The following is a 57671-nucleotide window of genomic DNA, read 5'->3' as shown; positions in this document are numbered from 1 at the left end:
GACGGCACCCCGCGCAAGCTGATGGATGTGTCGCGGCTCAAACGGCTGGGCTGGCAGGCCGGGATCGGGCTGGAGACCGGGGTGCGCGGCACTTATGAGTGGTTCCTGGCGCAGGGGCTGGATAATCTGCGGGCCAAATAGGATCCGGTGCAGGTCATAAAACGGAAAGGCGCGGTCCCGCAGGACCAGCGCCTTTTCTTTTTCCTGAAAAGAGCCTGTTCAGGCAGCAGCCTGCCCGGCAAGATCCGGCAGCACCTCCCGGAAAAAATCTGCATAACGGCGCAGAGATGCCTCGCCAGTTGCACAGAAATACTGCTGTGCCAGCCCTTCGGGCTGCGGCAATGCCAAGCGGGCCTCCAACTGCTCCAGCGTACGGAACGTGCAGCTGTCCGGTAACGGAATACCCGGCACCTCGCTGTCGTAGCGCAGCACCCGGCAGCCCAGCGACAAGGCTTCATAAATCAGCGACGAGGTGTGGCCAATAACGAAATCCGCATCCTGGAAATGCAATTGTTCGCGGATATCCGGAAATCTCTGCAGGAACTCCTCCTTGCGGATCGACGGATGAAAGCGCACCTTGACCGTGCGCCCCGTGCGGCGGGCACAGGCCGAGGCGATCTGCAGCATTTCTTCATTCTGCTGGTTAAAGATCCTCTGATCCAGGAACACCGCGATATAGGGCTGGGGTTTCTCCGAAACCTCGTCGCCAGACGCATTGAAAATCAGCGGCTTGCCGCAATTCACCGTGGTGTTTCCCGGATGGTGGTGTTTGATCAGCTGCGAACTCTCAGGCCCCCAGGACAGAAAGTATTCCGACGGCTGGTGCTGGTAGTTGATCACATTCACCGTATCCATATCGCCGTAATCCACATACAGCCCGTGCTGCAGGGTGAGGGTGGTAACCCCTTGGGCGCGGAAATAACGTGCAAGAAGATGCTCTACCGGCTGCATATCCGCAAAACAGATCAGCGCCTTGAACGTCATCTTCCGGAAATGCTCCAGAATAAAACCGTACTTGCAGGCGCGGATGAAACAGCAGGCCCGGTCCAGCGGATCCGCAATATCCAGCGCATCAAAGACAGCCGCATTTTCCATCATGTAGCGGCTGGCAGCAGCGTTCAGCCGGGGGGTCCGGTGCTGATACTCCTCCACCACCACCCGGTCGCGGATCCCCGAGGCGCCGATCACCGCATGGAACAGCCCCTTGTAATCATCGCGCACCAGACTGCGGAAGAACACCGCACCGGTCTCGCGCTGCTGCGGCAGGCGGTAGTCCGAATAGAGGAAATCGCGCAACCAGACATCGCGTGTAGCCTGCTTTTCAGCCGAAGTCTTCCCCTTCAGGCTGTAAGCATCCGCAAATAGGATATCACGCCACAGCCCGGCGTCTGTGAAAAACTCAGAATTCTCAGTCACTGGTCAAATCACACGCAACAGCGCATCCCTCTTTTTCGCCCTTCTGCATCAGCCTAGCCCCCGGCACGGGTAAACGAAAACGTCTTCAAAGTCTTCTTCTCGCGGGAGAGCTTGTGCAGCCGTATATCGAGAGAATGCGCATCCTCCAACTGCTGCAGCTGGCTTTCCGTGAAATCGGCCCTGCTCAGCATCGGCTGCCCCTCTTTCACAAAGTTTCTCGACGTAATATTTTTTCTTTCAGCCAATCCAATTTCTTTCTTGAGATTGGACGTGAAATACTCGTGCATTCTCTGCACAGAGGTTTCGAGATCAATCAAATTTATATGGTTAGAAACTTCAGAGATGTTTGCGAAACACGCGTTTATCCCCAGGTATCTTGCCTGAGAATTTCGCGTGCAATCCAGTACAAAGCGCACACCATTCAGGTGGCGCACTTGGTCATGTTCAGGATGAACCTTGTTGTATTTAATAAAGTTATACAGGCTGATCAGCCGGTCGACCGGATTCCGTATGACACTATGTATCACGAAAGGATCAGGATAGGATGCGGCCTCATTGTTTTCAATGAATTGATCGAACCGTAAGTGCCCGACGATTGCACCATAACTAAAAACCCCTTGAAAGCGGGGAAAATCGGCAGCCGCGACGTCCCCTCGGGGCCCGCTTTGAATCCTGAGTACCGGAGCGAATGCAGAAGCATAGTACTGGCGAATAGTCGATCCGCCGCATTTTGGAATGTGCAGGAAGAAATGCACGTCTTTACCCTCTCTCATTCTGATAGTTTTTCAAGAGATTGGGGGCATTGGCAACAAAACCCTGCATGTACTCACTCTCTTTCATGTGGTCCCCGTCCCCAAAATTATCGAACTGGATTTTCAACACTTCCAGATACGGCCTAATTCCGGATTCTGACGCGCCGCCCGGCTCAAAATTACACAACGCCTTGTCGATCTGTTTGAACGAGCACCCTGCCACAAACATTTCCACCACTTGATTGTAATCGGCGGCGTATTTGTAGGCCAGGTTGAACGGATGCTGTTGCAGGACCTCCCGGCGGTAATACGCAGACTGATGGCAATAGGGCATCCGCTGGCGCACATAATCCGCTGGATGGGAAGCCTGCAAAACAGGACCGGACTTCCGCATATAGTACCTATGCCCATACACGACATCTTCCCCGGTCAGCTCAGCAGCCACTTCCTCCAGCGTATTGTCATGAGCAAAAGTATCGGCGGCATTCATGAATATGATATAATCCCCGGAGGCCGCCGCGATGCCTTTGTTCATGGCGTCGTAAATCCCTTTGTCCGGTTCCGAAATCAAAACATCGATTGACCCGGCCTGTGCGTCCAGAATCTCCCGGGTGCGATCCGGAGATGCTCCATCGACCACCACGTACTCGATATTTGGATAACTCTGCCGCCGCACGCTCCCGAGTGTGTTTTCCAACCCGTCTGCGTCACAGTACACAACAGTCACCACCGAAACTTTCGGTCCGGCGGAACCAGCCGGAGCATTTATTTCCGGGGCTTCCAGCACATTTTCCTCCCCTGCGCCGCCGGGCTGCGCCTCTTCCGGGCCGGGCTGCTTATGCACGGTGTGCAGCTGACCGTTTACTGCAAGTTTGACCCACCGCAGAGGCGCAGTCATCCGCCAGGACGTCGAGTTCCAAACAGCCTGCAGCTGGGCATCCTTGTCCGTCAGCCAGCCATCGCGTTCACTCTGCGCCGCTTCCAGAGCCGCCACCTGCTCACTCAATTCGCCCACGATCCTGCCGCGCCGCTTCCTGACCTCACTCTCTTTTTTCAGCGCCGCCCGGGTCTCCTCCAAGGCCCCTTGAACCTTGACAAGATTCGCCGCATTGCGCCGTTTCTCTTCCAATACGCCCTGAAAATCGCGCCGTTCCGCTTCCAATGCGTCCTGAAGACTGCGCAGCTGCACCTGCAGCAGCTCCGCCTGGCTTTGCTTCAGCGCGGCCAGATGGGTCTGAGCGTCCAATGCGGTTTTCTGGGCCGGCCGTTCCCGGCCCAGGGTTTGTATCTCTTTCTGCGCCGCATCGAAGGCTGTTTTCAAAACCTCCTGCTCTGCCAGCCCGTTCAGCTGCCGCCGGTAATCCTGCGCGGCCCGCTCCGCAATCTCCAAAGCTTCCGGCTGCGCGGCATCTGCTGGAATGGCTCTCGCCTCAAGCTCAGCATTCAGCGCCGCGGCCGCGGCAGAGCGCGCCACAGCCAGAGCCGCGATACCCTCCCAGACCGGCCCCGCCGGTTCTGCGGGCCGTTCCAGGTCCGGCTCCGGCAGCGAAGCAATGCCAAGATGCCCGCAAGCCCGCTCCAGCATCGTCTCCGGGGCGTTGATCAGATTCTCCGCCTCCAGCAGTGCAACCTGACGGCGGTTCCGGCGGCAGAACGCCAGCAGTTCCTGCGCTTGATCTTCCCAGTTTTTCAAAGCCTGCGCGGGGCTTAATCCGCGGGCGAGACCGGTGCTGACGGCGGTTTCCGCCCGTTCATACAGCACCAGAACCGGGCGGTCTGCGGCACAATCCCAAGCCTCCGGGCTGCCGTGCAACCGCGTGAAACAGCCGTCAGTGCCGGCGTTCCGCACAAGCGACGCACAATCCGCAAGGTAAACGTCCTCAGCAGGCGCGCATTCCTCAAAGTCCGTCAATACGGTGAGCTTATTCTGTGTGTTCACCTGCTGCTCCCTTTCCCGCGAAGAATATGCCAACGGCGCCATGGCCTGTCACAGATCCTGGAGTTCTCCAACATTTGCCAGCTTCTTCAGGCCATGCGTGCGCACGTACCCCTGCCAGTCCGCCACCTCGCTCCAGCCGCTGATGAACACGAAGTCCAGGCCAGCTGCAGCGGCAGCGCGGTGGTCGTAGGTGCTGTCCCCCAGGAACAGCGCCTGCGGCCGGATATTGCCGCTGTCCAGTTCCCGCGCCAGGATCGCATCCTTGGTGTCGGGACTGCCGAAGATGCCGCCATCAAACAACCCGTCCAGCCCGCGCGCGGCAAAGATGTCATGCAGCTCGGCCTGATCCCCGCCCGAGACAATCAGCCAGCGCTGATCCGGGAAGGCGGCGCGCAGCTCCTGCAGCCCCGGCGCGGCTGCGCAGGTCATCAGCCCGGCCCGCACAGCACCGGCATAAGACGCCAGCAGCTCTTCCAGCCCGGGGCCGTTCCGGCCAGGCACAATCCCGTCCAGAAAATGCTGGAACTTCAGGTAGCGGGAGATGCCGCCATTGGCCACGTGATGCGCCACCAGCGCCTCTGCCGCCTCTGCGCCGTAGGGCAGCGCCGCCTGGCGGAAGGCTTCGGTCTTCACCCGGTTGGAATCCAGGATCACCCCGTCGCAGTCGAAGACCAATGTCCGGTAGCCCGCCGGCATCACAGGTTCCACAGCCTGCGCAGGGCCGCTTCGACCGGTGCCACATCCTCAGGCACATCCACTGCCATGGTGCCGGGCGAAGTTTCATACATTACAATCTTGCGCCCCAGTTCCTGGAACCGCAGGATTTCAATGTCCTCGCTTCTTTCCAGCGCGCCCTTACGGCCGAACCCTTGGAACGCCTGCAGCTCCTCGCGGGTAAAGCCGTAGATGCAGACCTGCTTCTTGTAGCGTTCCGGTGCACATCCCGGATCCTTGAAGCCCGGCAGCGCCAGCCGCGACATATACACCATGACATCGTCCTCGGTGGTAATGACCTTGGGGATGTTAACGCTGTGCGGATCCTCTTCATCGCTGACCCAGGCAAAGCCGTTGACGATCAGGCTGGGATCTGCGGCCTTCAGGTCGACGCAGCGCTTGATATCCGCAGGATTTACCAGCGGTTCGTCGCCCTGCACATTAACATAGATGTCATAGTCGATCATCTGCGCGGCCTCGGCCAGCCGGTCGGTGCCCGTCAGCGCGTCTTTGCCCGTCATCAGCGCCTTAAAGCCTGCGGCCTCCACCACCTCGCTTATGCGGTCATCTTCGGTGGCCACATAAACATGTTCCCGGCCTACCGCACGGGCGCTGAGCTCAGCCACCCAGAGAACCATCGGCTTACCAAGAAGCGGCACCAGCGGCTTGCCGGGATAGCGGGTCGAAGCATAGCGGGCGGGGATAATCACACAGGCCGTCATGGGATCACATTCCATAAACTGATATTTGCTTGAGATGCTTGTAGCGGCTCGGCGTGATCGAAACCACCTGCGGGCTGCCCGCGGTGTTCTCCAGAAGCCGCAAAACCTCCTCAACCTCGCGGTTGCGCGCGTCGCCCGGCGCATACCCGTCAAAGCCGGCCAGCAGCACCCGGCTGGCGTTTCCGGCGGCGGCAACTGCCAGCGCATAGGCCAGCACCAGCAGGCTTGGGGATGCGCAGTGGCTGTCGCCGAACTCAAACCGGCCCTCGGCGAGGCTGACGCCAAAGTCCAGAAGCTCCTTGCCGCTGAGCGGGCCGCTCAGATCCGCAGGCAGCATTGAGGCCGGGGTGATCAGCGGCTGGCGCAGCGCCAGATGCGCCTCGCTATCGGCCATCAGCCGCACCGGATGGCAGGCCGCGCGCAGATCGATCAGGTCTTCGGAGATACCGCTTTGGGTATTCAGCGCGATCACCACCGGCTGCGCCCGGCGCACATAGGCCTCAAGCGCCGTGCGGTGCTGCTCTGCGCCGGACCCCGCGCCAAGGATCAGCACCTCGCGGCCCTCCAGCATCGAGCGCGGCTGCCAGGTCCCTTGCGGCGCGCCTTGGTAAAAATTGCGGGCGCCATCAAGGGTGCCGGCACTGAAGCTCTTGCCGCCTTCCTGGCGCAAGTGTTCAATGACGGCCAGGACATCTTCTTCGCTGTAGCGGGAGTCGAGCAGCATATTCTGAATATAGGTCGGATGGATTCCGTATTTCCCGGACAGATAGTAATACGGGTTGGTCCCCCAGCCATACTGTTCTTTCATCGGCTGGAAATGCCGCTGCAGCAGGCTCATCAGCGGAACCAAGTTGGCCGGACGGCCGCGCCGTTCCGCCGCCTCGATCACCAGCTCTTCGGTACGGGCGTTGCCGGGGCCACGGCCCATGCCGGTCACAGTGGCATCCAGCCAAGTGGCGCCTTCGGCTTGCGCCCGCAGCGTATTCTGCAATGCCAGCCCCATGTTGTCATGGGTGTGTATGCCGATAGGACCGTCCCATTCCTCGCGCAGCCAGCCGATAATACGGGCCGTATCCGCAGGCGTCATGCTGCCCATGCTATCGGCAAAATAGAGCACTTCCACCGGCCAGGCGCGCGCCTCACGGGCCAGTTCCACCACCTCTTCACGGCTCCGGTCGGCAATCTGCATCAGGTTGAACCCGACCCGGTACCCCCGCTCGACCAGCCAGGTCACTGCCGGCAGCACCTGCTTGACCTCGCGGAAGTGGCAAGCGATGCGCACCAGGTCAACCGGCGTGGCGGCGGCCGGCTCCGGGAACAACCGTTCCAGGGAAGCCTCAAGCCCAAGGTCCGTCAGCAGGTCGGCCCCATTCACCATGACCGCAACTTGCAACTCTTCCGGAATGTTCAAACTGCGCAGGAAATCATCGCTGGTATAGGCGCAAGATCCTTTGAAACCGTTGTTTTTCAAGAACCTGAAGCCGATCTCGACAATATCGACCCGGGCGGCTCTCATGGCCTCCAAATACGTTTCGATCAGTTCTTGCGGAAAATCCCAGGCATTGTAATATCCGCCATCCCGCAACGTGCAATCCAGCAATAGTGTCTCTGACATATCAACCCAATCCCATTATTCTGCCTGGCGATAAAACTCCCCCGAACGGAAGGAGAAAATATGCAATACTCGCAAGAAATGATCGCATCCTGCAGTTGCGGGCATACAGAGCTTCGCTTAGGCCCGCAAGCGTGAACCGCCCGTTCGGTGGCTGGCCGCCGATCCTGTAACAAGCCTGGAAATGCCCCGTGGGCCGGAACGCCGGAATAAAGGATTGCCCGCTTGACACTGAATCCTCCCTTGGGTCCCTGCGCCCCTTTCAACCAAGCTTTGGCCGGGCTGCAGGACAGTACCGCCAGCGGCCGTATCAGCGCCGGAACACTCCTGAGCGACGGGTTCACGCTGCGCGCAGATCCGGCCCTGCAGGCCGGCGGGCACTGGCGGTCACCGGCGGGGCGGCTGCTGGAGCTTGATCTCCAAATCGCGGGCCAGGGAGAATGGATCGGCTTGCATCTGACGCTGGGACAGTTGGGCCTGCTGCCCTTCCGCTATGCCGGAGTGGCCTGCCGGAGCGCGGCCGGCAGTGCCGAGGTGCTGCGCCCCTGCCTGCGCGCCGGCCTGCCCGGCGGCGGGTTTTCCGACTGTTTCTTCCCGCGCCACCTGCTGGCCCGGGAAGAGCCGTCCGACCATATGGACACGCTGCACCTGCCCAGCTGCCCGCATCTGCCGTTAGACGCCGAATGGTTTGAACTGGTGCTGTTCCTGCCCACCCGCAGCTGCCGCCTGGAGCTGCAGGATCTGCGGCTGTTCTTCCTGTGAACCTGACCGTGGCCATCCCCGCGCATAATGATTGCGCCAGCCTGCTGCGCATGCTGCGCATGCTGCGGGCGCTCGGCTGCGCCGATCAGATTGTGGTGGTGGATGACGGGTCGCAGGTGCCGCTTCAGGAAACCGTTCTGCTGGATGCAGCCGGCCTGGAAACCGGGCAGCTGCGGCTGCTGCGCCACGAAACGGCAAAAGGCGCCGGCGCCGCCCGCAATCTGGCGCTTGCACATGTCCGGACCTCCCACGTCCTGTTCCTGGATGCCGACGACCGCCCTGCCCGTGCCCTGCCCTGGCTGCTGCAGGACCTCGCGGGGCAGGAGTTCGATTTCTGCCTCTTCCAGCATCACGACACCCGCAGAGACGCGCAGGGCGCGTTCGGCCAGATGCCTTACGATCAGGCGCTCTGGGACTTCGCCGGTCTCAGCCTGGGAGCCTGCACCAAAGTATCGCCATTTGCCGCCGCCAGCCTGGTGCAAACTTCGAACTACCCTTGGAACAAAATCTACCGGACCGGTTTTCTGCACGAACACAGCATTGGCTGTTCCGAGATTCCGGTCCACAACGACATTGAGCTGCACTGGCGCAGCTTCCTGAATGGCAGCCGGATCCTGGCCAGCACCCATGTTGCCGTGGTGCATAACGTCGCCCCGGACGGCCAGCGGCTGACCAACCGGACCGGGTCTGAAAGGCTGGACGTGTTCATCCCTCTCACCCGGATTGCCGCTGAAATTCAGGCAAAAGGCCTGGATCTCTATCTGCAGCCTTTCTGGTCGTTCTTTACCGGGCTGATGCACTGGGTGAAGAGTAATCTGGACCCCCTACTGCACCCGCAGCTGGCCCAGCGGATCAGCGCCTTCCTCGCCGCCCACGCACCGGCTGAGCTGCCAGGCCTGCCGGATGCGCGCGCCGCACAGCGCGGCCAGGCCTGAGCCCGCCATGGTTCTGCGCCCGCCGCTCCCCTCCCCCGGCAGCAGCAGCCCGCGCCAGATCTGGCTGCACATCGGCCTGCCGAAATGCGGCTCGACCACAATCCAGCACCATATGGCCGAAACCTATGAGCAGCATCTGCGGCTTGGCCTGTGCTATCCGCAACGCCACCGCTCCCCCGCTGGTTACCGCAACCACATCCCGCTGGCCCGGATGGCCGCAGAGGTCTTGCCCGCCGCCCTGACAGAGATCGAGGCCGAAGCGGAGCGCCACAGCTGCCGCCGCATCCTGCTGTCCTGCGAGCATTGGACCAATGCTTTTCGCACCAGCAACCTGGCCGCGCTGGTTCAGGCGCTGCAACAGCGGATGCCGGGCTGGCAGATCCGCCTGGTTGCCTATTTCCGCAACCCCTATGGCTTTGCGGAATCAAGCTATGCGCAGTTTCTGCGCGCCGGGCTGTTCGGGATCGCTAAACCGGCCTTCTTTGCCGCAGGCCCTCCCGGCATTGACCGCTACCTCCGTTGTTTCGAAGAAAGCTACGGCTTTCCCCTGCCCTCTCTTCTCAGCTTTACGCAGATGCTGCTGGCGCAATTTCCCCGCGACAGTCTGGTCCTGCGCTCGAACGCGCCTGCGGATCTGGATGCGCCAGACATGCTGAGCGATTTCTGCAACCTGCTCGGCCTGCCGCCCCCCGAAACGGCAGCGCGGCGCAACAGCCGCATTCAGCCGCGCAAACTGGCCGAAATCGAATATGTGCAGACCCAGGTCAGCCAGCCGGTCTATATGCAGCTGCGCCCGAAACTGCTGAAGCGGGATTTCACCCGCGGCGCCCCGCCAGGCCCCGCCCGCGGCAGCAGCCTGCATCTGAGCGCGGCCATGGCAGAAGACATCACCCGGCGGCTGGAGGCCGAACGCAGCGAATTGGCAGCATTGTTTGCCACCCGCACCGATACGCTCTGCGCGGCGCGCAGCCAGGACTGGGGCCGGGCGGAGCTGCTGGACGAGGCCGCCCGGGTCCGGCTGCGCAAATTCATCCGCCGCCAGACCGCCTGAGCCGCCGCTTACAACGGCGCGGTAAAGAACGCCGGCGCGGCCTCGCCCTTGTCCAGGCAGGCGGCAAAGCCGCGGGCGGCGTCCAGCGCCTCGCGGATGGTCACATCCATGTCCAGGTAGCGGTAGGTGGCCAGACGGCCCACAAAAGTAACACCCGCCGTCGCTTCCGCCAGCTTCACATAGGCGGCCAGCAGTTCCTTCTCCTTCACCTGGCGCACCGGGTAATAGGGAATGTCGCCGGGCTCCGCCAGCCGCGAGAATTCGCGGTAGAGAACCGATCCTTCGTGGTCTTCCCAGGGGGCGAAATGCTTGTGCTCGGTGATGCGGGTATAGGGCACATCCTCCTCGCCGTAGTTCATCACCGCGCAGCCCTGGTAGTCGCCCTGATGGGTGAAGCGTTCGAAATCCAAGGTGCGGTAGCCCAGACGGCCCAGCTCATAGCCGAAATAGCCATCGAGCGGCCCGGAATAGAACACGTGGTCATGGGCGGCGCCCATCTGCGGGGTGAATTCGGTCTCCAGCTGAACGGTGATGTTGTCATGATCGAGGATCTTCTCAATCATCGGCGTATAGCCGTTCTCCGGCATCCCCTGGAACCGGTGGAAGAAGTAGTTGTCATCATAGTTGAAGCGCACCGGCAGCCGCTTCAGGATCGAGGCGGGCAGCTCGGAAGGGTGCATGCCCCATTGCTTGATGGTGTAGCCCTTGAAAAACGCCTCATAGAGATCCTTGCCGACAAAGCGCATCGCCTGCTCTTCGAAGGTCTGCGGATCCGCGATCGAGGTATCGGCCTGTTCCTGCGTGATGAAATCATGCGCTTCTTCGGGCCGCATGGTCTTGCGGAAGAACTGGTTGATGGTGTGCAGGTTGACCGGCAGCGAGAACACTTCCTGTTCGCCCGTGAGCCCGCGGGTGGTGGATTTCACCCGGTTTTTATAGGGCTTGAAACGCTCGAAACTGTTCACATAGTCCCAGACCTCGGCGTCATCGGTGTGAAAGATATGCGGCCCGTAGACATGCACCATGACACCGGTATCCGCATCGCGCTCGGTGTGGCAGTTGCCGCCGGCATGGGGGCGGCTGTCGATCACGGTGATGCTATGGCCTGCCTCGGCCAGATGGCGGCCGATCACCGCCCCCGACAGCCCCGCGCCCACCATCAGAAATTTACCTGCCGCCATTAATCCTGTCCTCTCATATTCCCGGGATGCCTCAAGCCGGCAGCCCTGTCATTTCACGTTCCGCCGCATCCGGCCGGCTGCGTCCGCGCAGCTTCGGGTGCAGCCCCAGCGCCTCGCGCGCGACGATATCGGTCGGCCGCAGATCGGCCCCGCTGATCAGCTTGCTGATCCCGCGCGGGCAATGCGGATACAGCTGGCTGCGCCACTCGGCCCGGCGCGGCGGTATCCCCGGAATGTCCCGGATGCGCGCCCAGACCGGCTCCTGAATGCGGGTGTAATCCGCGTGGTGATCCGGGAACGGGCGGCGGAACGGCTCTTTCAGAAGGCCGTGTTCATCGGCCAGCACATCGCTCATATCCACCAGTGCAACCCGGCCTGCCAGCAAGCGGTTGATCTCACGGAACATCTGCGCCTGAAACCGGGCCGGGACCGCGGGCAGGCCGAAGCCTTTGCGGTAATAGCGGACCGGCAGCGGCACCGGCGGACCGGCATAGATGCAATAGACCCTGCTGAACCCCGCCGTCCGCAGATCCGCTGCCATCTTCAGCAGCCCCTCCGCTGCCTCGGCGCAAAACCCGGCCGGATCCAGAAAATCGCCCAGCCGCATCCGGTGCGCCGCATTGAACTGCACATCCACATTGCCGTATTGCAAAAAGATGATGTCATCGCTGCTGGCGCCTTTCAGGCAGGCCAGCACGTAATTGCGGTTCTCCGCCTTCAGGAAACCGCGGGCCGACCAGCCGCTGGCCCAATGGGAGCGGTATTGGCTGCTGGTTCCGAAGATGTAATCAAACAATTCGCAGGACGAGGATCCAAATGCATAAAGCCGGGCCTCAGCCGCGCCCTGCGGCCGGCAGGCCCGCACCCTGCCCGCACGGAACGACAGCAAGGCCGGGCTCAAACGGGCGCGGAGATATTTTCTGAACCGGGCTGCAATCATACCAATCATCGTTGTGTCCAAGGCTGCCGGGCCATGGCCCCATCTCTGCACTTTGCGCCCACTGCTAACGGACTGCCCGCCCCTGTGGCAACCCGGCTGCCTGCCGGTCCGCCCGGCAGACCGGCAGTTTTCCGCAGGCCCGCCTTATGCCTCCACTGCCGGGGCTTTCTCCCGCGGCAAGGCCGCTGCGGGCTCGAACCGCTTCAGATTGGCCGCCCGGTAGTTTTCCGCTCTGATTTTCTTGCCGACCCCGCCGCGCACACCGCTTTTATAAAGCACCGTGCGCCAATCCGCGCGGCGCGGCGGCAGACCGGGAATATCCCGGATCCCCTCCCAGACCAGTTCCTGGATCCTGACGTAATCGGCATGGTGATTCGGCTTGGCCCGGTGGTATTCCCGCTTCAGCACCCCGTGCTCATCCCCCAGAACCGGTGTCAGATCACGCCGGTCGCAGAAACCGCTGATCAACTGGTTGATCCGGTTCAAAAGCTGCGCCTGATAGCGCGGCGGCAGCCCGTGCAGCTTGAACCGTTTACGGAAATACCGCTCCGGCACCCGGCAGGGAGCGCCGACGGCCACTGTATAGATATTGCTGAAGCCCGCCGCGCGCAGATCCTGCACCAGCATCCCGACCCCTTCGGCTGCCTCCCGGCAAAAGCTTTCGGGATCAAGGAAATCCCCGCGGTCCATGCGGTAGCCCGAACTGAAAGCTGCATCCACCACACCGTAGTGCAGGAAAATGATGTCCTGCGGCCGGGCCCGCTGCAGGCATTGCAGCACATAGCCCCGGTTCGCGTCCTTCCGCAGCCCCCGGGCTGACCAGCCGCCGGCCCAATAGCTGCGGTAGCGCCGGCTGGCGCCGAAGATGTAATCAAAAACCTCTGACGAGGAGGACCCGAAGACATAAAGCCGCGGTGCCGGCCCGTCAGCCGCAGGCCCAGTGTTTTCAGGCCCGGTGTTTTCAGCCCTGGTATCCTTCGGCCCGGTTTGCCGCCGCCATCTCTGTGCCAGGGCGCGCAGGCCGGCCCTTAAAAATTGCAATGCCATGGTCAAATCACCTGAGATGCCGCTGTCAAATTACCGGGGCCGCCAAACCGTCTGATGCAACCTGCGGCTTCTCTGCACAGTTTTCCCGCTTAGCGCAACCCGCTGCGCAGCCTGTCCGGGACGGCGATTGTCTCCGGCGCGAAAATCCCCTACACCACAGCCTTGAAACCCGCACCAAACACAGGATCCGGCACTCATATGCCTGCCCCAGAACGTCCCCGCCGCAAGACTCTGATTTTCCACATCGGCGATCACAAAACCGGCTCCACCTCGGTTCAGCTGGCCTTTGCCAAGGGCCAGGTGGCGCTGGACGGGCACAGTGTCTTTTATCCGGCCCGGCTGGCCAGCAACACCCTCGGCGCGCAGTGCCGGGCCTACGGCAATGCGGAGACCCCGGAGGCCCGGCAGAAAGCCGGCAGGCCCCTCCAGAAGCTGGCCGCGCAGATCCAGGCGTCAAAAGCCGATTTCGCCCTTGTCTCGGCCGAAGCGCTGGAAACCGTCCCGGCGGCACTGTTTCACGAGATTGCCGGCACCTTCTTTGCCGGCGCTGCCGATGAGATCCGTATCATCGGCTATGTGCGCCCCCATGCCGCCCGCATCCTGTCCAGCTTTGCCGAACGCATCAAGGTCGGCACCCCGCGCGCCCTGCGCTCGGATCTGGACAGCTTTGCCGCCCGGCGCAAGGAGGTCGGGGAATTCATCTACCTGCCGCGGTTTGCCGCCTGGCGGGAGCATTTCGCTGACCGCTTCACCCTGCGCCCGATGATCCGCAGCCAGCTCTATCAGGGCGATGTGGTCAGCGATTTCATTCATCACGCCTTTGGCGGCCTTGGCTTTACCATCAGCGGCGAAAGCCAGGCCAATGAATCGCTGTGCCTGGAGGACCTGATGCGTCTGAAAGTGCTGCAGAAGGCACTGCTGCACCAGTCCAAGGACCTCAGGCTTAAGGTCGGCTGGGAGTTTTCCCGCTTGGCAGGGCATCTGCCGCCGGCGCCGGCGCGCACCAGGCTGCAGCTGCACCGGGCCTTGGCGAAGACTCTCCGCGACAGCTACCTGGAGGATGCCCGCAATATGGACCGCATGTTTTTCAGCGGCGAACCGCTGATGGAAAACGAGCTGCACACGGCGGTGAAGAAAGCCATCGCCAAACCGCAGTCCACTGCCCCGGCCGATCACCTGTCTCCGTCCGAATTGCACGGGCTGACCCTCATGGCCGGGATGACCAGCGGGCTGCTGGACGCCGGAGAGGTCAATTGGCCCGCCTTCCTGCACGGCAAGCGGGTCCGCGATGCCGAAGCGGCCCTGCAGCCTGCCTCCGCTGCCGAATAGGCGAACCAGAGCACCTCAGTTATCGGGTCCGGTATGAAAGTCATTATCTATTTCGGCCACCACAAGGTCGGCTCCACTGCGCTGCAGGCCTATCTGGCCCGCAACACCCTGGAGCTGCTGCGGCATGGCATCCTCTATCCGGCGGTGGAAAGCGAGGGCATGTCGCATCTTCTGGCCCAGGCGCTTGGCCGCCAGGACACGCCGGACCTTGGCTGCATGAACCTGCGCGAGCCGCATAATGCGCTTGGCTTCCGGATGCTGGCCAGCAAGCAGGGCGGCGGCACTCCGGCCTGGCACGGCGCCCTGCCCGGCCTGCCCGCGATGCTCAGCACAATCCGCAACCAGGTCAGCGTGCTGCAGCCGCACACCGTCATCCTGTGCTCCGAGGTTTTTTCCAACTTCGGCGCCGGGCATGAGGATCTGATCGCCAAATTGCGCGATCTGTTTCCCGATGCCGAGCAAGAGCTTTACTGCGCGCTGCGCCAGCCCGATGAATACATGGCCTCCTGGTTCGGCCAGCGGCTGCGGTTCGGCCACCAGCTGAAACCCCTGGACGGCGGCGCCGCACTGGCAAGCACCAAAACCATCCATTTCAACTACCGCAAGATGGTGGAGCCCTGGACCCGCATCTTCAGCAATGCCCGGCTGCATATCCGCAATTACGACGACATCCTGACGGCCGGCGGCTCGGTGCAGGATTTCACCGCTCAAGCAGGCTGTGCCTTCCCGGAGGATCTGCCGCACAAGGGCCCGGCCAACCACGGTTTGCCGCGCGCCGCCTATGAGATCATCCGCCGGGGCAATCACCGCCTGCCGCCAGAGGAGGCAAAAGCGCTGCGGGAGGTCTTCCTGAAGCTGCCCGCCGGCGAGCTGCCGGTGCGCAACCGCGAGGTGGAACTGTTCGGCAGCAGCCTGCGCAGCCAGCTTGCCGAGGCCTTTGCCCCGGTGCACAGCTATCTCAGCAGCCTCACCGGCCAGGCGGCCTTTTTCCCGGCCATCGAAGAGATGCTCGAAACCCGCCCGGTGCCCGGACCCCAGGCGACCCTCCGCCTGCTGGAAAGCCTGGACCCCGCCCAGCTGCCCTCGCCGGCGCTGCAAAGCTTTGTCACAGATCTGCAGCAAGACTTGTGCCAGTAACCGTTTATACGCCCGCACCCCGGTTTCCGGGCCTCAAGGAATGACCCGCATGATCACCCTGCAGAATTTCATCACCCCCGAACCAGAAATCTGCACCGAACAGGCGCTTTACTGCCATGTGCAGGGGCCGGCCGGTTTTTCCCAAAGCACCGGGCATTACACCCTGTCCCGCGGCGCCTGTGTCAGGTTTGATACCTATTTCAACCTGTTCAGCCTGGGCAAATGGAACCGCGGCTGCGCGTTCGACACGCTGTTTGCCGAGCTGACCGGCAGCGGCAAAGCCGAAATCAAGATCACCCTGGCCCAGCCCAACCGGTCCTGGGAAGTGGTTTATTGCGACATCGCCGAGCTGGCGGAAGGCGCCCCCTATCAGATTGACCTGTCGGAATATGCAGGCCCCGGCATTGAAGGCGTGCTTTACGCCGAGGTGCTGGCGCTGGGGGACGAGGTCACCCTGACCGGCGGCCGCTTTGCCACCGCCGCCGTGCCGGACAGCCTGCCGCAGCTTGCGGTCTCCATCACCACCTTCCAGCGCGAGCAGGAGGTGCAGACAACCGTGGCCCGGCTTGAACATTTCCTGGAAGAATTCGAGCACAGCGCCAATATCCACGTGCAGGTGGTCGACAACGGCCAGAGCGCCGGCATCGCTGCCAGCGACAAAGTCACCCCCTACCCGAACCGCAACCTCGGCGGTGCAGGCGGCTTTGCCCGCGGGCTTCTGGAGGCCGGTAAACGCGGCTGCAGCCATTGCCTGTTCATGGATGACGATGCCTCCTTCCACATGGAGAACATCGCCCGCGCCTATATGTTCCTGGCGCTGGCGCGGGACCCCAAGGCCGCGCTGGCAGGCGCGATGATCAACAACACCCACAAATGGTGCATGTGGGAAAACGGCGCCTGGTTCGACGGCTCCTGCCGCCCGCTCTACAACGGGCTCGACCTGCGCAGCCCGGGCCAGGTCATCGATATGGAATTCAGCTCTGCCCGCTCTGCCCCCGAAACCCTTTACGGCGGCTGGTGGTTCTTCGCCTTCCCCATCGCCCAGGCCGCCCGCCACCCGTTCCCGTTCTTTGTGCGCGGCGATGACATCAGTTTTTCGCTGGCCAATGATTTCAACATCTTCACCCTGAACGGGGTGGTCTCCTTCCAGGATGATTTCACCGAAAAGGAAAGCGCCCAGACGCTGTATCTGGATCTGCGCAACCACCTGATCCACCACCTGGTGTTCGAACAGCTGGAGCGCAGCCCGCTTGGCACCGCCAAAATCGCCCTCCGCTTCATGCTGCGCTCGCTGCTGCGCTGCAAATACGACAGCGCCGAGGCACAGCTGCTGGCCTGGCAGGATGTGATGCAGGGGCCGCAGTTCTTTGACGAGAACATCGACATGAGTGCGCGCCGCGCCGACATCAAGGCGCTGATCAAAGACGAAGCCTGGCAGCCGGCAGAGACCCTCAGCACCGATGAGCGGCGCCGCTTCAGCCGCCTGCCGCGCCGCCTGCGGCATTATCTTGGCCTGTTCACCCTGAATGGCCATCTGGTGCCGTTCTGGAAGACGATCGGCGACCGGATGGTGCTGAACATCGGCGAGCGCGGCCTGGTGTTCCCGGCCTTCGGCGGCGCCCGGCTCACCTATCTCAACACCGATGGCAGCAAGGGCTATACCGTCACCCACTCAAAGCGGCGCTTCTTCAGCCTGGCCTGGCGCATGGCCAAGACCCTGGCCGCCTTCCGCCGCGACCACAGCCGCCTGAAAGCGGTCTACCGCAGCGGCTATGCCGAGATGGCCAGCAAACCCTATTGGGAGAAAACCCTGGCCCCGGCAGCAGATCCGGTCCCGGCAGAGGCCTGAACGCTGACGCCTGAGCGCATGAAGCGGTGCTGGATCAGTCCAGCATCGCCTCATGCGCGGCAATCGCCGCGTCCAGATCGTCGTAATAGCGGATCCGCCCGGCCTCCAGCACCAGCCCGGCATTGCAGAACTGGCGGATCTGCGCCATCGAATGATTGACCATGATGGCGCTGGAATGCTTCATCCGGTCGGCAAAGACCGCCCGGCTCTTGCGTTTGAACGACCGGTCGCCCACGGCCGTTACCTCGTCGACCAGATAGGTGTCGAAGCGGATCCCCATCGAGGCGCCGAAGGTCAGCCGCGAGCGCATGCCCGAGGAATAGCTGCGCATCGGCATGTGGTAGAATTTGCCCAGCTCGGCGAACTCGCCGACAAAATTGACCAGATCGCGGGTGTCCACCCCGTAGATGCGGGCGATGAAGCGGACATTCTCGGCGCCGGTCAGATCACGGTGGAACGAGCCGCCCAGCCCCACCGGCCAGGAGATGCTGCCATCGGACACCACCCGGCCGTGATCGGGCCGCATGGTGCCGGCAATGATCTGCAACAGCGTCGACTTGCCCGCCCCGTTGCGGCCCAGCAGCGCCAGGGATTTCCCCGGCGGCAGCGTCAGGTTCAGATTGTCGATCACCACCTTGCGCTCGCCCTTGAGCCGGAAGCTCTTGGTCAGGTTTTCGAAGCGGATCATAGGCGGCCTCTCAGCTGCGGTCGCGGATCGAATAATAGATCAGCACCCCGATCGACCAGCCCAGCAGCAAAAACAGCCCGGCAAGCGCCGACAGCACATAGCGGCGCGGGTATTCCGGCTCCTCGGCCAGGGTCGGGGTGATATAGGTCGCAAGGTAACGGCTCTGACGGGCGGCATCGTCGCGCGCCACCTCCAGCGCGGTCAGCGCCGCGCGGTAGGTCTCCTCGGCAAACTCCCGGTCCACCGTGAGGCGCTCGAATTCCGAGATCAGCGAGGGATAATCCTCGCCCACCGCCCCGGTGTCTGTATTGCTGGAGGCAAAGGCCTGGCGTTCGATATTGATCCGTTCGCGGATCACCTCAATCTGCTGCTGCCCCTGTTTAAGGCGCACATCGCCCGGGCTGACGGTGCCGGCCAGCAGATCGTACTGGATCAGCGCCTCCGCCAGCTGCTGCTGCAGGTTGTTCATCACCCCCATGCGGCCCTGGATATCGGCCGCGGGGTCGACGATACGGGTGCGGGTGCGGAACCGGGTCAGCTCTTCGCGCGCCAGCTTCAGCCGCTCAACCGCCTCCATCAGATCGGCCTCGGCATAGCGCATCGCATCGGCGCGCGCCTGTTCGTTCAGCGCATTGATGCGGATCTGGCTTTCGTCGACGATGGCGCGGCTGACCGCCCGGGCCATGTCCCGGTCAAAGGCGGTGACCCGCACTTCAGTCAGCCCCGAGCCGCTGTCATAGGAAATGCGCACCACCCGGTGCCAGAACCAGACCAGCTCCTCCAGCGTTGCATCGGGCCAGATTGAAAAGGCCCAGTCGGTTGGCCAGTACTGGCTGTAATGGGCGCGCAGGTCCACCCGGGCATTGACCGCTTCGGCCATTTCCTGGCTCTGGATGAATTCATACAGGATATCGCTGTCCGAGGCCGTGGTATTGCCGGCAAAACTGGCCAGCCCGCCCAGCAGCTCATTCGCACCGGAGCTTTCCTGGCTGCGCACGGTGAAACCGGCGGTGGAGGCATATTGATCCTCGGCCACCGCAAACAGATAAAACACAGCCGCCGCCAGCGGCAGCAGCACCAATGCCGCAAAGCTGGCGATCACGCCGCGGTGGCGGGTCTTGACATGGGCAGGCCGCGCCACCGGGTAAGCCGGGGTTTCAGCAATCTGCGCCTCCAGGCTGTCGGCTTTCTGCGCCAGCAGCGCCTGGGCCCTTTCGGCGTCCTGGACCTTGCGGCGCAGCCGCTTGAGCTTGCCGCCTTTGCCGCGGCTTTTACGGCTGGGTGCTGCGGACAGCTGTTCTGCAGGCCCGGCCTCCGCAGCAGGCCCGGCCTGCTCCGTGCCGGCGGGCACCGCTGCGGCCGGGGTGTCCCTGTCTGCGGCTTTCCGGCCAGTACGGAACTGGGCGGCAGCCTTTTGCCGCGCCGCCGGGTGATCCTGTGTCATAATCTGCTTACCCCGGCCTGCAGCCGTTTGTAATTGCCTCGTCTTTCTTTCATATTATCGCCTGCACAGCGCATATTCACAATGGGTATTCATGACCAGAACCACGCCTGCGGCGGCCCCTGCCCAATCTCCGGCCCTGCCCCCCGCCCAGTCTCCTGCCCAGTACCCGGCCCAGCTGCCCCTCCCCGGGCGCGCCCGGCGCTTTGCCACCTTGCGCACAGTGGCTGCCCTGGTGCTGCGGGAGATGTCGACCCGCTACGGGCGCACCCCCGGCGGCTATCTCTGGGCTATTCTCGAACCGATGGCGGCCATTCTGTTCCTGGCGATCGGCTTTTCTCTGGTGATCCGCACCCCGTCGCTGGGCACCAGCTTCCTGCTGTTCTACGCCACCGGTTTTCTGCCCTTCAATCTCTACCAAAGCATTTCAGCCACCACCGGCCGGGCGATTGCCTATTCCAAGCCGCTGCTGAAATTTCCGGCTGTCACCTGGCTGGACGCGGTGCTGGCCCGGTTCCTGCTGAACAGCCTGACTGGCATCCTGATCACCTTCCTGCTGATCGGCGGCGTCTATGCGGTGACCGACAGCCGCGCGGTGCTGGATCTGCCGCCCGCAGTGCTGGCCATGGTGCTCTCGCTGCTGCTGGGACTGGGAGTCGGCACCCTGAACTGCGTGCTGATGGGGCTCTACCCGCTGTGGGACGTGGCCTGGTCGGTGATCACCCGGCCGCTGTTCCTGGCCTCAGGCGTGCTGTTTCTTTATGAGGATCTGCCGCCGCTGGCGCAGGACATCCTGTGGTTCAACCCCTTGATGCATATCACCGGTCTGATGCGCAGCGGGTTTTATCCCAGCTATACCGCCGCTTACGTCAGCGTGACCTATGTGCTGGCCACCAGCCTGATCCTGTTTGCGCTCGGGCTGGTCCTGATGGGCCGTTTTCACCGCGACATCCTGAACCGCTGAGACCTGCGGCGGGAGACAGGCGGCCAGGGCGCAGATCAGTCTTCGCCCGCCAGCTCCAGCACCCGGGCATGGGAGCGGCCGGTCCTGCCCCGCACCCCGTCCCAGGCCGCGTGGCGCAGCAGCCGCAGATAGGCGGCCCGCTGGCCTGCGCCATAGCGGCGCGCGGTCAGCCGCCATTTCAGCAGCACCACCAAAAGCAGCGGCCAGAACAGCAGGCCGGCTGCCTTGCGGTACATCATCAGCCCGTTGCGGTAAGCGTAGTAGACTTTCCACAACGGGCGGAACACCCGGTGCCGGTCATTCTGAAACGTCGAGCAGTCATGCTCAAACCGCAGCTCCGGGTCGAACAGGATCGTCTCGCCGCGCCGCCGCAGCCCCAGCGTGTAAATCACATCGTCGCCGTACAGAAACAGCCCCGGATCCGGATAGCCCGCCGCTTCCACCATCCGCCGCGGCAGGAACAGCCCGACAAAGGAGGTGAGATCAATGGGCATCGGGGCCGGTGCCTCATAGGCCGTATAGGGAATGTGATAGCCGTTGCGCGCTTTCAGCAGCGTGCGCAGAAAGACCGAGGGGTTCCAGAACGGGTTCACCGAGGGCCGGTTCATCTCGCAGATCTGCCCGCCGGGGAAATAAACCGCCGCCGCCAGCGCCGTGTCCAGCGGCCGGGGCCGGGCATGAAAGGCGGCAAGGGCGCCGGGTGCAGGACAGGCATCATCATCCATCACCACCAGCCAATCCGCCGCGTGCTGCTCCATCGCCCGGCGCATGCCCATCTCAAAGCCGCCGGCGCCGCCGCGGTTTTCAGTGCTGGTGCAGATATCCAGCCGCGGGTCGCCTTGCGCCGCCAGCCACTCGGCGGTGCCGTCGGTCGAGGCATTGTCGGCCACCACCAGCGCCGCCAGCTCATGCGCGGGGCTCTCCAGCAGCCGCGCCACCGTCGCCTTGAGCTTGTCCAGCCGGTTGTGAGTCACCACCACCGCCACCAGCCGCCCGGCGCCTGCCGGAACGGTTTCCAGGGCCTGTGCCGCTGCCGGTTTCCCGGTGCCGATTACTTCTGCCGTGCTCACCCGGGGCTCCTTGCCTGTCTGATGGAATCTGATGCCGCTTATGCGGCCCCGAAAGCTCATAAATCCCTGGCACTGTCAAATCCTTTACCGCCTGCCCCCGGCTTTCCGCCGCCGTTCCCTCGGGCAAAGCGTTTGACAGAACGGCAGGAAGCCGCCACCTAAGAGCCATGCAAACAGCTCTCATCACCGGTTCGGCCGGCTTCATCGGATATCACCTGGCAGCGCGGCTGCTGGCGGCAGGCTGGCGGGTCATCGGGCTGGATTGCCTGTCGACCTATTACGACGTGACGCTGAAACAGCGCCGCCATGCGATGCTGGCGCAGCCCCCGGGCTTCACGCCCGTCATCGGCAGGCTGGAAGACCCCGGCCGGCTGATGGGCCTGTTTGAGGAGCACAAACCGGATGCGGTGATCCACCTGGCCGCCCAGGCCGGGGTGCGCCATTCCATTGACGCGCCGCGCGACTACTTGGAGGCCAATCTGATCGGCAGCTTTGAGCTTTTGGAAGCCGCCCGCGCCCATCCGCCCAAGCACTTGCTGATGGCCTCCACCTCCTCGGCTTACGGCGCCAACACTGAAATGCCGTTTGAAGAACGCCAGCAGACCGACCACCAGATGTCCTTTTATGCCGCCACCAAAAAGGCCAATGAGTCGATGGCGCATTCCTATGCCCATCTCTACGCCCTGCCCGTCACCATGTTCCGGTTTTTCACCGTCTACGGCCCCTGGGGCCGGCCCGACATGGCGCTGTTCAAATTCACCAAGGCGATGCTGGCAGGCCTGCCGATCGACGTCTACAACCACGGCCGCATGAGCCGCGACTTCACCTATATCGACGATCTGGTCACCGGCATCACCGGGCTGATCGCGGCGGTGCCGGGTGCCGAACCGGTGTCGCAGCAGGACAGTCTCAGCCCGGTGGCGCCGTTCCGGGTGGTCAATATCGGCGCCAGCAAGCCGACGCCGCTGATGAACTATATCGCGGCGCTTGAGACGGCGCTTGGCATTGAAGCGCAGAAAAACATGCTGGAGATGCAGGCCGGAGACGTGCCCGCCACCTGGGCCGATACCAGCCTGCTGAGCACGCTGACCGGCTATCAGCCCCAAGTCGGCGTTGCCGAGGGCGTCGCCCGTTTTGCTGCCTGGTACCGGGACTATTACCGCATCTGACCCCCCGCCTTTTGCACCTGCATTGCAGAATGCCTGTGCCGCGCCCCGGGACAACCGGCGGATTTGGGTATTTAGGACCAGAAAGAAGCCAGCTGCTGTCCTCTCCCCCACTGTTTCTTTCTGGTCCCCAATACCCGCGCCGCAGGCCTCCGCCTTTCTAGGGAAAGGCGGATTTCACCGCCCGCAATTAGGTCAGCATGATTGACCAAATGTTTCGCGCGCGAAACATTTGGTCCGTATCGGACCCACTCTTTTCATCTTCAGCAACGGCAGCACAAAAACCGGCTTGCGCCCTGTCCGGCGCTGTATATTCCTCTAAACTCATAACAATGGCTGCAGCCAAGCGGCCGGACGGGGATTGGGAAAAGGGCATTCCATGCGTATTGCAATGATTGGCACCGGCTATGTCGGCTTGGTGTCCGGCGTTTGTTTTTCGGATTTCGGCCATGATGTGATCTGCGTCGACAAGGACGCGGGCAAGATCGCCCGGCTGCAGGGCGGCGAAGTGCCGATCTACGAGCCGGGGCTGGACCAGCTGATGGAGAAGAACGTGGCCGCCGGGCGGCTCAGCTTCACCTCCGATCTGGCGGCGGCGGTGGCGGGCGCCGAGGCGGTGTTCATCGCCGTCGGCACCCCGACCCGGCGCGGCGACGGCCATGCCGATCTCACCTATGTGATGGCCGCCGCCGAAGAGATCGCCGCAGCACTCACCGGCTATGCAGTGGTGGTGACCAAATCCACCGTGCCGGTGGGCACCAACCGGCAGGTGAAACAGGTAATTGCCAAGGCCAATCCGCAGGCGGAGTTCGACGTCGCCTCCAATCCTGAATTCCTGCGCGAAGGCGCGGCGATCGAGGATTTCATGAAACCCGACCGGGTGGTGGTCGGGGTGCAGAACGACCGCGCAGCCGAGGTGATGGCAGAAATCTACCGGCCGCTTTACCTGCGCGACTACCCGGTCCTGTCCACCGATCTGGAATCGGCAGAGATGATCAAATACGCCGCCAATGCATTCCTGGCCGCCAAGATCACTTTCATCAACGAAGTGGCGGGCCTGTGCGAGCGGGTCGGCGCGGACGTCAAGGAAGTCTCCCGCGGTATCGGCTTTGACGGCCGCATCGGCAACAAATTCCTGCATGCGGGCCCCGGCTATGGCGGCTCGTGTTTTCCCAAGGACACTGCCGCCCTGGCGCGGATCGGCCAGGACCATGGCTTTCCGATGCGGATCACCGAGACGGTGATGCGGGTCAATGACGAGGTGAAGGCGCGGATGGTCGAAAAGCTGCGCGACATCTGCGGCGGGTCCTTCAACGGCAAGACCGTGGCGGTGCTGGGCGTCACCTTCAAACCCAACACCGATGACATGCGCGATGCGCCCAGTCTGACCATCGTGCCGGCCCTGGTCGGCGGCGGCGCACGGGTGCGGGTGGTGGACCCGCAGGGCCGCGCCGAGGGCGAAGCATTGCTGCCCGGCGTCAAATGGGAAGAGGACCCCTATAAGGCGGCGCAAAACGCCGATCTGGTGGTGCTGCTGACCGAATGGAACGAGTTCCGCGCCCTGGATCTGAAGAAGCTGGCGCGCAAAATGGAGGTGCCGCGGATGGCAGATCTGCGCAATATCTACTCATCCAAATCCGCCAAACGGGCCGGTTTTGAGAGTTATGTGGCGGTGGGGCGCGGCCAGCTGAACGGCGCTCCGGGATAGATCCGGTTCGGACCAAATGTTTCGCGCGCGAAACATTTGGTCAACCGTACTGACCTAATTCAGCCGCGCGTTTTCTCAAGTTTCAGGGCATGACCAGAGCCTGAAAAGGGCTTTTCCTTTGAAAAGCCCTTGGCCTCCGGCGGGGGGTGAGAAAGCTTCCTGGAAACCGTCCGGGGGACGGTTTCGCTTTCAAACGGGCGGAGCCCTGGGAAAGATGAAAGCCTGCAGACTCTGATCAGAGTTTTTTCAGCCAGGCCTGCAGTGCCTCGGCCAGGGCAGCGTTGACGCCGGACCCGCTGATCTCAATCTTCTGTTCGCTAGGAGTATAGCCCAGGGTCACCCCTTTGGGCGCGGGCAGGGAAATCCGCTCGCCGGGCTGGGCGGCGTCCCAATCATAAGCCCCGCGCACCCGCGGGCGGCTGACCAGCGGCGGCACCGGCGCGGATGGGGCGGGCGGGGTTTCATAGGCCGGGGCAGGGGAGGTATCAGTGTCTAACAAGGGCGTTTGCGCCGGCGCATCCCCTTCCGCAAGACGCATCAGCACGTCCAGCTCTGCCTCGGGGCTGGAGCGGTCCGCGGCCTGCAGCGCCTGGGTGGCGCGGGCGGCAAAGCCTTCGTCCGCCTCGATCGCGCGCACCAGCGCCAGGCCCAGCTTTTCGCTGATGGCGGTGGGGTAGAACAGCACCGCATCGAGTGCTTCGACCAGGGTGACAAAGCTGCCGATCTTGGAGCGTTTGGTGCGGGTGGCATTGCCGAACAGCGCCTGCAGCGCGTATTTGCGGCGGGTGAAGACACCCTCCTTGCAGGCGCGCACGGCGATGCGGGCGCGCTCATAATGGGATAGGTTCACCCGGATCTCGTTTTCTTCGACCATCGCCACATAAGAGGCTTCGGCGCTGCCGGGCTTGATCACCAGCGCCTTGATCGTGGCAAACTTAGGGTCTGATGTTTCTTCATAGAGTCTGCGCAGGGCCGTCAGGCGGCGCCAGCCGGAGATCAGACCGTGGGTGCGGCCGCCAAATGTATCCTCCAGCGGCACCACTTCCGCCGGGGTCTGCTGGCCGCGGGCCCGCAGCGATGCCATCAACGCCTGCAGCTCTTCCTCGTCCTGCTCAATCCGGTCGCGCACCAGGTGGTTCTCATCAATCGCCGCCAGCGGCAGCTCTTCGATCATCAGCCCCTTGGCACGCGCCGTTTCCAGAACCCCGGACAGCTCCTGCAGCGCCGCCTGGGCCGAGGCATCCGAGGCGACCTGGGCAATCGGCGCCGCCCCCACACTGGACGCGGTGCCAAGCGCCGGTTTGCCCGCAGGCGCCGCCGTCAGGTAACCGGTCTGCGCCGGGGAAAGCCGTTTGCGTTTTGCCATGTTCTGTCCTGACCTGTCTTCTTGTCTCCGGGCTGCTATCCTGCCGGAAAGTCCTTGTTAGGGCCTTAGCCCGCCGCGCGCTGATCCTGCTGTTCCTGCAACGCCTCGCGCCGCCAGACCCCGATCAAGAGCTTCTTGAAGGCGGCATAGGTTTCATCAAAGGTTTCGCGGCCTCTCGCATAGGTCTCGCGGTTGAAGTCGCGGTAGTCGGCCTCGTAGATGCCGCTGACCTGCTCACCCGCTTGACCGATCAGCGCGGTGTAATCCTGCTTATGCGGGGACAGCACCCGGCCCATATAGGCCTGCATCAGGGCCGCCAGCTCGCCCTGCTGGGCGCTGTCGTAGCGGGTGATCACGGTGCGCACCGCATCCCATTCAAAGCTGAGGCCCGGCCGGCCAAGCGCACGGGCCGCCAGGTTCTCGCCCTCCTCGATCGAGGCAAAGGTCGAATGCAGCATGTCAAAGAAGCGGCCGGTGGAATCGAATTCCAGGAACGACGCCCCCATCGGCACCAGCAGGATATCGGCCGCCGACAGCCCGTTGATGGTAAGGTAGCCAAGCGCCGGGGGCGTGTCGATGAAGATCACATCGTATTGCTCCAGCACCCCGTCCGCCTCCAGCCGTTCGGTCAGCGCATCCCACAGCTTCCAGCTGCGCGCCGCCATCCGCCAGACCGGGATCTGGAATTCCGCCCAATACAGATTGAGCTGCGCGCCAATGAGGTCGATGTTCGGCCAGTGGGTGTCCTGGATCACGTCCCTAGCGGTCATCTCCATCGCCGCATCCAGCGCTTCGTCCAGCGGCTGGGGGGCATCGCCGCGATCCAGGCGGCGCTGGTTTTCCATGCGCAGATGCTCGCCGTAATGGCGCGCCAGCAGCGGGAAGGCGGTCTGCCATTCATCCTCAACCCGGCCGCCGAAGATCGAGGTCATCGAGCCCTGGCTGTCCAGATCAATCACCAGCACCTTGTAGCCGTCGAGTGCGGCCGACATCGCCAGATGCGCCGCGGTGGAGGTCTTGCCGACCCCGCCCTTGAAGTTCGCCACCGCGACCATCTTGGCGGGCAGCCCTTCGGGGCGGTAGGGGATGTATTCCTTGGCTTTTGATCCCTGGCTTCCGAAATGCGCCCGCAAGCGCAGTACCTCGTCCAGGGTGAACCATTTGGCGCCGCCTTCGGTCTCCGAGCGGCCCTGGGGCAGATCGGGGTTGGCCTTCAGCACCCGGCGGAAATGGGCCTGGGCGACCGGGATCAGATAGCGGGTGATTTCCCAGGTCGAGAACAGACGCAGCTCTTTGCGCCCCTCCTCGTTCATGCCGCGGCTGGCCAGATCGGCGCGCCCTTGGGCGCAGGCGGCAGCGATCTCGGCAAAGCCTGCGGTGCTGGCCGGGGCATCAAGATCCGCCAGGGCGGCATCGGGATCAATGCTGAAATAGGGGGGCAGGCTGCTGCTTGCCCGGGGAAGGTCTTTCCTGTGGATATCTCGCGCCATGAGGATCTGCCTGCTGTGTGCGGGCCTTGCGGCCCTGCCGGTGTGGAATGCTGCTGTTTGCTGCCCTGCAGCCTGATGTGCTGCCTTTTTGACATGATACCAGAAAACACCGCACATGGAAGCAGAATGCGCATCTCCCCTGATTTTTCTAAGCAAATTCAACAGTTGCGGCGGGTTCAGCGGCGGCTGTTCAGGGCTGTCAAAAAAATCTGCCCTGTTAATTATGAGTTATTTATTAGTTATAGGCAGGCAGGCAGCTGCGCAAAGCCCTTTTTTCATTGGCGATCGGGCAGGTTTTTTCCGGGGCAGCGACTCTGAAACCCCGATCAAACGACTCCGAACCCCCGACAATGCGATTCCGAACCCCCGTTGCCGCGGCTTGTGGATAACCCTAGGGTGAGCGTAATCAAAACCACGATAAAACAGCCGCACAGGATTCGCAGAAATCCGGCGGCCGGCAGAGCAGATTACGGGCAGGCAGATGGCAGCAGAGCTGACAGCGGCGGGGATTCCGCCAGAGGGGCAGGGGGATTTTTTCCTTTGCGATATCTTCGGGGCGATCCCCAAAAACGATCTGGCGTCGATGGAGCATCCGCTGTTCTCGCTGGGCACCAGGCCGGACCGGCGCATTCTGAACTACCAGCACAATGGCGCCGAGATCACCGTGGTGCCTTCGGTCAAAGGGCTGGCGACAATCCACGACAAGGACATTCTGATCTTCTGCATCAGCCAGCTGATGGCGGCGCTGAATGCCGGCCGCCAGGTGAGCCGGACCTTGCATCTGAAAGCGCATGACCTGCTGATTGCCACCAACCGTGAAACCAGCGGTGACGCTTACCGGCGCCTGCGCGAGGCGTTTGAACGGCTCGCGGGCACCCGCATCACCACCAATATCGTCACCGGCGGCCAGGAGGTCACGACGGGCTTTGGCCTGATTGAGAAATGGGAGATTGTCCGCAAAGCGCGCGGCGGCAAGATGGTCAGCGTGGCGGTGACGCTCAGCGACTGGCTGTACCGGGCGGTCCTGTCGAAATCGGTGCTGACGCTGAGCCGCGATTATTTCCGCCTCCGCAAACCCCTGGAGCGGCGGATCTATGAGCTGGCGCGCAAGCATTGCGGCCGCCAGAACAGCTGGCAGGTTTCGGTGGAGACGCTTCTGAAGAAATCCGGGTCGGCGTCACCGCGCCGGGTGTTCCGCAAGATGATCCGCGACATGATCACGGCCCAGCCCTTGCCGGATTACGCGCTGGAGGAGCTGGAGGGCGATTTGATCCGTTTCTCCCAGAAGGGGGCGGTGACCGAGGCGGTGCTGAATGCGCCCAGCCTGAAGCCGCAGACGCTGGAGGAGGCGCGCGCGCTGATCCCCGGCGCCGACGCCTATGCGCTGGAGGCCGAGTGGCGCGCCATGTGGCTGCGTTCCGGCGCGCCGCGTCTGCGTGTGCCGGATGCGGCGTTTCTGGGCTGGGTCCGCAAACGCGCCGCGCAGTAGCCGCTGCCGCGCCCCGGGCTGCCGGGGAACCCGGGTATTTGGAACCAGAAAGAAGCAGGCCGGCTTTGCTGTCCCTGCCGCTTCTTTCTGGTTCCAAATACCCGCGCCGCAGGCCTTCGCCTTTCCGTGGAAAGGCGGAATATGCCGCTATCAGATAGGTCAGTATGATTGACCAAATGTTTCGCGCGCGAAACATTTGGTCCGGATCGGCCTTATTTCCGGCGGGGTGTTTGCGGGATGCGGGCTTGCAAAACTGCAGCAGCGCGACCCCCGGTTCCGGGCCTCAGCGGAGGAGGGGGAGGGGAAACCTGAAACCGGGGGAGCGGCAGGCCGGGCCCAACCGGGTCCCGCCCGGGGGGAGGCGGGTCCGGCCGGGACGGTGCATCGGGGCGCGCGGGTTATCCGAAGTAGGCCTGGGGGCTGTAATAGGACAGCTGCGGGCCGGCGGCTGCCAGGCGCTCGCGCTGTTCCAGCGCCCATTGGCTGGCGATGCAGCCCATCACGCCGGCCACCGGGTAGAGAATGGCCAGGGCCAGCAGCGGCAGACCCAGGAGGAAACCTGCGGCCACGGCTGCCAGGCTTGCGATGAGGCCGGTGAGGGTGCTGATCAGGGTCATGGGCTTGTCTCCTTGCGGTGCGTCCGGGGGGGCCGGGGCGGTGCGTGTTTGCGTTGACCCTTTTCTAGCATGGGCAGAGCCGGTTGCCGGCTGCACCAAAGGATAGGCGCGGGGTGCGGAGGGGTATCCCCGGCCCCCATGGGTCAGGGTATCTGTCCGGGGGAGGCCGCAGAGCGCGGCGCCGGGAAGGGGGCCGGGTAGGGAAGCCGGGAAACGGGGCAGACGGCAAACATTAACAGGCCCGCCTCAGCCCTGACGGCTGAAGCGGGCCCGGACAGGCTGCGGGCCTCCCCCCGGGGCCGCGGCCTTCCGTTCTTGCGGCGCGGCGCTAGCCGCTGCCTTCTTTCAAGGCCTGCGACATGCTGGAGAGCACCGGGCTGATCAGGTAATCGGCCAGCGTCTGGCGGCCGGTTTCGATCATCGCCTGGGCCGGCATGCCGGGCAGCGCCTTCACATTGGGCAGGGCGGCCAGATCCGCCTCGGCAATGCGGATATGCACCGGGTAGTAGGATTCGCCGGTGGCCCGGTCGGTGCTGCTGCCCGCCGCCACCATCACCACTTCGCCGCTGACCGGCGGCGTGCTGCGGAAGCTGTAGGCGGTCAATTGCACCCGCGCCTGGCTGCCCATCGAGACCTCGTCGATATCCGCCACCGCCACCCGTGTTTCCACCAGCAGGCCCGCATCCTCGGGCATCAGCTCCAGAATGGTCTGGCCTGGATCGACCACCTGGCCCAGGGTGTTGATGGAAAGCCCCACCACCCGGCCATCGCGCGGCGCGCGGATGATCTGGCGCTCGGCCACGTCTCTTGCGGCGTCCAGGCGCTGGCGCAGGTCCAGCAGCTGCTCCTGCACGTCCTGGCTTTGCGCTGCCAGCCGCGCCGCCCGGTCGCGCCCGGCCTGCAGCCGCCGCTCTTCGGTCTCGCCGATCCGCTCCAGCACATTGCCGCGGTCGCTTTCCAGCGCGCCAAGGGTGCCCAGAAGGCCGCTTTGCTGCATCTGCCGCTGGCCGATGCGGGTTTTCGGCACCAGGCCTTTTTCAAACAGCGCAGTCAGATCGGCCAGTTCGCCCTGCACCAGCGCCAGCTGTTCTTCGGTGGCGCGGATGCGGGCATCGCGGCCCCCCAGCTGATCCTCCAGCTGGCTGACGCGGCCCTCAAGGATGTCCATCTGGCCCTGGTACAGCGCCCGGTTGGAGGTGAGCAGATCCTGCTGCAGCGCCACCAGCTGCGCCAGTTCCGGCGCCTGGGCAGTGAGCCGGGCCAGCTCCGGCCCCGGCTGCAGCACATCGCGGCCTGCGCGTTCCGCCTGCAGCCGCGCCTGCTGCGCCAAGAGGCTGGCCAGCTGGCCGTTCAGGATCGCCAGCTGCGCCTGGATGCGGCGGCCGTCAAGCCGGGCCACCACCTGGCCCTTGGCCACCCGGGTGCCCTCGGCCACATTCAGTTCGCGCAAAATGCCGCCCTCCAGGTGCTGTACCGCCAGCCGGTCGCCGGCCACGTTGAAGGCGCCGGAGGCCACCACCGCGCTGGTCAGTTCCGCCTTGGCGGCCCAGAACACCAGCCCGCCGAACAGCCCGAAGCCGCAAACCGCCATCCACAGCACCAGCCGCCGCACCCGTGTCGGCGGCCGCTGCGGCAGCGGCACATCCTGGCTGCTGCCCGCGGGCATCAGGTCGCGGAAGCCGCTGTTGGCGGCAGCACTGCCGGGCTGCGGCGCCGGGCTGCGGTCCTCATGTTCGACCAGGCTCATGCGCTTGCTCCTTCATTGCTGGGGCCGCTCCGGGGATCGTCTGCCGGTTTTGCCTGCCCGCCTTCGGCGTTGCGGTGGCGGAAGGGGGCGATCTTAGGGTCGTCCTGGGCCTGGGCGGCCTGGGCGCGGGCCAGCGGCTGGGCTGCTGCCTCGATCACATGGCGGGCCTCGCCGAAGCGGGCGATGCGGCCCTCTTGCAGCAGCGCCGCATGGCTGACCCGGCGCAGCAGGCTGAGCCGGTGGGTCACCGCCACCACCGCGGCGCCGCGGGCGCAGGCTTCCTCAATGGCGGCGGCCAGCGCCTCTTCGCCCTCGGGGTCGAGATTGGCGTTCGGCTCATCCAGGATGATCAGCTTGCGGTCGCCGAAAAAGGCGCGCGCAAGACCGATGCGCTGGCGCTGGCCTGCCGACAGGAACTCGCCGCGCGGGCCGACCTCGGCGTTGTAGCCGCCGGGCAGGGACAGGATCATCCCGTGCACCTGCGCCAGCTTGGCCGCGGCCACCACATCCGACGGCCTGGCCGCAGGGTCGAGGAGGGCGATGTTTTCCGCCACCGTGCCCTGGAACAGCTCGACCCGCTGCGGCAGGAAGCCGATATGCTGGCCGATCTGCGCCGGATCCCAATCGGTGAGGGCGGCATCGTCGATACGGATATGGCCGCGCACCAGCGGCTGCAAGCCTGCCAGCGCATGGGCCAATGTGGTCTTGCCCGCACCAGACGGGCCAATGAGGCCCAGCGACTGGCCCGGCTTCAGCTCGAGGCTGATGTCCAGGAGCAGCGGATCGGGCCGCCCCGGCAGCACCACGGTGGCGTTTTCCACCGACAGCCGGCCTTCGGGTTCGGGCAGGGTCAGCCGTTCCGGCGCGGCGCCCAGATGGGCGAGGAACATGTTCAGCCGCCCATGCGCGCTGCGCGCCTTCAGAAAGCCGCGCCAGCCGGCAATCGACTGTTCCACCGGTGCTGCGGCACGGCCCAAGAGGATTGAGGAGGCAATCATCAGCCCCGGTGTCAGCTGGTTGTTGATCACCAGCACCACGCCGGTGCCCAGAACCGCGATCTGCAGCCCCATCCGCACCGCCTTGGCCAGCGAGGTCATCAGCGCCATCCGGTCGGTGGCCAAGGTGTTGAACACCAGCGCCGAGAACGCCTTGAGCTGCCAGCGCTTGATCAGCGGCGCGGTCTTGCCCATGGCATGGATGAGGCCGGCATTGGCCATCATCTCACCCACTGCGGCATTGGTCTCAGAGGCTTGTTTGCCGGCCTCCTCCAAGGGTTTGCGGGCCATTATTTCGCTGAGCAGGCCCAGGATGAACAGCAGCGCGATACCGGTCAGCGCCACCAGGCCCAGGATCGGGCTGAACATGAAGATCAGCATCAGGAAAATCACCGACCAGGGCGCGTCCAAGAGCGCCAGGAACACCGGGCTGGTGACAAAGCCGCGCAGCTCCTGAATGTCGCGGATCGGTTCCGCCTGGCGCAGCGCAGGCGGCATCCGGCCGCTGATCATGCCGTCCAGCACCAGCGGGCTGAGCCGCGCCTCAAGCCGGGAGCCAAGCCGCGCCACCAGGCGCTGGCGGATCATGTCAAAGAGAAAAAAGAACACCAGCGCAATGGCTGCGCCGGTGGTCAAAGCAATCAAGGTTGGAATGCTGCCCGAGGCCATGACCCGGGCAAACAGTTGCAGCATATAAAGCGGCGCTGTCAGGACAAGGAGGTTTACAAAAATGCTTGCCGTGAAAATGGCGGCAAGCACGCCCCGCTGACCATCAAATACCCGTCTTATCTTCATTGTCGTAGCCCCCCGGCTGCACGAATTGAAGCTATAAAATCTGGAGAACAGCGCCCTGGTCCAAGGATGCAATCCTTGGCCGGGGACCAAATCGCTGTCCTGAACCAGGGCTGGGCGGGCCCGGGGTTGCCCCCGGATCCGCCGTTCCTAAGGCTCAGACGGCTGTGGGACCCCAAATGTTGTCGTAGCTGTCGTCAAAGCCGGTGTCAGAGGTCAGCACCCGGATCGCTTCATAGGAGCCCGCATCACCGGTGGTCACCGCGTTGATGCCGACGCCGCCGATCGGGATGGCGTCCTGTCCCAGCGAGGTGAACGGTGCCTCGTTGCCGGTCAGGCCGAGGATGTTCACCGTGGCGCCGCCAGCGCTGATGCTGGTGTCGGTACCGTCGTCGGTCACGGTGGCACCGCCGCCGTCCAGGGCGCCGAAGGCATCCTGCGCCGAGGTGCCAAGGCCGCCGCCCACATTGGTGACACGGAACAGAAGCACGTCGTGGTCCTGGTCGATGTCGAAGTCGTGGATGGTGTCGGTGCCATCCATGGAGGCAAAGGTAGCGCCATCCCAGGTCAGGTCGATGATAAAGACATCCTTGCCGTCGCCGCCGGTCAGGTCGTCATCGCCAGCGCCGCCTTTCAGGAAGTCGTTGTAATCGCCCTTGCCGCCGAACAGCCGGTCATCGCCCTCGCCGCCGTCAAGGAAGTCAGCCCCCTTGCCGCCATTGAGCAGATCGTTGCCGTTCTCGCCAAAGAGGCAGTCACGGTCGCTTCCGCCGCCCAGGGTGTCTTTGCCCTCGCCGCCCTGCAGCACATCCTTGCCGGAGCCGCCGATGACCCTGTCGTTGCCGTCATTGCCGTCAAGGAAGTCGTCACCGTCGTTGCCTTTGATGGTGTCATTGCCGTCGCCGCCATGGGCCACGTCATTGCCGGTGCCGCCATAGATCTTGTCGTCGCCGTCATTGCCATAAAGGAAGTCGTCGCCGCTATCGCCAAAGATCTTGTCGTCGCCGTCACCGCCCCAGGCTTTGTCGGAATCGTCGCCGCCTTTGATGGTGTCATTGCCGTCATCGCCATAAAGCCGGTCATGGCCGGCATTACCGAGGACCCAGTCGTCGCCGTCGTTGCCGTGCAGCAGATCGCCGCCCTTGCCGCCGTAGAGACGGTCATTGCCGTCGCCGCCATAGCCGTAGTCGGCACCGCGGCCGCCGACGATGACGTCATTGCCGCCTTCACCGAACATGGTGTCGTTGCCGGAACCGCCGCGGATGCGGTCATTGCCGTCTTCACCGCCGTCTCTCGGGGTGTAGCATTCCGGGGAAGCGACTTCTTTCAGCCCGTCGCCTTCATGGCCCTGCGAGGCCTGGGTCGGCACTTCGTCCTCGTCGCAGCAGTCCCAGTCGATCTTGTAGCCTTTGACATCGGCGCCGAGATTTTTGCCGCGGTCGCCGAAAATCAGGTCGCCCTGGGCGCCGCCTTCCAGCACGTCGTTGTTGGAGCCGCCGCGCATGGTGTCGTGGCCGGCACCGCCGTTGACGTCATCGCGGCCTGCGCCGCCATCCATCAGGTCATTGCCGCGGCCGCCCTGCATCAGGTCGTCGTCGTCTTCACCGAACATTTTGTCGTCGCCGCCCTGGCCGTCCATGGTGTCGTTGCCGTCACCGCCCAGCATGCAGTCGTCGCCATCGACCTGCTCGTCCTTGTTGCCGGTGCCGTTGTCGGCGCCGAAATCAAGATCGTCGTTCTGCGACTGGCGTTCGTCGCCGAACATCTCGTCGTTGCCGGAGCCGCCGATCACCAGGTCGTCGCCGAGGCCGCCTGACATGCGGTCGTCGCCGCCCTGGCCGTTCATCCGGTCGTCGCCGTCGCGGCCGTACATGGTGTCATGGCCGTCCTGGGCGGTTTCGCCGGACTGGCCCATGTCGCCCCACATCCAGTCGTCGCCGCCTTCGCCGTCGATGCAATCGTCGCCGAGCTCACCGTAAAGGTAGTCGCCGGCATCGCCGTCGGAAGCGCTGTAGTTGCCATCGGCGTCGTCGCCGAAGATGTGGTCGTCGCCCTTGCCGCCGAAGACGCTGTCGGTGTCCTCGCCGCCCAGCAGGGTGTCATTGCCGGTTTCGCCGTCGATGTAATCCCAGCCTTCTTCACCGTCGATCCAGTCGTCGCCGTCGTCGATGTATTTCTTGCCGTAGATCGGCACCTGGTATTCTTCCCAAGTGTCCGGGTTGACCTTGGTCTCATAGCCGGTGATCACCTGCACGTAATGGCCCTTGCCGTCGGCATTGCCGCCGAACAGGGTGTCATTGCCGGTGCCGCCTTCGATCAGGTCGTCGCCATCCTGGCCTTCGACATAGTCCTGGCCTTTTTCGCCGTCGATGCGGTTGTTGCGCTCATTGCCGTAGACCGCGTCATCGCCGGCGCCGGCGCGGGCATTGTCGCCGGCATCGTGGTCGTTCAGGTTGATCACATTGCCGTCGGTGCCGCCGATTTCGGTGGTGCCGTCATTGTAGTCCGGGTCGGTTTTCTTGTCGCTGAACCGGATGTCGCATTCGGGGTTGCAGACTTCCCAGTCTGGCGTTCTGTCTTCGATACCCATGGTAAACGTCCTCCTCATTAACTGTACTGTGCGGGGCAGGGCAGCAGCAGCTGCCTGGGTCAGTGCCCCTGCGCCGGGGTCTGCTGCGGTTGCAGCAGCGGCGGCGCGGGAAAGGCGTGATGCTGCCTTCTGGGTCTATTGCAGCGCAAAGGCCGGGTCTGCGATGCCCCCAAATGGGGACTGAATCAGTGATTTAGCCGATCATTTCCAGCCAGCCGCCCAACGCGCCGCCCAGCCAGCCGTCCACGATCTGCGCCGCCGCTGCCGCGGCCTCTTGCAGCGGTGTGTGCCACCAGGCGCCGGCCGCCAGCGCCGCCGCCGCCAGAAGCGCTGCCGCCAGCCTCCCGCGCCAGCGGCGGCGCGGCTGCGGCGCCGTTTGTGCCAGCGCCTCGGCCAGCGCCGATTTCAGCACCGGTTCAAACTCGATCCTGAGCGCGCCTTCCATCCGGTTCACCGCATCCTCCAGCTGGTCGATACGGGCGCTCAGCGCGGCGCGGTCGGCGGCGGCCTTTTGCGCCGCTTGCGCGCCCAGCCCCTCGTTCAAAGTGGTGAACATCTCGGCGATGCGCTTGTGCAGGGCCACCAGATCCGCCTGTGCGGCCAGCGGCGCGCCGTCGGGCCCGCCCTGGCGCAGGGCAGCGGCAATCTGTGCCAGCACTGCCGCACTCAGCCGCGGCGGCTGGGCCGGCTTGCCTGCAGTGTCCGGCCCGGCTTGCTCTGCTTTGGCTTGCTCTGCTTTGGCCTGTTCCGCTGCGGGCCGGTCCTGTGCGGGCCGGTCCTGCGCGGCGGCAGCTGCGGGGCGGGGGCTGCCGGCCGGGGCGGGCGGCCCCTGCACGGGTGCGTCAAGCGTCAGCTTGTTCATGACGCTCTCCCCAATGAGGCCTGCCAGGTCAGCCGCTGCGCCATCTCGGCGCGGCCCGCCGATTGCAGCTTGGCCAGCACCCGCTTGGCATAGGTGTTGAAAGTCTGTTCCTTAAGGCCTGCGATATGCGCCGCCTCGCGGTTGCTGAGCCCCAGCTGGATCAGCGCCGCCACCCGCGCCTCGGAGGGCGACAGCCCCATTTTCTGGGCCAGCATTTCGATCCGGGTGCGGTCGGGCTGGCGCGGCAGGATCGCCACCACCAGCGGCATGTCGGCGCCGGCGCAGCGGTAGCGGGTCAGCGACACCGGCAGCCGCATGCCGCTGTCGCGCTCCTCCAGGAACAGGATCAGCTCGCGCGGGTGCTGGCCCGAGCTGCCGCCGCCGCCGCGCTGGCTGCGGGCGCATTCGGCCACCGCCGCATAAAACCCCGCGGTCTCGCCCGGGCTGGCGCAGCTGAGGCGGCCGCTGCCGTCGCTGAGCAGAGCACCGCCATCCAGCATGTCGCGCCCCGATTCATTGCAATGCAGCAGCGTGCCCTCGCCATCCAGCACCAGCACCGCACTGTCGGTTTTCTTGGAAATGGTCCACAACAGCGCGCTGGTCACCGCCGCCTGGGTCTCGCCCGCCAGCTCGCGCAGACTGTCCTCGCGCAGCACCGGCCAGATCGCCTGCAGGATGTCGCTGCAATGGGCGTCATGCGGGCCGCCTTCCAGTTTCAGCGCGATCAGATCCTCGCTGCCGTCCTCAAAGCTGCAGGAAAACAGGGTCCAGCCGCGGCCCGCGGCCAGATCCGCCGCCAGCTCCGGGTCCGGCAGCCGCGCCGCCAGGGCCTGGGCTGCGGGCCCGCCTGCGCGCCGGGGCCGGAAGCCGTTGGCGGCCCCCGGCTGCAACTGGCGCCGCAGCGCCGCCGCGGCGGTGTCCGGGCAGGGTTCGCCCAGGCCTGCGGCGCTGGTCAGAACCGGGGCGCTGCGATGCCCCGGCTGCACCAGGGCCAGCCGTGCCAGAGAAGAGATTTGCCTTTGAAGTGACTTGGAAAACAATACCTTGCCCGTTTGCGCAACGGACGCACTCAACATAACCATGTTGCCCCCCGGCATGACATAATGAATGTCCTGAAGGTAGCACGCCGGCCGCTGTGTCAAACCGGGCAGAGGGGGTACGCCAAAGGCCGGAACGATGGCGGGCAGGGCCGGGCGGCGGCTGCAGAATACCACCAAGGGGGTAGCTTTTTGCGGTGGAAGAGGTCGATTCGAGTAACCAAGGGTTGTTTTGATTGTAGAAAAAATTCTCTTAAATTGTGAATTCTACCTTGGAAACACATCGTTTCCCCATTGGGGACACTGCCAATGGCGTAAGGGGGTTTTGGCAGAAGCTGTGGAAAAACAAGATTATAAGGCGGATTTCGCCGCCACCGCCGCCACGGCCCCGCCGGAAAGCACTGTACCGGGAGGGGAAGTTTCTTAACAAATTCGGCTGGTTTCGCTACGGTTTATCCACAGCAATGCGCATCAGAAGTGTTTGGACGCCCGTCTGCGCAGCCCGGCCCAAGAGGTTTTTTGCGGGCATGTTCTGTTTTTATCACGATCCGGAAACGGCGGCGCACAGCGCCGCCGGGGCCAAGTGGGCAGCAGGCGGGCGGACTGTGTTCCAGGGAGCGGCAGCGCATCGCAATAAGGGCCGTCTGCGGGGGCAGGCAGTCATAAAAGCGCGCTCCTGGAGGGACGGGGCCGGATGAAGATCCGGCTGGTGTTACGAGTAAAGGAGTTTAATGATGCCTGTCCATATTGTGGGGGAAAGCAGGCTTCTCAGGGACATGTTTCTGGCCATCTGTGAAGCACATGACTATGAGACCGGGCACTGCTGCGGCAGCCTGGCGGATTTGCCGCCGCTGCCGGCAAAAGACCTGGTTCTGTTCTACAGCCATAGCGCCGGGGAGGCGCTGGAGACGGAGCTGCGGGCCTTCCGCGCCCATAAAGGCGGGGCCTATCTGATCCTGATCACCGGCGATCAATGCCCGCCTGAGGTCCAGGCGGAGCTGAGCCAATATGCCGAGGCGGTGATCCCGGAACGCAAATCGGCCGATGCGCTGATTGCGGCGCTGCAGGTGGTGCAGGACGGCTACCGGATTGTGCTGCCCGGGGCAGAAGCAGGAGAGGCTGCTGCCCGGATGACGGTGCAGCCGCGGCGCAACGGGTCCGCTAACGGGTTCAATAACGGGCCTGATAGCGGACATGGCCTGTCGGACCGCGAACAGCTGATCCTGGCCAAGCTCACCGAGGGCGCCACCAACAAGAGCATCGCCAATGAGCTGGGCATCTGCGAGGCCACGGTGAAAGTGCATCTGCGCACCTGTTTCCGCAAGATCGGCGCCAAGAACCGCACCCAGGCCGCACTTTGGGCCTCGGAGAAACTGCCGCCGCAGGCACCGGACCTGCGCCGCCACTGACGGCGGCAGGCGGCACCGCCCCGGGCGGGCGCAAAAGTTTTCAAAAACTTTTGCCAAGACTTTTCGAAAAGTCTTGGGGTCCGCTCAGTCGCGCCGGTTGGGCAAAGCAGGCCGGAAGCGGCCGTATTAGAGCCTGTTTCCATGCCTCCGGCTGCGGTTTCATGGTCTGCGCCTGCGGCTAGACCTTGATCCTCCGAGCCTCCGGCACGAGCGCATTGATCCGGGCGATATGCTCCGGCAGGCAGCGGGTCATAAAATCATACTTCTCCACCACATGGGCGCGGGCCGCCGGGCCGATATGGGCATAATCCGCGGGGCTGGCCAGCACGTCCGCCACCTGATCGGCGAGCTTTTCGGGCGAGAAGAAATCCACCAGCAGGCCGGTCTCATTATGGGTGATCGCCTCGCGCACCGGGTCGACATCCGCCGCCACCACCGTGGCCTGCATCGCCATCGATTCCAGCAAGGACCAGCTGAGCACAAAGGGCATCGTCAGATAGATATGGCAGCGGCTGATCTGGATGATCCGGGTGAGGTCGTCATAGGGAACCTTGCCGAGGAAATGCACCCGGCTCCAGTCGACGCTATCGCCCAGCTCGTCCTCCATCTCGCCGCGCAGGCCGCCGGGGTGTTTGCTTTCGGCGCCATATGAGGTGTCATTGCCGCCGATCATCAGCACCCGCGCATTGGGGCGCTGCGCCTGGATCCGCGGCAGCGCCCGCATCATGACGTGAAAGCCGCGGGCGCGCTCCATGTTGCGGGCAATATATGTCACCACCTCGTCTTCGCGGCTGAGCGGGCGCTCCAGCCGCCCCAGGCCAACCGTGGCCTCCGGGTCCGGTCCCAGCTTGTCGGTGCGGATGCCGTCATGGCACAGATACATCCGGTCGTGGAAACTGGCCGGGAAGCGGTCGCGCTGCCAGGCAGTGGGCACATGGCCCTGATCAACCAGTTCGATGCTGGCATAAGGCACCGTGTTGCGGGCCTCGGCAAAGAAATAGGCCTGGTCGTTGGCCGGATTTTCCGGATCAAAACCCACCAGCCCGCCGGAGGTTCGGTAGAAATACTCAAAAAATCCGATCACCGGCACATCCGGGTAGGCGTCCTTGATGAACAGCAATTCGCCCCAGCCGGTGTGGCCGAGGATGATGTCGGGGGTGAACCCCGCATCGCGCAGCTGCCGCGCCGCCAGCGCCGCGCCCAGACCGGCGCCCGCTGCCGCCTCCCAGTCCTTGGAAAGGCCGAAGGCATCCTTGGCGGGACTGCGGAAGGGTTTGTAGGTGACGGTTCTGATCCCCTTCAGCTGCACGTCCTTGCGCTGGGTGAGGAAGACAATTTCATGGCCGCCTTGCGCCGCCAGCCAGGGCGCAAGCTCCCGGTACTGGCCGGGCATGTTCTGATGCACAAACAGGATTTTCATGAGTGTATGCTTGCCGTTCCCTGCCGCCGGATGCAAGTGCAGGCTGCAGGGAACGGCACGCTGCGGCAGCGGTGGAGATGCGGCAGGCCTGCCGCCGCAAAACGCATAGAAACCGGTGTGTTTCGCTGCTGCTTGCCTTATGGTACGCCAGAACAGGCAGGGCGGCCGCCGGGATAGCGGCGGCGCAGAACCAGAGAGCGGGCCAATGATATACCAGGCACAGATGCGGCAGGCCGCAGCAGGGCTGATTTTGCGGGGGGCGGCCTCTGTGCGGGCGATGATGCTGCTGCTGTTTCTGGCCGCCTGGCCCGGCGGGCCTGCGGCAGCGCAGGTGACGCTGGATCTGCGCGATGCGGATCTGCGCAATTTTGTCGAGATTGTCTCGGAGGCCACCGGCCGCAGCTTTGTGCTGGACGGCAATGCGCGCGGCACGGTGACGGTGCTGGCACCGGACCAGATGTCGCCGGAGGATCTGTATGAGGTGTTCCTGGCGGTGCTGGAGCTGAACCGGCTGACCCTCATCGAAGGGGCGGGGGCTGACCGGATTGTGCCGATGAATGCAGCGCGGGAGCTGGCTTCGGGCGGCGGCGCGGGGCTGCCGGGGGGCTTTGAGACGCGGGTGATCCCGGTGCGCGAGATCCCGCTGCAGGAGGTGATCGAGGTGGTGCGCCCGCTGTTGCCGGCCGAGGCGGTGATGACGGCGGTGCCGGGGTCGAACCGGCTGATCCTGTCGGACCGCAGGGCCAATCTGGAACGGATCGCGCGGCTGATCGAAAGCCTGGACAAGCCGCGCAAACAGACGCCGGTCGAAATTATCCGGCTGCAGAACGCGGCGGCGGCGGATGTGATGCAGGTGGTGCAGGCGATGCAGATCCTGCCGGAGGATGCGGCGATCAGCGTCGACCGGCGTTCCAATGCGCTGGTGGTCTCCGGCTCCGAGGCGCTGCGCCACCGGGTGCGGGTGCTGGCTGCCGAGCTTGATACCCAGCGCGACCGGGTGGTGGCGCGCAGCATCGGGCTGAACTATGCCGATGCGGCGGCGATTGCCGATGTGGTGATGCGCACGCTGAATGACAGCGGCGACACGACAGGCCGCACACCGGTCCGCATTGTGCCCGAGCCGCAGACCAATACGCTGCTGGTCTCGGCGCCGCAGGACCGGATTGATGAGATCGTGCAGATGGTGCGCTATCTGGACCGCCGCCCCACCCAGGTGCTGGTGGAGGCGGTGATCTTTGAGATGTCGGTGCAGGGGCTGTCGGATCTGTCGGTGCAATTCGGCGCGGTGCTGAATGATGCGCTGGTGGGCGGGGTGCAGTTCACCCTGCCGGGGCGCAGCAGCCTGATCAATTTGATTTCCACCGCCCGCAGCGGCGCGGCGCCGGAGGTTGGCGCCGCCGGCGTCATCGGCGCCGCCCGGCTGAAGGACGGCGACGGCATTGCCGGGCTGCTCACCGCCATTACCACGGTGAATTCCACCCGGCTGCTGTCAACGCCGTCGATCCTGACCCTGAACAATCAGGAGGCCGAGATCGTGGTGGCGCAGAATGTGCCTTTTGTCACCGGCAGCTTCTCCACCGTGAGCGGCAGTGCGGTGGAAAACCCGTTCCAGACCATCGAGCGCCAGGATGTCGGCCTGACCCTGAATGTCACGCCGCAGATCAATGCCGACCGCACCGTGCGGCTGCTGATCAAGCAGGAGGTGTCCAACCTGACCAATGCCACCGCGTCCTCGGGCGGCGAGATCACCTCGCGGCGGTCGCTGTCGACCACTGCGCTGGTCAGCGACGGGGCGGTGATCATGCTGGGGGGCTTGCTGGAGAACGGTTCGGGCGCGGTTGACCAGCGGGTGCCGGGCCTGTCGAAACTGCCGCTGCTGGGCGGGCTGTTCCGCGGCAAGAATGCCACCGGCGACCAGCGGGTGCTGCTGGTGCTGCTGCGGCCGCAGGTGGTGGCCACGGATGCCGAGGCACGGCGGATCACCCGCCAGCTGTCGCGCAAGGCGCAGAACGCCAGCGCCGCCATCGCGCCGCTGGACGACGGCCGGTTCCCGCAAACCCGGGTCGGCGCGCTGCCGTTTGACGGCGCCGATCTGAACCAGCCCTTTGATGCCGGATTCATTGATGACGTTGCACAACGCCGAAACTATCCCCCGCTCCCCAGCCGCCTCCGTTTCAACGGCCAGAACTGAGACCGGAACTGAGACTGGGCCAGAGAACGGGCCTGAGAACAGGCCTGAGACCGGGGGCCGGTCCGGAACGGGGCCTGCGCCGCGGTTGCCTTTTGCCTTTGCCCGCGACCAGCAGGTGCTGCTGGAGACGGTCCCGGCCGGCATCCGCCTGCTGGCCGGACCCGGCGCCACCCAGACGGGCCTGCGCGAGGCGCAGCGGCAGCTGGGGGCCGGCACCCGGCTGGAGGCGGTGGAGCAGCTGGACCGGACCGGGTTTGAGGCAGCACTGGCCCGCATCTATCAGGACGGCCCGGCCGGGGCAGAGGCGGAACAGGCCGGCGCGGATCTCAGCTTTGATCTTGAGGAGGCTGCCTTTGCCCGCCGCCAGCGCGACCTCTTGGATGAGCCGGGCGACGCGCCGGTGATCCAGCTGGTGAACCAGCTGCTGCGCCGGGCGGTGCAAAGCGGTGCCTCGGATCTGCATATCGAGCCGCATGAGGCAGGGCTAAGGGTCAGGATGCGCATCGACGGGGTGCTGCAAGCGGTGCTGGACCGCGGCGATGTGCCGGTGCGGCGGGTGGTGTCGCGGCTTAAGGTGATGGCGGGTCTGGACATTGCCGAGACCCGGCTGCCGCAGGACGGCCGCATCCCGCTGTCGCTGGGCGGGCGGGTGATCGACACCAGGGTAAGCTCTCTGCCCGGCCAGTACGGCGAACGCATCGTGCTGCGGATCCTGGACCGTTCCAGCGGTCTGCTGCCGCTGGACGGCCTGGGGCTGAATGCAGGCCAGCAGGCGCTGCTGCAGCGGCTGGCGGGGTTTCCGAACGGCATCATCCTGGCCACCGGGCCGACCGGGGCGGGCAAGACCACTACGCTGTATTCGCTGCTGCAGCTGGCGGACCGGGCGTCGCGCAATATTGTCACCGTCGAGGACCCGGTGGAATACGATCTGCCGGGGATTTCGCAAAGCCAGATCAACGCGGGCATCGGCATGAGCTTTGCCGCAGGCCTGCGCGCCACCCTGCGCCAGGATCCGGATGTGATCCTGGTGGGCGAGATCCGGGATGCCGAGACCGCCTCGACCGCGGCGCAGGCGGCGCTGACCGGGCATCTGGTGTTCTCCTCGCTGCATGCCAACAGCACTGCCGGCGCGGTGGTGCGGCTGCGCGATCTGGGGACGGATAATTTCCTGATTGCCGCTACTTTGCGCGGGGTGATCGCGCAGCGGCTGTTGCGGCGGCTGTGCCAGGACTGCCGCCGCCCGGCCCCGGTTGGGGAACAGGCGGCAGCCCTGTTTTCCCGCTGCGGGCTGGCGCTGCCGGCGCGGCTTTATCAGGCGGGAAACGGCAGCTGCGCCTCCTGCGGCGGCAGCGGCCATGCCGGGCGGCTGGGGATTTTTGAAATCGCCGAAGTGGATGAGGCGCTGCGCAATGCCATTGACGCAGGCGCCGGCGAGACGGCGTTGCGCGATCTTGCCTTGCGGCCGCAGGACAGCCTGGCCGGGCAGGGGCTGACGGCTGCTGCTGCCGGGCTGGTCAGCCTGGAGGAAACCCTGCGGGTCGCCGGGGACAACACATGAAGGCCTATGCCTATACCGCCTACACCAGCGCCGGCCGCAAACGGCGCGGCACCGTGGTGGCGGAAACCGAAGCAGATGCCGCCGCCCAGCTGGCGGCGCAGGATCTGTTTCCCGCAGACCTCTCTGAGGCGCGCCGCCGCGGGTCCAACAGAGCGGCCAGCCGCTGGCGCCAGCGCCGCCTGATCCCGGATCTGCAGGCGGTTTTCACCCGCCAGATGGCGGTGATGCTGGCGGCTGAACTGCCGGTGGATGAAGCGCTCGAGGCGGTGCGCGCGGGCGGCCATCCGGCGCTGGATGCAATGGCGGCGCAGGCGCGCGCGGCCTTGCTGGACGGGGCGGCGCTGTCGGAGGCGCTGGCGGATGCGGGCGCGGGATTTCCGCCCTTTTACCTGGCCGCTCTCAGGGCCGGCGAGGAGGCCGGCGAGCTGGCGGCGGTGTTTGACGGGCTGGCTGCGCATCTGGAGCAGCAGAACACAGGGCGCGCCCAGATTGCCACCGCGCTGGTCTATCCGGGGTTTGTGGCCGCGGTCTCGGTTCTGGTCTGCGGTATTCTGATGACCAGTGTGGCGCCCGAAATCGTGGCGATGTTTGAAATGACCGGCCGGCCGCTGCCGCCGCTGACGGCGGCGGTGCTGGCGGTTTCGGACTTTCTGAGGGATCAGGCGGCGGTGCTGACGGTGCTGGCCGCTGCCCTGGCGGTTTTTCTGGCGGCGGTCCCGCGGGTGCCGCGCCTGCGCCACCTGCGGGACCGGATCCTGTTGCGGCTGCCGGTGCTGGGGCGGCTGGCACGGCTGGGCGAGGCGGTGCAGTACATGCGCACCCTGGCGCTGGTTCTGGGCTCGCGCCATGCGGTGCTGAGTGCTGCCTGCAGTGCCGCCGGAGTGCTGGAGATCGCCCGGTTCCAGGACGAGGCCGGCGCCGTGGCCGCGGCGGTGCGCCAGGGCGAAAGCCTGTCAGCGGCGCTGGGGCGGCTCAGCTTTCTGCCGCCGGTGGCGCGGCAGCTGATCAGTGCGGGCGAAGTGTCTGTGCAGCTGGCCCGGATGACCGGCCGTGCCGCCGATCTGACCGAACACCGGCTGCAGACCGAGCGCAAGCGCATTGCCGCGCTGCTGGAACCGGTGCTGATGATGCTGGTGGGCGGGCTGGTGCTGGTGATTGTGCTGGCGGTGCTGTTGCCGGTCTTTGATCTGCAGGCGGCGATTGCGGGCTGAGACGGGGTAACCCGGCTCTATTGCGGGAAATTCAGCAGTTCAGGCGCGCCATCGCTGCGCGACAGCCACAGACCGCGGCTGTCGATCCGCACCACTTTGACGCCGCCGGGCAGCTCATCCCCGGCCCGCAACAGCCGGGCGCCGGCGGGATGGGAGATCATCGCCCAGGTGGCCTCGCCTGCCTGCACCACCCCTTGGAGCGCATAGCCCAGGCTGGCAAGCGGCGGTTCGGCGGCGCTTGCCGCCGGGGCAGGCGCGGATGCAGGAGCCTGCGGCTGCGGCGGTTGTTTCTCCCCGAACAGCGGCGCCCAGCTGCGCGGCGGCGCGGTTGCGGCGGCGGGCTGCTGGACGGCGGCAGGGGCGGCTGCATGGGCGTGGACGGGCAGGCTGGATGGGCCTTGGATCTCCTGCCACAGAAGATGCCCGGCCTGGGCGGCCGCGGCCAGCGCGATCAGCGTGCAGAATGCAGATATCAGACGCATCGGATCCTTTCCAAAAACCGCTGTCCCGGCTTTGCCCGGCACCGGCGGCCCGGCTTGCGGCAAGCATGGACGGGCGGCGCGGGGCATGGTAAATTTTCCGCAAGAATTAACACAAGAAACGGGCAGCCGGAAAGAGAACAGCTGATGCAGGCATCTACCTTTGCAATTCCGGCCCGGGCCGGAAGAACCGGACTGGCGGGATTGGCGCTTGTGCTGCTGCTGGGCAGCTGCGGCGCGGGGCCTTCCGGGCAAGGCGGTTTCCAGAAACAATACGGAGTCGCCCGCAATGCGCTGGAGGGCGGTGATTATGCGCAGGCCAAGCGCGCCTATCTGAAGCTGATCGGCCAAGCCGGGCCGCTGGCGCCGCGGATGCAGCTGGAATATGCCCATGCCGAACTGCGCAGCGGTGATTTTGCCGCTGCCGCCAAAACCGCCGGAACGCTGGCGCAAGGCCAGTCCGGCGAGGCCCGTGCCGCGGCGCTGGCGGTGCAGGGCACCGCCCAGCATGAACTGGGCCTGTCGCTGCTGGCCGGGGGCCAGGCAGAGGCCGGAAAACAGCAGCTGCAAGCGGCCCAGACCGCGCTGGATGAAGTCCTGAAGTCCCATGCCGGCATGGATCCGCTGGGTTCGCTGGCCGGACGCCAGGCCAGTATCCGGGTCCGCCTGGGCAAGCTGTAGGCCGGGGCAAGCAGCGGCAGAGGCACAAAACGGTCGGACCAGGGCGCGGCTTATTGCTGCGGCGCCAGGGTGATCCAGGCGGCCACCCGCCCCGGTGCCTCCTGTGCTTCAAAGCGGAAACTGCGCAGGCGGTAGCCCCAGGCGGGATGCGCGCCCATCAGAAAGGCGCCGAGCTCCTCAAAGCCAATGCTGTCAAAGCGCAGCTCTACCGTCTCTTCGGGACCGCTGCCCAGCCCGCTGAGCCGGCGCCGCAGCCCGGCGGCAATCAGCCTTTGTTCAATACCGCTGAGACCGGCCGGGGCGCCGGGCGCGGGCGGCGCGCTGCGGGCCAGGGTCTGTTTCTCTGCCAGCCGCCCGGCCGCCCAGGTCTGCAAGGCGGCGGCTTCGGCCTGCGCCTGTTCCGCCGCCAGGCGGCGTTCATGCAGCGGCAGCAGCAGCGCAAACCCGGCCCCCAGCGGCAGCACCGCCAGCAGCAATGCGGCCAGCAGCAGCCGTTCGCGGCGGTTGAGCGGCAGCAGCAGGCCGGCCAGGCGGGAGATCATCCGGGCGGTCATCGGCGCTCTCCGCCCGGGCCCGGGCTGTCTGCGGTGATGGCAAATTCGGCAAAGACGCCGCCCTCGCTGCCATCGGCCCGGGAATCGGTCAGCTGCACCGCCAGACCTTGCGTCCGCAGTGCCGCTGCCAGCTGATCGGCGGCGGCAAAATCGGCCAGCCGCACCGCCAGCCGCACCGCTTCGCCTTGCTGATAGCTGAGGCTTTCGGCCCGGGCGCCGGCTTTGGCGGCCACAGCGGCGATGCGGCGGGTCAGCTCCAGCACATCCGGCTGCGCTGCCGGTCCGGCGGCATTGCGCAGTCCGGCCAGGGCGCGGCTGATTTGCAGCCGGGCATCGAGCACCGGCGCGCCATTGGTGAAATGCGTCTGCGCCAGGGCCGTGGTTTCTGCCGCCGCGGCAGCGGTCTGTGCCTCGATGCGGAGGATGGCAGTGATCTGGGCAGCGCTCCACAGCGCTGCTGCCAGTACCGCGGCCAGCAGCGGCCAGCGCCAGGGCAGCAGTTTGCGCTCCAGCTGCGCCTGAGCCGCCATCGGGTTGCGGCGCAGATCGCAGGTCAATTCGCCATGCCCCAGCACCACCGGTTGCGGCAGCCCCAATGCTGCCACTGCGGCGGGGCTGGCAGCTGCGGGGATGCCGTGGGCACGGGCCAGCTCCGCAAATTCCGGCGGCGCTTCCGCAGGCAGCAGCAGCGCTTTGGGCCGGGGGCGGCTGTCCAGCGCCTGCTGCAGCATCATCAGGGTCAGCGGCGCCTGGGCGGTAAAGCCGTCCTCCACCCCCAGCCGGACGCTGATTGCAGCACCCGGGCCGCTGCCGCGCAGGGCGAGGCTCCAGATGCCGGCGGCGGCGGGCAGTGCCAGGTAATCGGGCAGCACCGCCCGGCCGGGCAGGCGGCGCAGACTGTCCAGCCAGCCGGTCTCGGCGGCCAGCACCCGGGTCCAAGCGGCGGCGGTTTTGCGGGCCGGGGCAAAGGGGTGCATAGAGATCTGATCGCTGCGCAGCCCCAGCCGGGCGGCCAGCTGGCGCCGGGCGACCTGCTCGCGGGCCTGACCGCGCAGCCTGGCAGGCAGATCCAGCGCAAACAGCGGCACCGTTTCGCCGGGCACGGTCACCACCTGATGCGGCGCAGCCGCGGCACTGCCGTCCGGTCCCAGGCGGACAAACTCTGCGGCGATGTCTGGCTTGGCGCTGGCAGAGGGCATCGCCCGGGGCTCCTGTTACTGCTGTATTTTGCGCTGCGCAGAATGGGGGCGGCACGGGGCAAGTGCAATGCGCAATCGGACCCGTGCTGCAGACCGGTGCCGCCGCCGGAGAGCCGCGCCGGGATCAGGGCCGGCGGGTCAGCCGCCAGGCGACTGCAGGCCGCCGGGCGGCGCCGGTTTTGCGCAGCACCGTGCTGCGCTGTGCGGAGAGCGTGCCCAGTTGCGCCTGCGAACTGGCGCGGAACCAGTGCGAGACCACTGTGATCTGCTCTGCGCCCAAGTGATCTGCCGCTGTCTCATCGCTTTGTTCCGGGGCCTGCTCTGCGCTGATCCGGGCCAGGCCGGCGGCGGCCAGAAAAGCCTCGGGAGAGGCGGCGGGCAGCGCGGTTTGCAGCCGGGCCAGGGCTGCGGGCGGCAGATGCGGCAGAAAGGCGGCCAGCACCTGCGGAGAGGCGGTGTTCACATTCAGGCGGCTGCTGCCGGGCAGGGCGGTGATATAGGGGCGCAGCCGCTGATAGCTGCGCGGCGGCAGGCCGGGGATGCCGGCCAGCTGCCCGGCGTCCAGCAGCGCGCCGCCCACCGGGTCCAGCGGCGGATCAAGCCGGGCCCAGGCCGCGCGGTTCTGCGGCCCGCCCGGCTGCAGGGCGGCGCGGATGGTCTCGCCGGTGCGGGGCGGCAGCGCCAGGATTTTCAGCAGCCGGGCAAAGGCGGCCCGGGCAGCGGTATTGTCCGGATCCGCCAGCCAGTTCACATTGAAGCGCCCTTGCAGATCCTCGATCCGGCCGCTGACCGTACCCCGCGCCAATGCCTGTTCCGCCTGCACGCGGGCCCAGGCCTCGCCGGGGTGATCGGTGGCGGAGCGGTCCTGCGCCAGCAGGGTGATGGCCAGCGCGTCAAACGCGTCCAGCGCCAGCGCCAGCTGATCCGCCTCCTGCCCGGCCTGCAGCCGTGCCCGGCCGCTTTCGGCGCGTGCCAGCAGCAGCACCGCCACCGCCGACAGCGCCGCCACCAGCACCAGCGCATTGACCAGGACAAAGCCGCGGCTGCTGCTCTGGCGGCGGTTCATTTCAGGGTCTCCACCAGCCGTATAGAGCCGAAACCCTTGGTTTCGAGCTGCAGTTCCACCGCCAGCGGCAGGGTGCTGGAATAGACCTCGGGGGCGCCGCCGGCCTGGTCGGTATCCGCTGCCGGGGAGGTGCCGGCCTGCGGTTGCGGGCTAAGCGCTGTTGTGCCCTCCACCCAGCCGGGACCGTCCCAATAGCTGCGCACCCGCAGCCCGGATACGCCCTCAAGCACCGTCACTGCCGGCGAACGCGAGGCGGCGCTGGCGGGTATCAGCGCAGGCCAGGCGCGGCGGCTGAGGCGGCCGCCCTGCAGCTGCCATTCGATCCGCTGCAGCCCCAAAGCCTGCGGCTCCGGATCCAGCGCCGGCTGGCCGCCCGCGGAAAGCGCCAGCACGCCGCCGCGCAACCGCAGCGCTGATTGCGGAGCGCCACGGCCCGGCGGGTAAAACAGCATCGGCACCGCGGCTGACAGATCGGCGCGCAGCAGGCTCAGCGCTTGCTCCAGCGCGGCGGTCTCTGCGGCGCGGGCCTCCAGCGTGCCGCGCATCCGGATCATACCGCCCAGGGCCTGGACACCCAGCACCGCCACCAGCGCAAAGATGGCCATCGCCGCCACCAGCTCAATCAGGCTGAGGCCGCGGTCTGCCGGGGCGCGCCGGCCTCTCACCGCAGCCCCGCGGCGGGCAGGTAGAGCGTCAGTGCTGCGGCTTCACCGGTTTCGGCGCGGGCGGTGATTTCGGTTTTGACCAGCCCGGCAGCGGTGGTCTCGCGGCGGGTCTGCAGGGTGAAGATCATGCCGCCCAGCTTGGCCTGGCCGGGCAACCGGGCAGCGGCGTCCGGCAGCTGCAGTTCTTCGGCGCGGTTGCGGGCGGCGACGCGGGCCAGCAGCCGGGGCGCCTCGCCGCCGATCGCCAGCCGCGACTGATCGGTGCTGCGCAGCAGGGCGATGCTGGCAGCGGCCAGAACAAAGATGGCGATCGCCAGTTCAATCAGGGTGAGGCCGGCAGTGGCGGCAGAGTGCGGCGGCGGGATCAGTTTTCGCGGCATGCCAGCGCCTCCCATCCGTTGCTGCGGCAGCGGGCGGCGCTGCCAAAGGCAATGCTGAAGGCGCTGGAGCTTCCATTGGCCAGCAGGATGATTCCGGGTGTTCCGGCAGCCGGGCGGCGGGCGGAGAGGGCCACCTTTCCCTGCCAGGGCTGCAGCCGCTCTGAGATATCCCAGCCGTCGGTGTCGCGGCGGGCCAGGCGCAATCCCTGGGGGGTGAGGACCAGCCCGCGGCTTTGGCCGCTGGCGATGGCCAGGGCCCGGGCGGCGCCGTACTGGCTGCGGAACAGCGCCAGATCGCGGCTGCTGCGGTCCGGTCCGCCGCCCAAAGCCAGCACCGCCGCCGTAGCCAGCACCGACAGGATGGCGACACTGATCAGCAGCTCAATCAGGGTAAAGCCGGCAGCTGTTGAAACAGGGGAAACAGGCTCTATTGCAGGGTCCAAGAGCCAATATCCGCATCCGCGCCGCTGCCGCCGGCCGCTCCGTTGGCGCCATAGCTGAAGATGTCGAACTCGCCATGCACGCCGGGCGACAGGTAGTTGTAGGGCTGGCCCCAGGGATCCTGCGGCAGCCGGTCCATATAACCGTTTTGGGCCCAATTGGCGGGCACCGGATTGCCGCCGGGCTTTTGCACCAGGGCGGCCAGGCCCTGCTCGGTGGTGGGGTAGCGGTAGTTGTCGAGCCGGTAGAGTTTGACGGCGCTTGCGATGGCGGCGATGTCGGCCTTGGCGCGGGCGGCGCGGGCCTGATCGGGCCGGTCGATCACCCGCGGCACCACCACCAGGGCGAGGATCGAGAGAATTACCACCACCACCATCAGTTCGAGCAGGGAAAACCCGGCCTCGCCATGCGGCTGCCGGGCTTTGGCGCGGACAGGCAGGAGGCGCGCGCGGGGCGGCTGCGGGGCGGGGGCGGACTGTGGCTTCATCGGGTTCTTTCTTTTGACCGGCGGCATGATAGAGGGGGGCGTCAGGCATTGTCCATTGCTCCATAGCCAATCCGGCGGGGGCGCGGGAAGAGGGGAAAACATGCAGGCAGCAGCATGAGCCTTGGGGCGGGTCTTGAGGCCGGGATTGCGGCCGGGCTGGCTGCTGGGTTGCCAGCCTGGCTGCTGCTGCTGCTGGCGCCGGCTGCGGGGTCGTTCCTGGCGGTGCTGGCCGACCGGCTGCCGCGCGGCGAGGATGTGATCCGGCAGCGCTCGGCCTGCCGCAGCTGCGGTCAGCGGCTGGGGGCTGCGGATCTGGTCCCGCTGCTCTCCTTTGTTCTGACACGCGGACACTGCCGCCACTGCGGCGCGGCGGTGCCGCCCTGGCTGCTGTATTTTGAGATCGCGGCAACCGGTGCTGCGGTGCTGGCACTGGCGGCGGGCGGCAGCGCGGCGGAGGTTCTGCTCGCCTGCCTGTTTCTGTGGCTGCTGCTGACGCTGGCGGTTGCGGATCTGTTGTGGCTGCGGCTGCCGGATGTGCTGACGGGGGCGCTGTTTGCGCTGGTGCTGCTGACGGGGCTGCAGCCAGGCGGCGCCGGGCTGGCGGCGGTGCTGGGCGGCGCGGCGCTGGGGGCGGGCGGTTTTCTGGCGCTGCGGCTGGGCTACCGGGCGTTGCGCGGGCGCGAGGGGCTGGGACTGGGCGACGTCAAGCTGATGGCGGGCCTGGGCGGTTTTGCCGGGGCGATGGACCTGCCGCTGCTGCTGCTGCTGGCCTCGGGCGGGGCGCTGGCGGCGGCCTGGCTGCAGCGGCGGCGGCTGCGCGGCGGCATGGTGCTGCCTTTTGGCGCGGCGCTGTGCGCGGCGGCGGCGGTGCTGTGGCTGTTGCGGGCCGCAGGAGGGGTTTGATCTTGCCGGCGCCGGACCTTAGGGTCCGCGGAGATTGCCTGCCTGCTTGTAAATGCTTGTGAGAAATATGACCTTATTCCGTTTTGCCCCGCTGTGCCTGATCCTTGCTGCCGCCCCGCTGTGCCTGCGGGCGCAGGAGGCGGCGCCTGCCACGCCTGAAACCGCGGCTGCCAGCCAGGATGCGCTGACGATGGCAGAGGTGGAACAGGCCTGGGCGGCAAAGGATTTCGCGCGTGTCCGCCAAGGGCTGGCACAGCTGGCAGCGGCCCCGGGAGCGGCGTTTGCCCAGTACCGCTATGGCCGGGTGCTGCTGGAAGGGCTGGGCGGCCCGGCGGATCCGGCGGCGGCGCGGGGCTGGCTGCAGCGCGCTGCGGAGCAGGGCCAGACGCAGGCGGCGGTGCTGCTGGCGCGGCTGTATCTCAGCGCGGTGCCGGGCGGTCCGGCCCGCGACCCGGTGCAGGCGGCACAGCTGCTGCTGGCGGCGGGCGCGCGCGGCAGCAGCGAGGCGCAATACTACCTGGGGCTTTTGCACCAGACGGGCGAGGGGGTGGCGCAGGATGCCGCCAGTGCTGCGGCCTGGCTGCAGGCCGCGGCAGAGCAAGGCCACAGCGCGGCGCAGTTTGAGCTGAGCCGCATCTATTCCCGCGGTCAGGGCGTTGCGCAGGATACCGCCCGGGCGCTGCATTGGCTGCAAGAGGCCGCAGCAGCAGGCCACGGTGAGGCCCAGTTCTACCTGGCCTATGCGCTGGACAGCGGCCAGGGCATAGGCCGCGACCGCGCGGCGGCCCTGGACTGGCTGCGGCGGGCGGGCGAGGGCGGCTTTGTGCCGGCCCAGGCGGCGCTGGGGCGTAAATACCTCAAGGGGGACGGGGCAGAGGCCGATCCGGCAGGCGCGTTGCGCTGGCTGCACAGTGCCGCCGAAGCGGGCGAGGGCAGCGCGATGGCGGCGCTGGGGGAGGCGTATTTGGGCGCCTATGGCGTGCCGGAGGATGTGCCGCAGGCCTGGCAGCTGTACCGCAGCGCCTGGGAACGGGGGCTGCCGCAGGCTGCGGTGGGACTGGCGGGTATGCTGGAGCAAGGCCGCGGCCGGGATCCGGATCTGGAACAGGCGGTGATTCTGTACCGCAAAGCGGCAGAACTGGGCAGCCATGCTGCGGAACTGAACCTGGGGCGGCTGGCCGGAGCGGGCCGCCTGGACGGGCTGCTGGCACCGCACCGGGCGGTGCCCTGGGCATTGGCAGCCGCCCGCCAGGGCGACACGGCGGCTGAGGCCTGGATGGCGCAGCAGGCGGCTGCCGGGCTGCGGCCGGCGCAGACCGCGCTGGGATTGCGGCTGACAGAGACAGGGGCACGCCCGGCTGAGGCGGCGGCGCTGTTTGAGGCGGCGGCGGCGGCCGGCGACAGTGCAGCGCAGCACCAGCTGGGGCTGCTTTATACCAAGGGGCTGGGGCGCGATCAGGATTATGTGCAGGCCTATAAATGGCTGAACATCGCCGCCGCAAGCGGCAGTGCCGGGGCGCTGAAAACCCGCGCGGTGGTGGCGGACCTGATGACAGCGGAACAAGTCGCCGAAGCTCAGGCGGCGGCGCGTGCCTTCCTGGCGGCGGCCACGGCTCCGGCCGGGCAGGCGGCAGAATGAGCCTGCGCCCGCTGGTGGCCGCACTGTGGCTGGCGCTGCCGGCCGCTGCAGCCGGACAGCAGGCAGCGCCGCTGGAGCAATTGCGCGCCGAAGCTGCTGCAGGCCAGGCAGCGGCGCAATACGCGCTGGCGCTGCGGCTGCAGGATGGCCGCGGCGTGCTGCAGAATTACGGCCGTGCCGCGGATTGGCTGACCCGCGCCGCAGAGCAGGGCCATGCGGCAGCGCAGAACCGGCTGGGCCAGTCCTACCACAGCGGGCTGGGGGTGGCGCAGGACCGGGCGCAGGCGCTGCACTGGCTGGAACAGGCCGCTGCCAGCGGCACGGCGCAGTATCTTTTCGACCTGGCTGCGGTTCTGGAACAGGCGCCGGACGGCAGCGGCGCGGCGCAAGCGGCAGAGCTTTATGCCCGCGCTGCCGGGCAGGGCCATCAGGATGCGGCTGTCAGCCTGGGGGTGCTGTACCAGAACGGCACTGGCGTGGCGCAGGATCCGGCGCGGGCCCGCCAGCTGTATGAAGGCCCGGCTGCGGCCGGCCATCCCCGGGCGCTGAACAATCTGGGCCTGATGCATGTGCGCGCTGAAGGTGCTGCGCAGGATTATGCCCGCGCCGCCGCCCTGTTCGAGGCGGCCTCCGCCCAGGGGCTGGCCCCGGCCATCCGCAATCTCGGGGTGATGTATGAAAACGGCTTTGGCGTGCCGCTGGATGAGGCCCGCGCGGCAGATCTTTACCGCCGCGCGGCCCGCGCCGCCGGTGCCGCGGCGGATCCAGGGCTGATCTATGACGCCCGGCTGGCGCCGCCCGACAGCAGTGCCGCAGGGCTGGAGCGGCTGACGGACGGGGCAGCGGCCGGCGATCCGCTGGCGCAGTTCCAGCTGGCCTGGCTGGCCTTGCAGCAGCCGGATCCGTCCCGCGCCGGGCTGCTGGCGGCTGCCGGATGGCTGCGCGCCTCGGCAGAGGCGGGCTACCCGGCGGCGATGGCCAACCTCGGCTGGATGTATTTTGAAGGCCGCGCGCTGCCGCAGGATTATGTGCTGGGCTATATGTGGCTGGTGCTGGCGGCCAGCGCCGGCCTGCCGGAAGCGCGCGGTCTGAGCGCGGCGCTGCAGGCCAGGCTGACCCCGGCGCAATTGGCCGAAGCCCAGGAGCTGGCGGCGGCCAAGGCAGGGGCCGGGCCGCAGCACTAGCCCCGCGCCAGAGGACACTGAAACAGCAAAACAGCCCGTCTGCCTAGGCGGGCTGTTTTCTTTTGTCCGTGTCCTGTTGCCCGCTGCGGGCAACAGGCTCAGAAATCGAGCCGGATGCCGTGTTCGATCTTCAGGCTGTCCGCATCCGGTGCGGTGATCCGGGTCACCACTGCGCCCTGGCCACGGGCAAAGGGCCGTTCGCGGTGCACATCCAGCGCCAGCCGGTCGGTGCCGCCGATATGCTCGTAATCGATCTCGAAACCGAACCGCAGGCCGGTGGCAGGGTCATAGACATCGCGGGCAAAGACAAAGCCCGCGCCGCAGCCGGTGGTGCCGTCATAAGATGAGCTTTCGCAGGCCAGCCGCGGCGCAAAGGACAGCCGGGCGGCCAGGCCGCTGTCCGGGTTGCTGTCTTCGGCAGCGGCAAGGCTGGCAAATTCCACCTCGGCAAAGATGCGGCCGCCGTTATAGCCGGGGATGTCTATCCGCCCGGTATCGCGCTGCGCCAGCTGGGTGGCGGTGACGCTGGCGTCATCGGCCTCGGCAAAGGCCAGATCGGCGCCCAGCCGCGGGCTGATCAGCATGTTTTCAAGCTGATGACGCCCCGACAGCGCCGCGCCGGCAAAACCGGCCGCATAGGTATACCCGCCGCGGGCATGGATCGGGTCGGTGGCCGTCTCAAAGCGCAGCCGGTAGCGGTGATGCCCAAGGGCGGCGGCGGCGTAATAGTCCAGGAACAGCCCCTCGTTCAGGGCCCGGGCACCGTATATCCCGGCATTGGCGCCAAAACCGGTGATGGAGCCATCGGCGGGGCCATCGGCGCTGGTACGGCTGACATAACCGCCCCAGAATTTGCCGCGCAGCGCCTGTTCCGGCAGGAACCGCTCGCTCTGGCGCGAGAATTGCAGCATGGCCTGGGTGCCCAGCCCGTCGGTGCGGCTGAGGGTAAAGGCGCCATCCAGGATCTCGCGGCGGCCGCTGCCGCAATTGTAGACATCCCAGCCGAAACTGCCGGCGCTGTTGCCGGTGCTGCCCTGGACCTGCAGGCTGCCATCCACGTCAAAGGCGGCGACGGTGCCGCAGCGCAGCCCCTCCTGGCCGGCCTGCAGCCGCTCCAGCGCGCCTTTGGCGATCCGGCTGAAATAGCGCTGCTGGGTCTTGATGGTTTCTTCCAGGTCTTTCTTCAGCACCGCGGTCAGCTGATCGCGGATCTGGTCGACCAGGTCGTCGCTGACCTGCACCTGCGCCAGGGTCAGGGCAAAACCGTCATAGCGGGTATCTGCCGAACTGACAGTGACCGCGGGCTGGCAGCTGTGGGCGCCTTCCACATCCTCATCGTCGATGGCGCTGATGGTCAGCACCTGGGCAGTGGCAAAGCTGGCCGCGCTGAAGCTCATCGAGGCGGGAGAGACGGTGCATTGGCTGTCGCCGCTAAAGGCAAGCTGCACATCCTGGCCGGGCTGGCCCAGCAGCCGGAAGGACATCGCCGCGGTGTCTTCGCCGTTCTCCGACGCGGTGAGGTCGTCATTGGTGACCGCAACAATGGCAAAGTCATCGTCCGCCAGGCTGGCGGTGCCGGTCAGCTCTGCCGCTGTGGTGCTGAGGCTGGCGGCACCATCGCCCGAGGTTACCGCCGTCAGGGTCAGGATCAGGGTTTCGCTGCCCTCGATCAGCTGGTCCTCCAGCACTGTCACGGTGACGTCTGCATTGGTGTCACCGGCTGGGATCGTCACCGAACCCGGGGGGGCGGTATAGTCGGCACCAGCAGTGGCGGTGCCGGTCAGGCTGTAGCTGAGCACCGTATCCACGGTTGAGGCGCGCTCCAGCGAGATGGTGAAGCCTGCATCGTCCGGGACGCCGCCGTTGGCCTCGGCGCCGTCATCGGACGCGCTGACCGTGACCGCATTTGCCGCGCATTGGGTCATCGGGATGTTGTTGGCCAGCACGTTGGGGTCGCCGGCCTCGATCACAAAGGTATCGTAGAACACCGGGTTGGCGCTGAGCGATGCATCCGCCAGGACCCCGGTGGATCCCACCTGGGTGGAGCCCAGAACCGCCGGGTTGGCGGGCAGCAGCGAGGTCACATCCAGGCTGCCGGAGCTGAGCCGCGCGGTGCTGGCTGCGCCGCCGGCCGGGTAGCTGTAGGCAACCGTATAGGTGCCGGGCCGCTGGGCGAACCATTGGTATTCACCGGTGGTGCCATCGCGCACGATGTTGATGTCATTGGCGATGCCGAGGCTGCTGTTGGAGCCTGAGGGGCCGGTCACGGTGATACCGCCGCCGGTCAGGATCCGGCCGTCATCCTCGCAGTAGAAATAGCCCTGGGGATCGTAATCCTGGGCATCGGGGATGCCGTCGCCGTCGCGGTCCGCGGTGGCGCTTTCAAAGCTGTCGGGAACACCGTCGCCATCCAGGTCGGCAGGCGGCACCGGGTTCGGGGTGCCGGTCAGCTCAGCGGTGGCTTCCAGGACGTCGGAGGCTTCATTGCCATTGCCCGCCAGGTCCTGCGCCGCATCCGCGCTCAGCTGGATGGTGAGGGGGCCGTCGTGATCCGGGGTCACGGTGACGCTGTAGCTGGCATCGCTGCCGGTCAGATCCGAGGCGCTGCCGCCGGTGATCTCCAGCCCGTCCAGGCTCAGGCCGGTGACGGCTTCGCTGAATTGCAGCGTCACCTCAAACGGGTCGCTTTGCGCGGTGTCCGGCCCGCTGAGTGCGGCGGTGGGCAGGCTGGCCTCTTTCTCCACGGAGGCGGTGGCGGCGCCTGTATTGCCGGCCGCATCGGTGAGCACCACCGAA

The 57671-nt window shown here is 65.8% G+C and carries 49 protein-coding genes (1 of these 49 running past the window's edge); 19 read left to right on the top strand and 30 right to left on the bottom strand.

Features of this window, described 5'->3' with window-relative positions; translation table 11 throughout:
• On the top strand, positions 1-141 hold the final stretch of the coding sequence (locus L1069_RS06735; RefSeq protein ID WP_129373273.1) for a GDP-L-fucose synthase. Its footprint begins 837 nt before the window's first position; only the last 141 of its 978 coding nucleotides appear in the window; the start codon falls outside the window, past its left edge; it ends in the stop codon at positions 139-141.
• 78 nt (positions 142-219) lie between these two features.
• On the opposite strand, the gene L1069_RS06730 is transcribed toward L1069_RS06735, so the two are convergent.
• From L1069_RS06730 to L1069_RS06705, 6 genes are all read right to left on the bottom strand, one after another.
• Positions 220-1416 carry a hypothetical protein gene (locus L1069_RS06730; RefSeq protein ID WP_129373272.1) on the bottom strand — a complete coding sequence of 399 codons (1197 nt, stop codon included), beginning with the start codon at positions 1414-1416 and terminating at the stop codon, positions 220-222.
• Between the two features lie 53 nt (positions 1417-1469).
• A complete protein-coding gene (locus L1069_RS06725) occupies positions 1470-2189 on the bottom strand; it encodes a sulfotransferase family 2 domain-containing protein (RefSeq protein ID WP_129373271.1) in 720 nt (239 codons plus the stop codon).
• Positions 2176-3642 (bottom strand): glycosyltransferase family 2 protein, encoded by a 1467-nt coding sequence (locus tag L1069_RS24245; protein WP_164982810.1) that lies wholly within the window; start codon positions 3640-3642, stop codon positions 2176-2178. Before L1069_RS24245 ends, L1069_RS06725 begins: the two co-directional genes overlap by 14 nt.
• Positions 3643-4155: 513 nt before the next feature.
• Positions 4156-4803 (bottom strand): HAD family hydrolase, encoded by a 648-nt coding sequence (locus L1069_RS06715; RefSeq protein WP_129373269.1) that lies wholly within the window; start codon positions 4801-4803, stop codon positions 4156-4158.
• Positions 4803-5543 carry a 3-deoxy-manno-octulosonate cytidylyltransferase gene (locus L1069_RS06710; RefSeq protein WP_129373268.1) on the bottom strand — a complete coding sequence of 247 codons (741 nt, stop codon included), beginning with the start codon at positions 5541-5543 and terminating at the stop codon, positions 4803-4805. Before L1069_RS06710 ends, L1069_RS06715 begins: the two co-directional genes overlap by 1 nt.
• Before the next feature lie 4 nt (positions 5544-5547).
• A complete protein-coding gene (locus L1069_RS06705; RefSeq protein WP_129373267.1) occupies positions 5548-7158 on the bottom strand; it encodes an aldolase catalytic domain-containing protein in 1611 nt (536 codons plus the stop codon).
• 222 nt (positions 7159-7380) lie between these two features.
• Between L1069_RS06705 and L1069_RS06700 the strand changes: the two genes are divergently transcribed.
• Genes L1069_RS06700 through L1069_RS06690 form a run of 3 tightly spaced genes read left to right on the top strand, consistent with a single transcriptional unit; the run spans position 7381 to position 9903 of the window.
• Complete coding sequence (locus L1069_RS06700) at positions 7381-7917, top strand: hypothetical protein (RefSeq protein ID WP_129373266.1); 537 nt, start codon at positions 7381-7383, stop codon at positions 7915-7917.
• Complete coding sequence (locus L1069_RS06695) at positions 7914-8852, top strand: glycosyltransferase (RefSeq protein ID WP_237455141.1); 939 nt, start codon at positions 7914-7916, stop codon at positions 8850-8852. Before L1069_RS06700 ends, L1069_RS06695 begins: the two co-directional genes overlap by 4 nt.
• Positions 8853-8859: 7 nt before the next feature.
• Complete coding sequence (locus L1069_RS06690) at positions 8860-9903, top strand: hypothetical protein (protein ID WP_237455140.1); 1044 nt, start codon at positions 8860-8862, stop codon at positions 9901-9903.
• An 8-nt stretch (positions 9904-9911) separates the two neighbouring features.
• On the opposite strand, the gene glf is transcribed toward L1069_RS06690, so the two are convergent.
• The 3 genes from glf to L1069_RS06675 all read right to left on the bottom strand — a co-directional run bounded on the left by glf (position 9912) and on the right by L1069_RS06675 (position 13071).
• Positions 9912-11084, bottom strand: a complete 1173-nt coding sequence (glf, locus tag L1069_RS06685) for a UDP-galactopyranose mutase (protein ID WP_237455139.1) — start codon at positions 11082-11084, stop codon at positions 9912-9914.
• Between the two features lie 31 nt (positions 11085-11115).
• Positions 11116-12033: a hypothetical protein gene (locus tag L1069_RS06680; protein ID WP_237455138.1), complete on the bottom strand. Its 918-nt coding sequence runs from the start codon at positions 12031-12033 to the stop codon at positions 11116-11118.
• A gap of 135 nt (positions 12034-12168) precedes the next feature.
• Positions 12169-13071, bottom strand: a complete 903-nt coding sequence (locus L1069_RS06675) for a hypothetical protein (RefSeq protein ID WP_129373262.1) — start codon at positions 13069-13071, stop codon at positions 12169-12171.
• Positions 13072-13269: 198 nt separating this feature from the next.
• On the opposite strand from L1069_RS06675, the gene L1069_RS06670 reads away from it, so the two are divergent.
• The 3 genes from L1069_RS06670 to L1069_RS06660 are packed head-to-tail and all read left to right on the top strand — an operon-like array spanning position 13270 to position 17386.
• Complete coding sequence (locus tag L1069_RS06670; protein ID WP_237455137.1) at positions 13270-14400, top strand: hypothetical protein; 1131 nt, start codon at positions 13270-13272, stop codon at positions 14398-14400.
• Positions 14401-14433: 33 nt separating this feature from the next.
• On the top strand, positions 14434-15537 hold the full coding sequence (locus L1069_RS06665; protein ID WP_237455136.1) for a hypothetical protein: 1104 nt from the start codon (positions 14434-14436) through the stop codon (positions 15535-15537).
• Between the two features lie 49 nt (positions 15538-15586).
• Complete coding sequence (locus L1069_RS06660; RefSeq protein WP_237455135.1) at positions 15587-17386, top strand: hypothetical protein; 1800 nt, start codon at positions 15587-15589, stop codon at positions 17384-17386.
• A 34-nt stretch (positions 17387-17420) separates the two neighbouring features.
• Here L1069_RS06660 and L1069_RS06655 read toward each other — a convergent pair whose 3' ends face one another.
• Both L1069_RS06655 and L1069_RS06650 read right to left on the bottom strand, forming a co-directional pair.
• Positions 17421-18074 carry an ABC transporter ATP-binding protein gene (locus tag L1069_RS06655; protein ID WP_129373258.1) on the bottom strand — a complete coding sequence of 218 codons (654 nt, stop codon included), beginning with the start codon at positions 18072-18074 and terminating at the stop codon, positions 17421-17423.
• Between the two features lie 10 nt (positions 18075-18084).
• The gene (locus L1069_RS06650; protein ID WP_237455134.1) at positions 18085-19518 is read right to left on the bottom strand and encodes a sugar transporter; all 1434 of its coding nucleotides are present in this window, start codon (positions 19516-19518) and stop codon (positions 18085-18087) included.
• Positions 19519-19609: 91 nt separating this feature from the next.
• On the opposite strand from L1069_RS06650, the gene L1069_RS06645 reads away from it, so the two are divergent.
• Positions 19610-20479: an ABC transporter permease gene (locus tag L1069_RS06645; RefSeq protein WP_237455133.1), complete on the top strand. Its 870-nt coding sequence runs from the start codon at positions 19610-19612 to the stop codon at positions 20477-20479.
• Positions 20480-20514: 35 nt separating this feature from the next.
• Here the strand turns inward: L1069_RS06645 and L1069_RS06640 are convergent, their stop codons facing one another.
• Positions 20515-21549: a glycosyltransferase gene (locus tag L1069_RS06640; RefSeq protein ID WP_237455132.1), complete on the bottom strand. Its 1035-nt coding sequence runs from the start codon at positions 21547-21549 to the stop codon at positions 20515-20517.
• A 167-nt stretch (positions 21550-21716) separates the two neighbouring features.
• Between L1069_RS06640 and L1069_RS06635 the strand changes: the two genes are divergently transcribed.
• Positions 21717-22718: an NAD-dependent epimerase/dehydratase family protein gene (locus tag L1069_RS06635; RefSeq protein WP_237455131.1), complete on the top strand. Its 1002-nt coding sequence runs from the start codon at positions 21717-21719 to the stop codon at positions 22716-22718.
• Positions 22719-23094: 376 nt separating this feature from the next.
• Entirely contained in the window at positions 23095-24423 is a 1329-nt protein-coding gene (locus L1069_RS06630) for a UDP-glucose/GDP-mannose dehydrogenase family protein (protein WP_237455130.1), read from the top strand.
• A gap of 235 nt (positions 24424-24658) precedes the next feature.
• On the opposite strand, the gene L1069_RS06625 is transcribed toward L1069_RS06630, so the two are convergent.
• Positions 24659-25789 (bottom strand): ParB N-terminal domain-containing protein, encoded by a 1131-nt coding sequence (locus L1069_RS06625; protein WP_237455129.1) that lies wholly within the window; start codon positions 25787-25789, stop codon positions 24659-24661.
• A gap of 65 nt (positions 25790-25854) precedes the next feature.
• Positions 25855-27279 (bottom strand): AAA family ATPase, encoded by a 1425-nt coding sequence (locus L1069_RS06620; protein WP_237455128.1) that lies wholly within the window; start codon positions 27277-27279, stop codon positions 25855-25857.
• 481 nt (positions 27280-27760) lie between these two features.
• Here L1069_RS06620 and L1069_RS06615 point away from each other — a divergent pair, with 481 nt between their 5' ends.
• On the top strand, positions 27761-28768 hold the full coding sequence (locus tag L1069_RS06615; protein ID WP_129373250.1) for a replication initiator protein A: 1008 nt from the start codon (positions 27761-27763) through the stop codon (positions 28766-28768).
• A 398-nt stretch (positions 28769-29166) separates the two neighbouring features.
• Here L1069_RS06615 and L1069_RS06610 read toward each other — a convergent pair whose 3' ends face one another.
• The 6 genes from L1069_RS06610 to L1069_RS06585 form a co-directional block, all read right to left on the bottom strand.
• The gene (locus L1069_RS06610; RefSeq protein WP_134831384.1) at positions 29167-29385 is read right to left on the bottom strand and encodes a hypothetical protein; all 219 of its coding nucleotides are present in this window, start codon (positions 29383-29385) and stop codon (positions 29167-29169) included.
• Between the two features lie 328 nt (positions 29386-29713).
• Positions 29714-31132, bottom strand: coding sequence for an HlyD family type I secretion periplasmic adaptor subunit (locus tag L1069_RS06605; RefSeq protein WP_237455127.1), 1419 nt, complete (start codon positions 31130-31132; stop codon positions 29714-29716).
• A complete protein-coding gene (locus tag L1069_RS06600) occupies positions 31129-32922 on the bottom strand; it encodes a type I secretion system permease/ATPase (RefSeq protein WP_237455126.1) in 1794 nt (597 codons plus the stop codon). The genes L1069_RS06605 and L1069_RS06600 overlap by 4 nt, the downstream gene beginning before the upstream one ends.
• A gap of 154 nt (positions 32923-33076) precedes the next feature.
• On the bottom strand, positions 33077-35509 hold the full coding sequence (locus L1069_RS06595) for a calcium-binding protein (RefSeq protein WP_237455125.1): 2433 nt from the start codon (positions 35507-35509) through the stop codon (positions 33077-33079).
• 193 nt (positions 35510-35702) lie between these two features.
• Positions 35703-36371 (bottom strand): hypothetical protein, encoded by a 669-nt coding sequence (locus L1069_RS06590; protein ID WP_237455124.1) that lies wholly within the window; start codon positions 36369-36371, stop codon positions 35703-35705.
• Positions 36368-37453 (bottom strand): helix-turn-helix transcriptional regulator, encoded by a 1086-nt coding sequence (locus tag L1069_RS06585; protein WP_211037839.1) that lies wholly within the window; start codon positions 37451-37453, stop codon positions 36368-36370. Before L1069_RS06585 ends, L1069_RS06590 begins: the two co-directional genes overlap by 4 nt.
• Positions 37454-38142: 689 nt before the next feature.
• Between L1069_RS06585 and L1069_RS06580 the strand changes: the two genes are divergently transcribed.
• Entirely contained in the window at positions 38143-38817 is a 675-nt protein-coding gene (locus L1069_RS06580) for a response regulator transcription factor (protein WP_237455123.1), read from the top strand.
• Between the two features lie 178 nt (positions 38818-38995).
• Here L1069_RS06580 and L1069_RS06575 read toward each other — a convergent pair whose 3' ends face one another.
• Positions 38996-40237, bottom strand: coding sequence for a glycosyltransferase family 4 protein (locus tag L1069_RS06575; RefSeq protein WP_237455122.1), 1242 nt, complete (start codon positions 40235-40237; stop codon positions 38996-38998).
• Positions 40238-40442: 205 nt separating this feature from the next.
• Here L1069_RS06575 and L1069_RS06570 point away from each other — a divergent pair, with 205 nt between their 5' ends.
• From L1069_RS06570 to L1069_RS06560, 3 genes are all read left to right on the top strand, one after another.
• Complete coding sequence (locus L1069_RS06570) at positions 40443-42428, top strand: secretin N-terminal domain-containing protein (RefSeq protein ID WP_237455121.1); 1986 nt, start codon at positions 40443-40445, stop codon at positions 42426-42428.
• An 85-nt stretch (positions 42429-42513) separates the two neighbouring features.
• Positions 42514-43986, top strand: a complete 1473-nt coding sequence (locus tag L1069_RS06565) for a GspE/PulE family protein (protein ID WP_237455120.1) — start codon at positions 42514-42516, stop codon at positions 43984-43986.
• Complete coding sequence (locus L1069_RS06560; RefSeq protein WP_237455119.1) at positions 43983-45197, top strand: type II secretion system F family protein; 1215 nt, start codon at positions 43983-43985, stop codon at positions 45195-45197. The genes L1069_RS06565 and L1069_RS06560 overlap by 4 nt, the downstream gene beginning before the upstream one ends.
• Positions 45198-45214: 17 nt before the next feature.
• Here the strand turns inward: L1069_RS06560 and L1069_RS06555 are convergent, their stop codons facing one another.
• Entirely contained in the window at positions 45215-45679 is a 465-nt protein-coding gene (locus L1069_RS06555; RefSeq protein ID WP_237455118.1) for a type II secretion system protein N, read from the bottom strand.
• Positions 45680-45823: 144 nt separating this feature from the next.
• On the opposite strand from L1069_RS06555, the gene L1069_RS06550 reads away from it, so the two are divergent.
• A complete protein-coding gene (locus L1069_RS06550) occupies positions 45824-46357 on the top strand; it encodes a hypothetical protein (protein ID WP_237455117.1) in 534 nt (177 codons plus the stop codon).
• Positions 46358-46407: 50 nt separating this feature from the next.
• Here the strand turns inward: L1069_RS06550 and gspM are convergent, their stop codons facing one another.
• The 7 genes from gspM to gspG all read right to left on the bottom strand — a co-directional run bounded on the left by gspM (position 46408) and on the right by gspG (position 51149).
• Complete coding sequence (gene gspM, locus L1069_RS06545; protein ID WP_237455116.1) at positions 46408-46911, bottom strand: type II secretion system protein GspM; 504 nt, start codon at positions 46909-46911, stop codon at positions 46408-46410.
• Positions 46908-48110: a type II secretion system protein GspL gene (gene gspL / locus L1069_RS06540; protein WP_237455115.1), complete on the bottom strand. Its 1203-nt coding sequence runs from the start codon at positions 48108-48110 to the stop codon at positions 46908-46910. Before gspL ends, gspM begins: the two co-directional genes overlap by 4 nt.
• 124 nt (positions 48111-48234) lie before the next feature.
• On the bottom strand, positions 48235-49176 hold the full coding sequence (gene gspK, locus L1069_RS06535; protein ID WP_237455114.1) for a type II secretion system minor pseudopilin GspK: 942 nt from the start codon (positions 49174-49176) through the stop codon (positions 48235-48237).
• A complete protein-coding gene (locus tag L1069_RS06530) occupies positions 49173-49841 on the bottom strand; it encodes a type II secretion system protein GspJ (protein WP_237455113.1) in 669 nt (222 codons plus the stop codon). The genes gspK and L1069_RS06530 overlap by 4 nt, the downstream gene beginning before the upstream one ends.
• The gene (locus L1069_RS06525; protein ID WP_129373236.1) at positions 49838-50221 is read right to left on the bottom strand and encodes a hypothetical protein; all 384 of its coding nucleotides are present in this window, start codon (positions 50219-50221) and stop codon (positions 49838-49840) included. Before L1069_RS06525 ends, L1069_RS06530 begins: the two co-directional genes overlap by 4 nt.
• Entirely contained in the window at positions 50206-50664 is a 459-nt protein-coding gene (locus L1069_RS06520; RefSeq protein WP_237455112.1) for a prepilin-type N-terminal cleavage/methylation domain-containing protein, read from the bottom strand. The genes L1069_RS06525 and L1069_RS06520 overlap by 16 nt, the downstream gene beginning before the upstream one ends.
• Positions 50649-51149, bottom strand: a complete 501-nt coding sequence (gspG, locus tag L1069_RS06515; RefSeq protein ID WP_275423052.1) for a type II secretion system major pseudopilin GspG — start codon at positions 51147-51149, stop codon at positions 50649-50651. The genes L1069_RS06520 and gspG overlap by 16 nt, the downstream gene beginning before the upstream one ends.
• 114 nt (positions 51150-51263) lie before the next feature.
• On the opposite strand from gspG, the gene L1069_RS06510 reads away from it, so the two are divergent.
• The 3 genes from L1069_RS06510 (at position 51264) to L1069_RS06495 (ending at position 54875) form a co-directional block, all read left to right on the top strand.
• Positions 51264-52052: an A24 family peptidase gene (locus L1069_RS06510; protein WP_237455111.1), complete on the top strand. Its 789-nt coding sequence runs from the start codon at positions 51264-51266 to the stop codon at positions 52050-52052.
• Positions 52053-52119: 67 nt separating this feature from the next.
• The gene (locus L1069_RS24130; protein WP_275423051.1) at positions 52120-53691 is read left to right on the top strand and encodes a tetratricopeptide repeat protein; all 1572 of its coding nucleotides are present in this window, start codon (positions 52120-52122) and stop codon (positions 53689-53691) included.
• The gene (locus tag L1069_RS06495; RefSeq protein WP_237455110.1) at positions 53688-54875 is read left to right on the top strand and encodes an SEL1-like repeat protein; all 1188 of its coding nucleotides are present in this window, start codon (positions 53688-53690) and stop codon (positions 54873-54875) included. The genes L1069_RS24130 and L1069_RS06495 overlap by 4 nt, the downstream gene beginning before the upstream one ends.
• Positions 54876-54973: 98 nt before the next feature.
• Here L1069_RS06495 and L1069_RS06490 read toward each other — a convergent pair.
• A partial coding sequence (locus L1069_RS06490) for an Ig-like domain-containing protein (RefSeq protein ID WP_237455109.1) occupies positions 54974-57671 on the bottom strand: 2698 nt, incomplete at its 5' end.

It is taken from the genome of Leisingera sp. MMG026, assembly GCF_021654205.1.
GTDB lineage: Bacteria > Pseudomonadota > Alphaproteobacteria > Rhodobacterales > Rhodobacteraceae > Leisingera.
This window is presented reverse-complemented; position numbering and strand designations above follow the sequence as displayed.

Bases quoted from the DNA above. Each gene is read 5' to 3' on its own strand.
- L1069_RS06705 (WP_129373267.1), bottom strand. From the start codon at position 7,158: ATGTCAGAGACACTATTGCTGGATTGCACGTTGCGGGATGGCGGATAT.
- L1069_RS06525 (WP_129373236.1), bottom strand. From the start codon at position 50,221: ATGCCGCGAAAACTGATCCCGCCGCCGCACTCTGCCGCCACTGCCGGC.
- L1069_RS06680 (WP_237455138.1), bottom strand. From the start codon at position 12,033: ATGATTGGTATGATTGCAGCCCGGTTCAGAAAATATCTCCGCGCCCGT.
- L1069_RS06625 (WP_237455129.1), bottom strand. From the start codon at position 25,789: ATGGCAAAACGCAAACGGCTTTCCCCGGCGCAGACCGGTTACCTGACG.
- gspG (WP_275423052.1), bottom strand. From the start codon at position 51,149: ATGAAGCCACAGTCCGCCCCCGCCCCGCAGCCGCCCCGCGCGCGCCTC.
- L1069_RS06645 (WP_237455133.1), top strand. From the start codon at position 19,610: ATGACCAGAACCACGCCTGCGGCGGCCCCTGCCCAATCTCCGGCCCTG.
- L1069_RS06570 (WP_237455121.1), top strand. From the start codon at position 40,443: ATGATATACCAGGCACAGATGCGGCAGGCCGCAGCAGGGCTGATTTTG.
- L1069_RS06555 (WP_237455118.1), bottom strand. From the start codon at position 45,679: ATGCGTCTGATATCTGCATTCTGCACGCTGATCGCGCTGGCCGCGGCC.
- L1069_RS06710 (WP_129373268.1), bottom strand. From the start codon at position 5,543: ATGACGGCCTGTGTGATTATCCCCGCCCGCTATGCTTCGACCCGCTAT.
- L1069_RS06670 (WP_237455137.1), top strand. From the start codon at position 13,270: ATGCCTGCCCCAGAACGTCCCCGCCGCAAGACTCTGATTTTCCACATC.
- L1069_RS06590 (WP_237455124.1), bottom strand. From the start codon at position 36,371: ATGAACAAGCTGACGCTTGACGCACCCGTGCAGGGGCCGCCCGCCCCG.
- L1069_RS06600 (WP_237455126.1), bottom strand. From the start codon at position 32,922: ATGAAGATAAGACGGGTATTTGATGGTCAGCGGGGCGTGCTTGCCGCC.
- L1069_RS06620 (WP_237455128.1), bottom strand. From the start codon at position 27,279: ATGGCGCGAGATATCCACAGGAAAGACCTTCCCCGGGCAAGCAGCAGC.
- L1069_RS06615 (WP_129373250.1), top strand. From the start codon at position 27,761: ATGGCAGCAGAGCTGACAGCGGCGGGGATTCCGCCAGAGGGGCAGGGG.
- L1069_RS06635 (WP_237455131.1), top strand. From the start codon at position 21,717: ATGCAAACAGCTCTCATCACCGGTTCGGCCGGCTTCATCGGATATCAC.
- L1069_RS06575 (WP_237455122.1), bottom strand. From the start codon at position 40,237: ATGAAAATCCTGTTTGTGCATCAGAACATGCCCGGCCAGTACCGGGAG.
- L1069_RS06715 (WP_129373269.1), bottom strand. From the start codon at position 4,803: ATGCCGGCGGGCTACCGGACATTGGTCTTCGACTGCGACGGGGTGATC.
- L1069_RS06510 (WP_237455111.1), top strand. From the start codon at position 51,264: ATGAGCCTTGGGGCGGGTCTTGAGGCCGGGATTGCGGCCGGGCTGGCT.
- L1069_RS06650 (WP_237455134.1), bottom strand. From the start codon at position 19,518: ATGACACAGGATCACCCGGCGGCGCGGCAAAAGGCTGCCGCCCAGTTC.
- L1069_RS24130 (WP_275423051.1), top strand. From the start codon at position 52,120: ATGACCTTATTCCGTTTTGCCCCGCTGTGCCTGATCCTTGCTGCCGCC.
- L1069_RS06630 (WP_237455130.1), top strand. From the start codon at position 23,095: ATGCGTATTGCAATGATTGGCACCGGCTATGTCGGCTTGGTGTCCGGC.
- L1069_RS06585 (WP_211037839.1), bottom strand. From the start codon at position 37,453: ATGGTTATGTTGAGTGCGTCCGTTGCGCAAACGGGCAAGGTATTGTTT.
- L1069_RS06595 (WP_237455125.1), bottom strand. From the start codon at position 35,509: ATGGGTATCGAAGACAGAACGCCAGACTGGGAAGTCTGCAACCCCGAA.
- L1069_RS06665 (WP_237455136.1), top strand. From the start codon at position 14,434: ATGAAAGTCATTATCTATTTCGGCCACCACAAGGTCGGCTCCACTGCG.
- L1069_RS06550 (WP_237455117.1), top strand. From the start codon at position 45,824: ATGCAGGCATCTACCTTTGCAATTCCGGCCCGGGCCGGAAGAACCGGA.
- L1069_RS06660 (WP_237455135.1), top strand. From the start codon at position 15,587: ATGATCACCCTGCAGAATTTCATCACCCCCGAACCAGAAATCTGCACC.
- gspK (WP_237455114.1), bottom strand. From the start codon at position 49,176: ATGAACCGCCGCCAGAGCAGCAGCCGCGGCTTTGTCCTGGTCAATGCG.
- L1069_RS06560 (WP_237455119.1), top strand. From the start codon at position 43,983: ATGAAGGCCTATGCCTATACCGCCTACACCAGCGCCGGCCGCAAACGG.
- gspM (WP_237455116.1), bottom strand. From the start codon at position 46,911: ATGACCGCCCGGATGATCTCCCGCCTGGCCGGCCTGCTGCTGCCGCTC.
- L1069_RS06655 (WP_129373258.1), bottom strand. From the start codon at position 18,074: ATGATCCGCTTCGAAAACCTGACCAAGAGCTTCCGGCTCAAGGGCGAG.
- glf (WP_237455139.1), bottom strand. From the start codon at position 11,084: ATGGCGGCAGGTAAATTTCTGATGGTGGGCGCGGGGCTGTCGGGGGCG.
- L1069_RS06690 (WP_237455140.1), top strand. From the start codon at position 8,860: ATGGTTCTGCGCCCGCCGCTCCCCTCCCCCGGCAGCAGCAGCCCGCGC.
- L1069_RS06610 (WP_134831384.1), bottom strand. From the start codon at position 29,385: ATGACCCTGATCAGCACCCTCACCGGCCTCATCGCAAGCCTGGCAGCC.
- L1069_RS06605 (WP_237455127.1), bottom strand. From the start codon at position 31,132: ATGAGCCTGGTCGAACATGAGGACCGCAGCCCGGCGCCGCAGCCCGGC.
- gspL (WP_237455115.1), bottom strand. From the start codon at position 48,110: ATGCCCTCTGCCAGCGCCAAGCCAGACATCGCCGCAGAGTTTGTCCGC.
- L1069_RS06675 (WP_129373262.1), bottom strand. From the start codon at position 13,071: ATGGCATTGCAATTTTTAAGGGCCGGCCTGCGCGCCCTGGCACAGAGA.
- L1069_RS06580 (WP_237455123.1), top strand. From the start codon at position 38,143: ATGCCTGTCCATATTGTGGGGGAAAGCAGGCTTCTCAGGGACATGTTT.
- L1069_RS06725 (WP_129373271.1), bottom strand. From the start codon at position 2,189: ATGAGAGAGGGTAAAGACGTGCATTTCTTCCTGCACATTCCAAAATGC.
- L1069_RS06495 (WP_237455110.1), top strand. From the start codon at position 53,688: ATGAGCCTGCGCCCGCTGGTGGCCGCACTGTGGCTGGCGCTGCCGGCC.